Annotated in this window: 53 protein-coding genes (1 of these 53 running past the window's edge); 6 read left to right on the top strand and 47 right to left on the bottom strand. The window is 43.3% G+C overall.

Annotation, left to right across the window (positions count from 1 at the left end; translation table 11 throughout):
- The 16 genes from AC0LWT_RS23515 to AC0LWT_RS23440 all read right to left on the bottom strand — a co-directional run.
- A protein-coding gene (locus AC0LWT_RS23515) for a hypothetical protein (protein ID WP_474683723.1) crosses the window boundary here: on the bottom strand, nucleotides 1–108 show its 5' end (the start). The gene continues 120 nt to the left of window position 1, outside the view; 108 of the gene's 228 nt are visible here — the first part of the coding sequence; its start codon is at nucleotides 106–108; its stop codon lies beyond the left edge, outside the window.
- A 273-nt stretch (nucleotides 109–381) separates the two neighbouring features.
- Nucleotides 382–1098: a hypothetical protein gene (locus AC0LWT_RS23510; RefSeq protein WP_474683722.1), complete on the bottom strand. Its 717-nt coding sequence runs from the start codon at nucleotides 1096–1098 to the stop codon at nucleotides 382–384.
- Between the two features lie 597 nt (nucleotides 1099–1695).
- Nucleotides 1696–1830 carry a hypothetical protein gene (locus tag AC0LWT_RS23505; RefSeq protein ID WP_474683721.1) on the bottom strand — a complete coding sequence of 45 codons (135 nt, stop codon included), beginning with the start codon at nucleotides 1828–1830 and terminating at the stop codon, nucleotides 1696–1698.
- Between the two features lie 91 nt (nucleotides 1831–1921).
- Nucleotides 1922–2209 (bottom strand): ADP-ribosylglycohydrolase family protein, encoded by a 288-nt coding sequence (locus tag AC0LWT_RS23500; protein ID WP_474683720.1) that lies wholly within the window; start codon nucleotides 2207–2209, stop codon nucleotides 1922–1924.
- Nucleotides 2210–2339: 130 nt separating this feature from the next.
- Nucleotides 2340–3044, bottom strand: a complete 705-nt coding sequence (locus tag AC0LWT_RS23495; protein WP_474683719.1) for an NYN domain-containing protein — start codon at nucleotides 3042–3044, stop codon at nucleotides 2340–2342.
- A 390-nt stretch (nucleotides 3045–3434) separates the two neighbouring features.
- The gene (locus AC0LWT_RS23490; protein ID WP_474683718.1) at nucleotides 3435–3683 is read right to left on the bottom strand and encodes a hypothetical protein; all 249 of its coding nucleotides are present in this window, start codon (nucleotides 3681–3683) and stop codon (nucleotides 3435–3437) included.
- Nucleotides 3684–3976: 293 nt separating this feature from the next.
- Nucleotides 3977–4384 carry a hypothetical protein gene (locus AC0LWT_RS23485; RefSeq protein ID WP_474683717.1) on the bottom strand — a complete coding sequence of 136 codons (408 nt, stop codon included), beginning with the start codon at nucleotides 4382–4384 and terminating at the stop codon, nucleotides 3977–3979.
- A 176-nt stretch (nucleotides 4385–4560) separates the two neighbouring features.
- The gene (locus AC0LWT_RS23480) at nucleotides 4561–5130 is read right to left on the bottom strand and encodes a hypothetical protein (protein ID WP_474683716.1); all 570 of its coding nucleotides are present in this window, start codon (nucleotides 5128–5130) and stop codon (nucleotides 4561–4563) included.
- A gap of 213 nt (nucleotides 5131–5343) precedes the next feature.
- On the bottom strand, nucleotides 5344–6303 hold the full coding sequence (locus AC0LWT_RS23475) for a helix-turn-helix domain-containing protein (RefSeq protein WP_474683715.1): 960 nt from the start codon (nucleotides 6301–6303) through the stop codon (nucleotides 5344–5346).
- 210 nt (nucleotides 6304–6513) lie between these two features.
- Nucleotides 6514–6648, bottom strand: coding sequence for a hypothetical protein (locus tag AC0LWT_RS23470; RefSeq protein WP_474683714.1), 135 nt, complete (start codon nucleotides 6646–6648; stop codon nucleotides 6514–6516).
- Between the two features lie 315 nt (nucleotides 6649–6963).
- Nucleotides 6964–7119: a hypothetical protein gene (locus tag AC0LWT_RS23465; RefSeq protein WP_474683713.1), complete on the bottom strand. Its 156-nt coding sequence runs from the start codon at nucleotides 7117–7119 to the stop codon at nucleotides 6964–6966.
- Nucleotides 7120–7164: 45 nt separating this feature from the next.
- Nucleotides 7165–7506, bottom strand: a complete 342-nt coding sequence (locus AC0LWT_RS23460; protein WP_474683712.1) for a hypothetical protein — start codon at nucleotides 7504–7506, stop codon at nucleotides 7165–7167.
- A gap of 223 nt (nucleotides 7507–7729) precedes the next feature.
- Nucleotides 7730–7975, bottom strand: coding sequence for a hypothetical protein (locus tag AC0LWT_RS23455; RefSeq protein ID WP_474683711.1), 246 nt, complete (start codon nucleotides 7973–7975; stop codon nucleotides 7730–7732).
- A gap of 97 nt (nucleotides 7976–8072) precedes the next feature.
- A complete protein-coding gene (locus AC0LWT_RS23450; protein WP_474683710.1) occupies nucleotides 8073–8549 on the bottom strand; it encodes a hypothetical protein in 477 nt (158 codons plus the stop codon).
- Between the two features lie 274 nt (nucleotides 8550–8823).
- Nucleotides 8824–9087, bottom strand: a complete 264-nt coding sequence (locus AC0LWT_RS23445; RefSeq protein WP_474683709.1) for a hypothetical protein — start codon at nucleotides 9085–9087, stop codon at nucleotides 8824–8826.
- Nucleotides 9088–9095: 8 nt separating this feature from the next.
- A complete protein-coding gene (locus tag AC0LWT_RS23440; RefSeq protein WP_474683708.1) occupies nucleotides 9096–9371 on the bottom strand; it encodes a hypothetical protein in 276 nt (91 codons plus the stop codon).
- 335 nt (nucleotides 9372–9706) lie between these two features.
- On the opposite strand from AC0LWT_RS23440, the gene AC0LWT_RS23435 reads away from it, so the two are divergent.
- Nucleotides 9707–10798 carry a tyrosine-type recombinase/integrase gene (locus AC0LWT_RS23435; RefSeq protein ID WP_474683707.1) on the top strand — a complete coding sequence of 364 codons (1092 nt, stop codon included), beginning with the start codon at nucleotides 9707–9709 and terminating at the stop codon, nucleotides 10796–10798.
- Nucleotides 10799–12698: 1900 nt separating this feature from the next.
- Here AC0LWT_RS23435 and AC0LWT_RS23430 read toward each other — a convergent pair.
- Entirely contained in the window at nucleotides 12699–13136 is a 438-nt protein-coding gene (locus tag AC0LWT_RS23430) for a hypothetical protein (protein WP_474683706.1), read from the bottom strand.
- Nucleotides 13137–14755: 1619 nt separating this feature from the next.
- On the opposite strand from AC0LWT_RS23430, the gene AC0LWT_RS23425 reads away from it, so the two are divergent.
- A complete protein-coding gene (locus tag AC0LWT_RS23425; RefSeq protein WP_474683705.1) occupies nucleotides 14756–15976 on the top strand; it encodes an IS110 family RNA-guided transposase in 1221 nt (406 codons plus the stop codon).
- 786 nt (nucleotides 15977–16762) lie between these two features.
- On the opposite strand, the gene AC0LWT_RS23420 is transcribed toward AC0LWT_RS23425, so the two are convergent.
- The 25 genes from AC0LWT_RS23420 to AC0LWT_RS23300 form a co-directional block, all read right to left on the bottom strand.
- The gene (locus tag AC0LWT_RS23420; RefSeq protein WP_474683704.1) at nucleotides 16763–17041 is read right to left on the bottom strand and encodes a hypothetical protein; all 279 of its coding nucleotides are present in this window, start codon (nucleotides 17039–17041) and stop codon (nucleotides 16763–16765) included.
- Between the two features lie 279 nt (nucleotides 17042–17320).
- The gene (locus AC0LWT_RS23415) at nucleotides 17321–17611 is read right to left on the bottom strand and encodes a hypothetical protein (protein ID WP_474683703.1); all 291 of its coding nucleotides are present in this window, start codon (nucleotides 17609–17611) and stop codon (nucleotides 17321–17323) included.
- A gap of 113 nt (nucleotides 17612–17724) precedes the next feature.
- Nucleotides 17725–18399, bottom strand: coding sequence for an HD-GYP domain-containing protein (locus AC0LWT_RS23410; RefSeq protein WP_474683702.1), 675 nt, complete (start codon nucleotides 18397–18399; stop codon nucleotides 17725–17727).
- A 519-nt stretch (nucleotides 18400–18918) separates the two neighbouring features.
- Nucleotides 18919–19467 carry a hypothetical protein gene (locus AC0LWT_RS23405; protein WP_474683701.1) on the bottom strand — a complete coding sequence of 183 codons (549 nt, stop codon included), beginning with the start codon at nucleotides 19465–19467 and terminating at the stop codon, nucleotides 18919–18921.
- Nucleotides 19468–20511: 1044 nt separating this feature from the next.
- Entirely contained in the window at nucleotides 20512–20781 is a 270-nt protein-coding gene (locus AC0LWT_RS23400; protein WP_474683700.1) for a hypothetical protein, read from the bottom strand.
- Between the two features lie 211 nt (nucleotides 20782–20992).
- A complete protein-coding gene (locus AC0LWT_RS23395; RefSeq protein ID WP_474683699.1) occupies nucleotides 20993–22120 on the bottom strand; it encodes a GGDEF domain-containing protein in 1128 nt (375 codons plus the stop codon).
- 87 nt (nucleotides 22121–22207) lie between these two features.
- Nucleotides 22208–22528: a hypothetical protein gene (locus AC0LWT_RS23390; RefSeq protein ID WP_474683698.1), complete on the bottom strand. Its 321-nt coding sequence runs from the start codon at nucleotides 22526–22528 to the stop codon at nucleotides 22208–22210.
- Between the two features lie 40 nt (nucleotides 22529–22568).
- On the bottom strand, nucleotides 22569–23573 hold the full coding sequence (locus AC0LWT_RS23385) for a hypothetical protein (RefSeq protein WP_474683697.1): 1005 nt from the start codon (nucleotides 23571–23573) through the stop codon (nucleotides 22569–22571).
- Entirely contained in the window at nucleotides 23560–24114 is a 555-nt protein-coding gene (locus AC0LWT_RS23380; protein WP_474683696.1) for a hypothetical protein, read from the bottom strand. Before AC0LWT_RS23380 ends, AC0LWT_RS23385 begins: the two co-directional genes overlap by 14 nt.
- Nucleotides 24115–24128: 14 nt before the next feature.
- A complete protein-coding gene (locus AC0LWT_RS23375) occupies nucleotides 24129–24512 on the bottom strand; it encodes a hypothetical protein (RefSeq protein ID WP_474683695.1) in 384 nt (127 codons plus the stop codon).
- A gap of 242 nt (nucleotides 24513–24754) precedes the next feature.
- Nucleotides 24755–25252, bottom strand: coding sequence for an ABC transporter permease (locus AC0LWT_RS23370; protein WP_474683694.1), 498 nt, complete (start codon nucleotides 25250–25252; stop codon nucleotides 24755–24757).
- Nucleotides 25253–25372: 120 nt separating this feature from the next.
- A complete protein-coding gene (locus AC0LWT_RS23365) occupies nucleotides 25373–27442 on the bottom strand; it encodes a hypothetical protein (RefSeq protein ID WP_474683693.1) in 2070 nt (689 codons plus the stop codon).
- Nucleotides 27442–29319, bottom strand: a complete 1878-nt coding sequence (locus AC0LWT_RS23360) for a Flp pilus assembly protein CpaF (protein ID WP_474683692.1) — start codon at nucleotides 29317–29319, stop codon at nucleotides 27442–27444. The genes AC0LWT_RS23365 and AC0LWT_RS23360 overlap by 1 nt, the downstream gene beginning before the upstream one ends.
- Nucleotides 29319–30173, bottom strand: coding sequence for a hypothetical protein (locus tag AC0LWT_RS23355; RefSeq protein WP_474683691.1), 855 nt, complete (start codon nucleotides 30171–30173; stop codon nucleotides 29319–29321). Before AC0LWT_RS23355 ends, AC0LWT_RS23360 begins: the two co-directional genes overlap by 1 nt.
- A gap of 2 nt (nucleotides 30174–30175) precedes the next feature.
- A complete protein-coding gene (locus tag AC0LWT_RS23350) occupies nucleotides 30176–30877 on the bottom strand; it encodes a hypothetical protein (protein WP_474683690.1) in 702 nt (233 codons plus the stop codon).
- A gap of 20 nt (nucleotides 30878–30897) precedes the next feature.
- Nucleotides 30898–32058 (bottom strand): SAF domain-containing protein, encoded by a 1161-nt coding sequence (locus AC0LWT_RS23345; RefSeq protein WP_474683689.1) that lies wholly within the window; start codon nucleotides 32056–32058, stop codon nucleotides 30898–30900.
- A gap of 37 nt (nucleotides 32059–32095) precedes the next feature.
- Nucleotides 32096–35179, bottom strand: coding sequence for a cadherin-like beta sandwich domain-containing protein (locus AC0LWT_RS23340; RefSeq protein WP_474683688.1), 3084 nt, complete (start codon nucleotides 35177–35179; stop codon nucleotides 32096–32098).
- Between the two features lie 144 nt (nucleotides 35180–35323).
- Nucleotides 35324–38812 carry a DUF5704 domain-containing protein gene (locus AC0LWT_RS23335; protein WP_474683687.1) on the bottom strand — a complete coding sequence of 1163 codons (3489 nt, stop codon included), beginning with the start codon at nucleotides 38810–38812 and terminating at the stop codon, nucleotides 35324–35326.
- A gap of 12 nt (nucleotides 38813–38824) precedes the next feature.
- Nucleotides 38825–40087 carry an S-layer homology domain-containing protein gene (locus AC0LWT_RS23330; RefSeq protein ID WP_474683686.1) on the bottom strand — a complete coding sequence of 421 codons (1263 nt, stop codon included), beginning with the start codon at nucleotides 40085–40087 and terminating at the stop codon, nucleotides 38825–38827.
- A 28-nt stretch (nucleotides 40088–40115) separates the two neighbouring features.
- Entirely contained in the window at nucleotides 40116–40640 is a 525-nt protein-coding gene (locus tag AC0LWT_RS23325) for a hypothetical protein (RefSeq protein WP_474683911.1), read from the bottom strand.
- Between the two features lie 84 nt (nucleotides 40641–40724).
- Nucleotides 40725–42128: a hypothetical protein gene (locus AC0LWT_RS23320; protein ID WP_474683685.1), complete on the bottom strand. Its 1404-nt coding sequence runs from the start codon at nucleotides 42126–42128 to the stop codon at nucleotides 40725–40727.
- 88 nt (nucleotides 42129–42216) lie between these two features.
- Nucleotides 42217–43128, bottom strand: a complete 912-nt coding sequence (locus tag AC0LWT_RS23315) for a replication-relaxation family protein (RefSeq protein ID WP_474683684.1) — start codon at nucleotides 43126–43128, stop codon at nucleotides 42217–42219.
- Between the two features lie 11 nt (nucleotides 43129–43139).
- On the bottom strand, nucleotides 43140–43985 hold the full coding sequence (locus AC0LWT_RS23310; RefSeq protein WP_474683683.1) for a 30S ribosomal protein S1: 846 nt from the start codon (nucleotides 43983–43985) through the stop codon (nucleotides 43140–43142).
- On the bottom strand, nucleotides 43982–44473 hold the full coding sequence (locus AC0LWT_RS23305; protein ID WP_474683682.1) for a hypothetical protein: 492 nt from the start codon (nucleotides 44471–44473) through the stop codon (nucleotides 43982–43984). Before AC0LWT_RS23305 ends, AC0LWT_RS23310 begins: the two co-directional genes overlap by 4 nt.
- 98 nt (nucleotides 44474–44571) lie before the next feature.
- On the bottom strand, nucleotides 44572–45198 hold the full coding sequence (locus AC0LWT_RS23300) for a hypothetical protein (RefSeq protein ID WP_474683681.1): 627 nt from the start codon (nucleotides 45196–45198) through the stop codon (nucleotides 44572–44574).
- A gap of 306 nt (nucleotides 45199–45504) precedes the next feature.
- Between AC0LWT_RS23300 and AC0LWT_RS23295 the strand changes: the two genes are divergently transcribed.
- Complete coding sequence (locus AC0LWT_RS23295) at nucleotides 45505–46206, top strand: helix-turn-helix domain-containing protein (RefSeq protein WP_474683680.1); 702 nt, start codon at nucleotides 45505–45507, stop codon at nucleotides 46204–46206.
- A 102-nt stretch (nucleotides 46207–46308) separates the two neighbouring features.
- Nucleotides 46309–46638, top strand: coding sequence for a hypothetical protein (locus AC0LWT_RS23290; RefSeq protein WP_474683679.1), 330 nt, complete (start codon nucleotides 46309–46311; stop codon nucleotides 46636–46638).
- A 12-nt stretch (nucleotides 46639–46650) separates the two neighbouring features.
- Here AC0LWT_RS23290 and AC0LWT_RS23285 read toward each other — a convergent pair whose 3' ends face one another.
- The 3 genes from AC0LWT_RS23285 to AC0LWT_RS23275 form a co-directional block, all read right to left on the bottom strand.
- Entirely contained in the window at nucleotides 46651–49083 is a 2433-nt protein-coding gene (locus tag AC0LWT_RS23285; protein ID WP_474683678.1) for a type IV secretory system conjugative DNA transfer family protein, read from the bottom strand.
- A gap of 260 nt (nucleotides 49084–49343) precedes the next feature.
- The gene (locus tag AC0LWT_RS23280) at nucleotides 49344–49772 is read right to left on the bottom strand and encodes a hypothetical protein (protein ID WP_474683910.1); all 429 of its coding nucleotides are present in this window, start codon (nucleotides 49770–49772) and stop codon (nucleotides 49344–49346) included.
- A 610-nt stretch (nucleotides 49773–50382) separates the two neighbouring features.
- The gene (locus AC0LWT_RS23275; protein WP_474683677.1) at nucleotides 50383–50868 is read right to left on the bottom strand and encodes a DNA-methyltransferase; all 486 of its coding nucleotides are present in this window, start codon (nucleotides 50866–50868) and stop codon (nucleotides 50383–50385) included.
- A gap of 996 nt (nucleotides 50869–51864) precedes the next feature.
- Between AC0LWT_RS23275 and AC0LWT_RS23270 the strand changes: the two genes are divergently transcribed.
- Both AC0LWT_RS23270 and AC0LWT_RS23265 read left to right on the top strand, forming a co-directional pair.
- On the top strand, nucleotides 51865–52104 hold the full coding sequence (locus AC0LWT_RS23270) for a hypothetical protein (protein WP_474683676.1): 240 nt from the start codon (nucleotides 51865–51867) through the stop codon (nucleotides 52102–52104).
- A 674-nt stretch (nucleotides 52105–52778) separates the two neighbouring features.
- The gene (locus AC0LWT_RS23265; RefSeq protein WP_474683675.1) at nucleotides 52779–53456 is read left to right on the top strand and encodes a hypothetical protein; all 678 of its coding nucleotides are present in this window, start codon (nucleotides 52779–52781) and stop codon (nucleotides 53454–53456) included.
- Between the two features lie 1885 nt (nucleotides 53457–55341).
- Here AC0LWT_RS23265 and AC0LWT_RS23260 read toward each other — a convergent pair.
- Both AC0LWT_RS23260 and AC0LWT_RS23255 read right to left on the bottom strand, forming a co-directional pair.
- Nucleotides 55342–56634, bottom strand: coding sequence for an FtsZ/tubulin family protein (locus AC0LWT_RS23260; RefSeq protein WP_474683674.1), 1293 nt, complete (start codon nucleotides 56632–56634; stop codon nucleotides 55342–55344).
- Nucleotides 56635–56650: 16 nt separating this feature from the next.
- Nucleotides 56651–56875: a hypothetical protein gene (locus AC0LWT_RS23255; protein WP_474683673.1), complete on the bottom strand. Its 225-nt coding sequence runs from the start codon at nucleotides 56873–56875 to the stop codon at nucleotides 56651–56653.
- Nucleotides 56876–57671: the final 796 nt, after the last annotated feature.

The following is a 57671-nucleotide window of genomic DNA, read 5'->3' as shown; positions in this document are numbered from 1 at the left end:
CAGATGGAATTGATCGGTATCGATTCTAAAAGCAATTTCCGTAGCTTGCAAACGATCCAGTTCCGATTCGATGCATTGGCCAGCTACTTCGACCGCTTCGACTTTCAATTTGACAAGTGTTTCCCCTTAATGCAGAAAGTTTTTCGAGATCGAAAGTAACCCCACGTTTCGTCGGCAGCGCATAGTAAGCGGGATTGTGCCCTACTTCCTTCGTCAATGTTTGAATAACCGTGTTATCTCCGGACATCCCATGCAAACCGGTACTCTGGATTGCTCACCCTCAAATCGCCCAAGAGGTCATCCAAAATTTCAATCAAATGAATGCAATAAGATACTTTTATCTCAATTTCTGACATTGGGACTATCCTCTCGCTTCCTTCTTTAAATCGGTCTTTCATCATATCTTCTTAATTGCTCCCCCGAAAGTTCAAGCCGAACCTTGACAGGCTCATCACTTCCTTTTCTGATTACAAAAGCCTCTCCCGGTACAAGGTCTTCACGCAGCATTCGCTCCGCGGATTCCCGTGACCGGAACGCAAGAACCATGGGGAATGCTTCCGAAAGGCGCGCTCCATGTTTCTCAAAGATTCTTCTATTCATTACGGCCGTGACAATAAAAAAAATATTTTTCGCATTTGCTTCTTCAATCCATTGTGTAAATTGATCAAGCTCATCATCCAAATACTTGATTCCACCATCGACGACGATGTAATCGTAACCGGACATAAGGCCGTATCCGTCGATCAATCGATACACGAAATCAATGAATTCCATTTTTTTATCAACGTGTTTCGAGAAAGTAATATTTGTAAGTCCGGGCACTGCTTCTCCGAGACTGAATTCATTCGATTCTATCGAATGGCCACCGGCCAATTCAGTAAATTTTTTGAGTCCACAATGAGAATCAAGATGAAGCACGTTTTTGCCGTTCTCTAAAAGATAATCCAAGGCGGATTTTACCGCAAAGCTTTTGCCGCTCCCGAGATCACCAATTACAAGAAGATTGCCGTCCAGTAGATGGCTATCTTTGAGTTGAAGGTTCGCTTCCCGAATCTCGATATTTGTTTGATTGCTGAGGACAACCAATTGATTTTCCATAAGGTAACATCCCTTTCGACTATATTTTTCCCCACTGCAAACGAGGTTCTGCAGCTACTTTCCGCATCAACCTCTTTATCGCCTTTTCAATGGCAGGTGCCAATTTCTTTATATACCGCTCTTCCTGTACCCGTATATAGGCTGGCCCTAGAAGATCAAGTTTCATGATTTGTACGCTAGGATATGATTTTATGCCTGACTTTACTATCGTAACTTCAACTATATAGGGGTCATACAAGAACTGACTTGAAAGATAACGGATGAAGTAACGATTCTCGAAGGGCATGATATCTGCCTTCATCCAATTGGCAAAAGGAATCGGTATATCAAAAAAGTCAGGTTAGCTAATCACCAAACGACCTCAAAAAGTATTCACAAATCGCAATAATGGCCAGGATAACAACAGGAAGAATAAAAACATAATAAGTAAATTCCATCTACATCCGACCTCCAAAAGGTCCATGATTTTTACCCACTGGTATTGATTAGTGACGGTAAGATAAATGCCAATCCTCCTTTCAACAAGTTCAAGCGGCGCCTCATGTCTTTGTTTCGTTATGACCAAGCTATAATCCGTCGTCCTACTCTCCCGAATTACTATTTCGGAAGCACCCTGTTGTTCTCCTCTAACGGAATCAAGGCTGCTTTCAGCCGTTTTTTGTCGATGATGTCGTGCAGATTGTCCGCGATGTCCACCCACCGCTCTGGAATGGCCTGGATGCCGTAATACATACCCGCAAGCTACCCATAAACCGCTCCGGTTATGTCGGCATCGCCACCCAAGTTTACTGCTTTGAGGACACCCTCCTAAAAAGTCGTGCTGTTATGGAATGCCCATAATTCCGCTTCGAGGGACTTTACCACATATCCGACGCCCTGAATGAACGGGAGATTTCTTTTTTGTAGCTATGCCCTCAGCTATTTCCCCAATTTCAGCAAGCGCAGAATCAAACCAATTGGCTGCATCCTCCACACTCAATATCTCTTCCTTCGTAAACCCGTTCATCACTTTAACCATCATGAATGATAAGAGCCGGCATGCATCTACGGCTTCCGCGGCCCCGTGAGTCATTCGCGAGCTCATGGCAGCGTAGTCGATGGCCTCTTTCATATTCTATCGGGACGGGGGCGAGGCCGCATGATAGATCCATTTCCTGCTGTCCTTGTAATAGATTTAGATTGGAAATCTATCGAGAAGCCATCGACGGTCGGTCTATTTTTTATTAAGATTTTTTGTTCGATTAATATTTCTCCACACTTAAATTGGGAACGGTTTGAATCTCTATGAGATTTTCTTTTATAAGGCCAATTTTATTAAGCTCTTTTGCAACGACGGATCGTTCTAATCTATATTTTTTTGAACATTCATTAACGATAGAGTAAAAATTTTCAGCTAACCCAAGCTCTTTTTGAGTATGTATTGTATTTAAGATTTTATTTCTAACATCCTCTTCATCGTAGGCTCTTGTTAATACGGTAGAAGACCAACTTGCAGTTTTTCTTAAATGTTGTGACAAACAACCTTCAACTGCCATTACTCCTACAGTTTTATTCATGAAATTGGTTAAATGGGACACAGCGGACTGAAAATGACCATCACCTGTAACCAAAATAAATTGTTGCACTTCTTTGTATTGGTACGCTGTTCTATAAATATGATCCAGCATTATAAAATCAGTGTAATTTTTCTTTGTCCCATTAATAGAACAATCGATAATATTGTTCGTAATTTTTCTGATTTTAAGAATGTCGTCTTTGATTAGGTTTTTTGTAAAATCTCCAAAAAAATAAATATCTTTGACCTCGTTTTTAGATTTAATATTAAACCAAAATTCATTAAGATTTGGCTTTCCTCTGTATTTATTGTTATAAAGGCTCCAAAACCAATATTCGTAATCGACAAAAACGACTGTAGATAACAATATTTCTTCTTTTGTTTCCACCATTAAACAACACCCATTCCTTCCTAAATTAATAATAATTCAATACCGAATGTCCATTTTTTCTTTGAATCATTTTTTCAATTTCATCCGGTTTTAGTATGCTTTTCTATACTTGTGCCTTGAATTGTGGTGCAATGTTAAAATCAATCGCTACAATATCTTTGAATAAGTCCCCGGTCATAGATATCATAGTTCCGAATCCGATGAAATTATTAAGTGGCAGCCCTCTGTGTTCCCTCAGAGTTCTAATCTGCGTATGCTCGAAATAATATCGCTTTCGGTCTTGTCGGCTTTGCTGCGTTTGTTGCCTACCGTGCTGCTTACAAAATTCGCAGTTTATACATTTACTCCTTCCCTGATGAATGGAGTTCGGAGGTATCGCTGCTTGCCTCTCTAACAAAAGTGGTCCATAAGATCAGACAGTTCATTCGGGAGATCATCTAATGATTCAATAGTCTCCTCGTATTCGTAAACAATATGGCATTCGGTTGCGGAGTCAACCAGATAATCATTAATCAGCTCCACCCAGTTTGACTCTGAGAATTCAAAGTCAGGTTGCTTGATGCCATTCATATAAAGGGCAGCCCCGTAATGCGTTGTATTGACAACAGCAATATGTACTTTCTTCTGTGTTTCGGCCATAAACACTGCTCCTTTCCTTCACTTTGTACATCTGTAAGTTTTTCAATACGGATTTGCGGAGAGAGCTCTTCTGCTCGAATAATGGTTCTATATTCCCTCTCGTTTGCGCCAGCCTTAATAAACAGCTTCGATTTATCAATAAGGTCGGGATGCGTTGATGGCAGAATGCCTTGTAATGCGGACTTCCTAGACTTCCAGAATCAACTTCTCGCCTATGGTTATCCTGATGTTTGCTTGCCCAGCCTGCTTGAAAACCTCTGCAATGATCATGTCCTCTACTGTTTACAGCTTTTCTAAAATGCTAGGCTCATTTGCTCCAAACCGTTTTCTTCGCCCGGCAAGGTGTAGTTCACCTTGGGGAGATACTGTGCAGCTAATACCTGGATGCGGCTCTTATCCGAATACTTTGCCTCCAACTGCCGTCCAGGATCGATGATTCCCGTGGCCTGTTTCTTAGGAAAGCGTATTTTCACTTCCAGAACCAAATTGCCGTTTGAGTTTTGTATATAAAAGTCTGGTATATCCTGGCTTGATAACCGCTTTTCTCGTTCAAAGGAATACCCCGATAATGCGAGAAATCTTTCGACTTCTATTTGGGTATGTTTCTCTTGCGTTGTACTAAATCTTTGCAACTTTAGTTGTTCGTAAAGCTGATGCTGAAAATTCAAAAATTCATAAACAACCTGATTTTCAACCTTCATCACCTTCACCTGCCTTTACCTGAACATGAAAATCATCCTCGAAGTTCCTTGCTATAATTTTATTACATTAAAGTATTAGTGTACTAACGAGTTATATCTGGTGAGCAACTATGTCGATTGATTCAAACTTCTCGATTTCCTTTACTTGCTTCTTGTCCATTTCAACCCCCTCCCTATTAATCCTGATCGCCCCTGCATTCAGCACATTTATCGTACTTCGAATTTATTAAGACTTCGCAGACAGGGCATTTTTTTAAAACACCCATTGCTTTTGCATCTTGATAGAACGAGTGAAGTTCCGATTCAAGTCGTCTGATTTCGTCCTCCAGTTCCATGGTCCTATGTGCCACAAGAAGGGCTACGCGGGCTTCTGGGGTGTTGAACTTGTTAAACACGTCACGGTCTATCTGCTTTTGGTGGATAAGCTCATTCCATATTTTGATCTTATCGATAATAATTTCTTCTGGCTTCGTGCGGTTCTCGTATATCGGGAATTTGTGTCGTTCTTCTAATGGAACCTCACCCCAATGTCCATTCTCTTTCAAAATCGAAATGACCTTGCCTGCATAATGCTCATTGGTGTTGATGACAAGGTAGGTGTTCTCTTGCTTGCCTTCCTTTGTCCGCAGTTCATTGATCTCCTCAACCACGTTTGTAAAAGTTTCTTTTGCATGATGACTCAGCCTCTCGATGTACTCATTTTTGATTACCGTGAATTTTTTATCTATCCCAGCTAAGTTCGCCATTGTATTTCCTCCCATGTATTTATTTCAATATGTTATGAAGCCTGGCCACCGCTTAATTTCCCACAAATTTATTCCTTTTGCGAAAAAATTCTAAGACTATCTCTTTAGCTGAAGATATTATCTGGGTGTTTCGTTGCAAAGAGATGGTACTCTCTCTTTCCAAAAAATACTTGTTTCAAGGATCTAAGAAGGGCCTAATCGATCACCTTTCGATTAAAACTGAGTCTCCAGCCATTCTTGAAGTGTCTTTCCTTCTTGCTCCGCTTTGGCCAGAAGTTCTGCTTTTTTTCCCTCCGGGAGATAAAAGGTAATGGGTGATAATCCTGTATCAACAAGAGTCCCGTCATATTTCGGGATGATTTCGCCGGCCTTAATAAACAGCTTCAGCTTATCAATTAGGTCGGGATGCGTTGATGGCAGAATTCCTTGTAAGACTGACTTCTTGACTTCCAGAATCAACTTCTCGCCTATGGATATCCTGATGTTTGCGGGCCCAGCCTGCTTGAAAACCTCTTCAATGATCGTGTAGATCATCGAATCCAATGTAGCCGGAGCGGGAAATTCAAAGCGGGCAAAACCATAGGTTGTGCTCTGTTTTTTTGGTGTTATGGTCAGAAAAGGCATCCATCCTGTTTCTATGGCTTCTTCATAAGCGAAGCAAGCCCCTGACTCGCTTTGAAGCGTAATCTCCAACTTGGAACGACTTACCCGTTTCATATCTACAACGCGAGCGATGCAGCCGTCTTTGACATAAGGCTGGAATAAAAAGACTCCGGATTTGCGATCATAGATCGTATCATATTTGCCCGAATCCGGATTGTTACGGATATACTCATCTAGATGGTTTTCCTTAATGAAGTATGTTCTTTTGCCGCGGAGCTCGGCTTCATAGTAAGAAAGAACACCCTCCTTAATCATTTTCTGAATAAATGACTTCGATCGGCCAATCCGGGCTGCAGCTTCAGAAGTTGTTAAGTCTGTTCTAACGTATGCCGGCTTAATTCGCTCAACATCTTCCTTACGGAAACGATAGCCCCCATCCCCTTTATAAGTGGTTCGATTAACAGGATTAAGACATTTTTCCGGATCCGGATGGTTCACAATTTTATATATGGACGTCGCGGTGATGTTGAGTTCCGCAGCTGCTTCAGTGACGTTCAAATATTCGCTCATTTCGGGCCTACCTTCCTTAGCAAAGTTACAATTACAAGATCCTCCGTCATATACTTTGGAGCTTCACCTTCCGAGTAGTTGGCGATTCGTTGCCGTAGCTCTTCAACATCCATTTCCAGACTTTAACGAGTGGCTCTATCATCGTCCGGTATGTCTTTACTGGTCCCATACTCATCCTCCTGCATTCCCATGTACAAGTTATCAATAATATTACTTCCGAAATAACTTAAACAAATCTTTCATCAAATCTTTCATCAAATCTTTTAAATCTTTAATAAACTCTCCAAAAATATAGCCACTAACCAATAACCCCAAGACAATTATTATCCACATTGCAATTTCCATATAATTCACCGCCTGACGAACATACTATATTACGCTCAAAATATAACATCAGCGATTTTATCAAATAGAGCTTTCCGCTCTACCGAATTTAAGTCCTTGGAATGTAGGGTTTTTCGCTCATAAACCCATCCCCATGTATCTGCTATTTCAGCGAATGTTCATCGCCGTACTGCTTCTTTAGCAAAATACTGAGTTATTACTCGTTTGAAATCTTGAGTGCAGGAATCACACATATAAACCACATCATTCAAACTATTGAATATTACTCATGCCCTCACCTCAAGTACAGAGATATTCATATTGTCCTTTAACCTTTTAATCATCATCGCCGACAACATACCCTTTCCGTTCCAGATAATCCTTGATCTTGTCATGGATTGCGAGTTTCTCCTTCTGAGTTCCCCCAATGCATGATATATGCGCATCCAAGGCATCTACAATTTCTAGTAATTCCTCATCACTAAAATTCATGTCGTTTCCTCCCCTATGGTTCCTCAATATTCAAAACTGACCATATCATTGATGCTCATTCCCGAAAAATCCCTGCTTGATTATTTCCTTCGGATACAGCTTATCTACTAGTAATTGAGCGCTTGACCGATCGTAAACAGGAACGTACTTCCTTTCGCCTGGGCCTTTGACTGAATAACGGTAAGCAGCTGGTTCTTCGTTTTCGCCAACGGGAACTTCGAAATCGCTGCATCGCGAACGGGTAAGCAAGACAATATCCTTCGTTTCGTCTGGAAAGTCACCAATCCACCGGCTCCCCGTGAAGAATGGTTTGCCGAAAAATTCAACTTCGGCGCGCGTGTGAAACCACAACGGATTTTTCGACGGTTTCTTCTTCCATCTTGTCATTGGCATATTCCTCCATAATCATCGTCTTCATTGACGCAATCTCCGCTGAAGACGATATTTTGCCCATTATGAACGCATCCCGTGAAACCTTCATAAACGTTTTCAGTGAAGCTTTCTTTCTCTAGAAGTTATTTTTTCGTTCCACCTTTTCGAGCACTTTGGCTATTTTTTTGCGAGTCCAAGCCAAGCAGCTCCCTCCCCATGTCCTTCGATAATCAAATTGTTACTGTTCCTCTTCATCAAGCAAGTCATTTTCGCGTTTGCATTTGCAACAGCAGTAACCATAAAGTGCACCTGTCTCACTTCTAATCGCGCTATCTTCACTTTTGCAGCAGTCATCAAGCTTATCTCCGCAATCCCAACATACAATTTCTTTATTGGCTTCTCTGTCCTTGAAAAATTCGTCAAGTGTCGTGGAAAGTGCTTTTTCAAAGGATGGCTCCAGTTTAATAGGATCATTCTTTTTCATCAGTCATACACTTCCTCTGCATTGAATAAATTCAACTTTTCCTTTCGTTCCTTGCAAATTGCTTGTGCTTGTTCTAACGCTCTCGTTGAAAGAACAATTATTCCTGCTCCGTTCGTATAATCATGGGGAATCGGTAATCATATTCTCCGTTATAGCTCTTCCACTCGCCACTCTCGTCTGGCTGTAATCTTCCCTCTAAAACATCTATGTTAAATTGGTAATATGCTGATAATGCACGTGATCGGTCAAACCAAAAATCATGTACTCGCTTTACAGGTAGTCCGATAAAGGAGCGCTCCCCTTTATCGATCCGAAACTCGATCTCCATGATTTCTTCTTTGAATGGCCCCCATGCCGCGCCGGGGTTGTTTCGCACAAAGACTTCACCGAGGTATATCCCATAAGAAAGTATTGTCGAACCCATCGGTTCGTGGCCTGGCGGATAAACCCTATTGATTGCTTTTTCAATTCTTCCTAGGCTAGCCGGAGTGAAATCGACGCGAACGTCAAGCGCCCCTTCCATTAAAGTAGCCATGATTTGAGCAGCTTGAAGGAGCTGCTTTAATTTATCCATAAGGCGGACCTCTTTCAGTTTCCGATATTATATTTAATATAAGCTTGCGAAGCGATGAGCGCTGACCAAACAAACAAACAAACCTACAGTAAAAGCTAAAAGGGTATTCATAGGGAATGCGGTCCCAAATTATTCCACAAGTTATAATGAAAAGCGTTATAACCCAGCTATTTCAATCTTTCTTACATCGGAAATAAAGCACACCAACCTGTAAAGAGTGAATAAAATCTTCAACGCATAAATGATTACCATCATGCCCATCATCCTCGCTGATCTATGTACTGGAGTTGGTGTCAGTAAAGAGCAGCGCGCAAGCCTCTTTGTGCGTATAAAGATTCCTGTCCTCTTTGAATTTATCCGGGAGCGGGATACCAAATTCTTTTACAGCCCATATATCCAGTGTTTTAAGCTCCTGTCCCGCTCCGGTTGTACCACTGAGAAACATATGTAGTTGACGATCTTTTTCACTTATTTTTTCCGGTCTCATTCCTCCGCCAAACCTTCCCATGAAAATTCCATCCTTATTCGACATCATCATTCAGCTCCTCAACTCACTTTTTTCTTTAATGCTCCTATTGCCATTTCCATAATGGGATATTCTAGTTCATCACGGAGCGACGTTATCTGCCGTAATTGATCCGGAGAAGATCCAATCGCTTTAAGGCTTACAGCGAGTTCCGTCAGTATTTGCGAACAAACGTAGGCCTGCTCCATAAATTGAAATTCGTCTATAGCCGGAGTGATTTTTCCTTCAAGACTTTCAAACGTGTTTTGATATACAGACCTGATTGCCTGTTCAATGATTGTCCACTCGAGTTTCATGTTGAGATCCTTCTCCATTCTAATATATTAATTAATAAATTAATATATATGATACCATAAATCTTCCATCTTTGCATGTATTCATACTCATGTTACATTTTCGCACTCTTCCTTATACACTTTATAATTTTCGATTTTATTCTATCATAATATATTAAATCCCATTTTTACATTTATATAAAAAGAATAGACCATTATTTTATGTTATACTAGATTATGGAACACTTCCTCAGAATTAACTCCCTTCGATTATTATGTCCATGGAATGTAAGGTGCGAAGATAATGTTCACCTCAACTTGAACATTGAAACTTTTTAAGATTGGTGGAATACCTGATGAATTTTAATAATGAGCATGGTTTATTATCCGTGGTTTCCTCCAATACTGCTATTAACACGAATTCTATTGTTCAATCAAAAGTATTACTGGACGATTCGGTTTACTCAACGATTATGACGCATGTAACGCAGCATGAAGACGAAAAGGGCAATTATCGTTATCATGAGATTTCAAACATCGGCATGGTGTACCTCTTTGTCCATAAGAAAGGAACGAAGCGGTCCCTTAACACAAAGAGTGATTATGTAAGGGAATTATTAAATCTGCTTCATTATGTCGAATCGATCGGCAAGTCGGATATCCGGGAACTCTCCCGCTCCGACATGGAAGCCTTTCAATCCGTCATGGAATCCAAGTATTCAAAATCAACGACAAGAGCGAAAAAAATCGGAATCATTCAAAGCTTTTTAGAATGGTGTTTCGATGAGGATTACACAACAAAGAATCTGAGCCGCGGCTTGTTACACGTTCGGATAGATAAGAATAAAATTCCGGAGCGGGAGATTTCTGAAGAAGCTCTGCATGCAGCTATTCATTTTTATCATGACTACCCGAAGGTCAAGTCACTCCTGATGCTGTTAGCGACAACGGGCCTTCGCTTAAATGAAGTCATTACTCCTGAGTGGGGCGCTCTTTCATATGATCGGCGACGAAATCGCTTCTACCTCCGGACCATAACAAAACGGGGCAAAATTAGGTACGCTAACATCAAGCACTATGTTCTTGATGAGCTTCGGGAATATCGAAAACGTCTGGGATTAAATACGGAGATCGATCCATCAGATAAGACTCCCTTTTATCCTAATCGATATAAGAAGCATTACTCCTTGAGCAGTTTATCGACGCTGCTTTCGGGACATATGGATAAGGCAGGACTTACGACAACGCAGAATCATCGAGTAACTCCGCACTTTATGCGACATTACTTTGCCCAAGCAGCCTTGGCAGCAAGCGCGCCAATCGACTTTATCGCTGAAACCCTCGAACATAGCTCTAGCCGTATCACTAAGGAGAACTATTTGCGGAATGCACTAAAAAAAGAACATGATGTAAGCGAGCTCGTAGATATTCATTTTCCCGAGGGGTGAAAGAATCTTCATCAAATCGGTTCAACTGTATGGTTTTAAAGGATACGAAAGCCTTTCCCTCCCTCTTGCAGTTGGCTTTATCCGGTCCAAAGGGAAGTAAGAAAAACCAGATAATGTCAGAAGAAAATAAAGACTGAAAAATAAAATATTAGACCGGGAAAATATAGTTTTAGACCGACCCGCCAGCCCCCAGCAGCGCCCGCACTCCTGTTCTCTCCGATCTATGCCCGTGGCGCGACCGACGAACGTCGGCTTCGGCGGCCGGCTCCCTGCAGCTGCAGCCCGCACTTTCTGATTCTCTCCGGGCGATGCCCGCGGCGCGACCAACGTACGTCGGCTACGGCGCCAGGCTTCTTTCGTCGCGGGATCGGCACAAAGGCGGCGCGCCGGTGATGGTGGCAGCCGGGTGACTACGCTGAGGTCGCGCTTCGGGTTCTTCCGGATGCGGCGCCGCGGCGACGGCTGCGACCGGGTCACTCAGCGGAGTCTAATCCTTTATTTTCTGGTCTCGTCTTTTGACGCACCTTAATCGCGGGGCCAGTCTAAAACTTATTTTCGTTTGCTAACGATTTTGGAACCAAAATAAACGCGTCAAATCAGAGTTACGGTCTAATACTTTATTTTTTTCGAACAGATAGCGGATGCGCTGAGGTTTGCTGTGGGGAATTGAGGGAACGTCGCTTTCGGCTTGATTCATTTGATAGCATCATCTTTGCTGGTGACGAGAGCAAGCGCCCGTTAAATTTTTCGGCGGTAACGATCGAAGTAGACACAGCTGCCGAGCCTTGCCAATCGATGGAAAAGAGATCCGTATTACTCGTCGAATTTATTGTTTTTAATAAAGAGGAATTTTTAATCAATCGGCAGGAGTGCAGGCTCAGTGATATTGCCTCGTTGTCTCGTGCTACGGGAGCGGGAATTTGTTAGAAGAAAATAAAGTTTTAGACTGAAAAATAAAGAAATAGACCAGGGAAATATAGTTTTAGACCGACCCGCCAGCTCCCAGCAGCAGCCCGCACTCCTGGTTCTCTCCGAGCGATGCCCGCGGCGCGATCGGCGAATGCCAGTTACGGTGGCCAGTTCCTCAACAACTGCAGCCCGCACTTTCTGATTCTCTCCAGTCGATGCTCGCGGCGAGACCGACGAACGTCGGCTTCGGCGCCAGGTTTCTTTCGTCGCAGGATCCGCGCAAAGGCGGCGCGCAGGTGACGGTGGGTAGCGTTTTTCCTGACGTTATTACAAGCGTACTCTTTTGGAACACAATACATCATGATATGTGATCGGCCTGAGTTATTAAACAAATCCAATTGTGTTTCTTCCTATTAATATATACTTTTTTAGGGAGAATTAGATTGATGCTGTAGACTGTCGCACTGGCGGTGTCGGCTCGAGGTCCTGCAGCGCACCCGAGCAGTCTAATCTTTTCTCCTGTTTTGCATCTCACACTCCTAGTTTTCTCCGGACGAGAACGGCGCCGCGAGAGTAGTCAGCATGCATCGCAGAAACATTCCACCAGGAGCTCCCCTACCTTCCGATACTGCAGTTGTTCTCTTGAAACTTATGCTGCCGTCAGCCCGACCTCCCTCCCCCCCCGGGTGGAACGATAGGAAATCGCCGACCCACTCATCCACCAGTTGTTCCCTTGACAACCGGAGCCTTTCGGCGGAGCATGCCGGTTTGCCTGCTTATGTTTTCGTCATTGCCATTCACGTTCGAAAGTTTCTGCGTGCATCCATAATACTCCCCGCTACCGACCGGAGCGACCGGCTTGCTCCGCTCCCCCACATCACTTATACCGGCGGCACTGTAATCACAAGGCTGAATAAGTCGGTTAGCATACCGCGTTGCTCCCCCTGCCATCCGGAGCAATTAGCAGGAGCGGTCGCACGCGGCGGTTCGCCTACAGAATGTACAATACCGTCGACGCGGCCACGCCCAAGCTGAATTGAACCGAACAATAAAGTATTAGAGGATAATAAAGTTGTAGACTAAATACCGGCGGCACGCTCGTACTGTTATAGCTTTCGCTCATGGTTTCTTCCGTAGGCAGCTTCGAAGCGATCGGCACACCGGCAATGGCAGCCGATTCTATCAGCTGCAGTTTACGCTGCTTGTGTTTTCGATGAAGCCCGGCTTTGCGATCGGCGTGCTGGCACCGGCCGTCGGCTTGGCAGTTGCATCTCACGCTCCTGGTGCTTTCCGAATGTAGCCGCGCTTTGATCGGTTCGCCGGCAGCGGTGGCGGCTCGATCAACTACAAATCGTGTACCCGGTGCTTCCGGATGCGCCCGCGCTTCGATCAGCGCATCGGCACCGGCCGTCGGCTTGATCACCTGCATCTCACGCTCCTGGTTTCTTTCGGATATGGCCGCGCTGCGATCGGCGTGCCGGAAATGCTGCAGGCTCGTGTCAGAAGAAAATAGAGTTTAAGACTGAAAAATAAAGTATTAGACCAAGAAAATATAGTTATAGACCGACCCGCCAGCTCCCAGCAGCAACCCGCACCACTGGTTCTCTCCGGGCGATGCCCGCGCCGCGATCGGTGTACGGCTACGGCGACCAGTTCCTCAGCAGCAGGAGCCCGCACTCCTGATTCTCTCTGGGCGATGCCCGTGGCGTGACCGACGAAGGTCGGCTACGGCGGCGGCTCCCTCCAGCTTCAGCTCGCACTCTGACTCTCTTTTGGCGTTGCCCGCGGCGCGACCAACGAACGTCGGCTTAGGCGCTAGGTTTCTTTCGTCACGGATCCGCACAAAGGCGGCGCCGCGGCGGCGACGGCGGCGACCTGGTCGCTCTGCGGAGTCTAAAACTTTATTTTCTGGTTTCTGCTCGATGAGCCGTGTTCTGCCGGAAGCTGGTACGACAGTTCTGAGCGACCAGCTACCCTTAATGGGCTACTTTTTGGGGTATTCGGATTTTTTGATGGAAAACGACTTTTCAACTTCCATCTGGAAGACCACTATTTATTATTTAGGGCCGAAAAACCCCTTGTTTTTATGGGTATGTAAGGCGCTTCGGATGCGGGGATGCTTTAGCCAGCAGCTAGCTGCAGACGGCTGCGCCTTCAGCGTACCAGGATGCTGTATGCGCCGCGGCCGCCGCGCGGATCTGCGGCACTTATCGGAAATCGACTTTCAGCCCGTTGCCTATTGACATGGCTATTTCCTCACTTTTGTTTTGTGCGGATCTGTGGCAGATCCATTCCGAAAATGATGTTATCTACTCGTTGCACAATGTTCGGCCGGGAGACCAGCTCCTGCAGGGCTGCGACAACGGCGCACCAGGATGTGGGCGCGCGGCAGCTCACTTCCGGAAATGGCGTTCTGATCGTTACCCAGTGTTTTAACTGGGAGCAGGAGCATCAGCTGTTAGCGAATAATAATGTTTTAGACTAAACAATAAAGTATTAGACTGAGATAATAAAGTTTTAGACTGGCGCGCAGGCGACGGCGGCCGGCCCGGGCGACCGGCTTGCTGGGTGATCGTCAACGGCCAACCGCAGACGGATGCTCAAACGGAGCTCCTGGATGCGGTGCGCGCCTCGGCCGCCGTAAGTATCCCCAGGCAGCCATTTCCGGAAACCCCCGTTCAGATCGATGCCTGGTGTTCGTCCGGAAGCCGAAGCGCCAGCGCCGGGTTACCGGTTTCTGTATTGATTGATGGCCAACGTGTCAGATGAAAATAAACTTTTAGACTGAAAATAAAGTATTAGACGCTCATGCCGCTAATGCGGCACCATCAGATGATGAAAATGGTAGGCATGCGGTATAATTTACTTACGGCTGGCGAAGGCAGGTCGGCAGTCAATGGTGCTTCGAGCCCGAGTTTTAGACTGACCCTAACGACCAGGTGCACCACAGATTGTTGCTCCGAATTTGGAAGCACGCAGGATAGAATAACCATATGTGGTTGTTGCACCAGCCCCTTCAATCATGCTGCCGTAAGGAGAAGGTTGCGAATGGACGTCTTTTACAGTCATGTGTGCGGACTTGACGTTCATAAAAAGAACATCGTTGCCTGCACCATTACACCGGAAGGTAAAGAAATCCGTACATTTGGCACCATGACCGACGATTTACTCATGCTTATGGACTGGCTCAGGGCCAAAAGGTGTACTCACGCTGCTATGGAAAGCACAGGACCCTACTGGAAACCGATCTACAATCTGTTGGAGCTTGAGGAGATTGAGGCACTTGTTGTGAATGCTCAACACATCAAGAATGTTCCGGGTCGCAAGACCGACGTCAAAGATGCGGAATGGATTGCTGGACTTCTCCGGCATGGTCTATTGAAAGGAAGTTACATCCCTAACCGCGAGCAACGCGAGCTAAGAGAATTGATCCGGTATCGTCGTAGTCTCATTGAGGAACGTGCCCGAGAAGTCAGCCGCATTCAAAAGGTGCTGGAAGGAGCAAACATCAAGCTTTCCTCGGTTGCCAGCAATGGGCTCGGGAAATCAGGACGCGCTATGATTGAAGCGATGATCGCTGGCGAAACCGATCCTGAAGCTTTATCTGATCTGGCAAAACGAAAGCTGAAAAGCAAAAAAGCGGATTTAAAGCGGGCATTGAACGGCTTAATGGGCCCTCATCAAAAACTGATGCTGGGAGCTCAGCTCCGTCACGTCGATTATTTGGACGAAGAGATTGGCAGATTGGATGAGGAAATTAAAAAGCGCATGCACCCTTTTGAGGAAGACCTGGAACTGCTCGACACAATCCCAGGTGTGGCACGAAGAACAGCAGAGACTATTCTAGCTGAAATTGGCTCCAATATGGATCAGTATCCTTCCGCCGCCCATTTATGTTCTTGGGCAGGGCTGTGTCCGGGTCAGAACGAAAGTGCCGGAAAACGATTGTCCGGCAAGACGCGAAAAGGAAACAAGAAGCTCCGAAGTACGCTTGTAGAAGCCGCGAAGGCTGCGGCTAGAACGAAAGAGACGTATTTATCCAGCCAGTATCACCGAATTGCCGCACGCCGGGGAGCCAATCGGGCGACGATCGCAGTAGCACACAGTATATTGTCTATGGTTTACTACATCCTTAAGCGGAAACAACCCTACATCGAGCTCGGTCCAACCTACTACGAGGAACGAAAACGGGACGTGATCATCAAGCATTCCATTAAGAAACTGGAGTCATTAGGTGTATCAATTACTGTGAATACGGCAGTTTCCTGATCGTTATTCGGACAATACATTGCTGATGCCCTTGGCCATTTTTTGTTTGCCAGAGGGTCACTTTCTTGTTGCCTTTTTTAGGTGTTCTACGGAGCGATATTTTCAGGATAGACCAGGTCGCCGGCTGCGGTGGGCTTTCGAGCAGTTGCAACTCGCATTCCTGGTGTTTCCGTGCGAAGCACGGCTTGCGATCGGTGCGCCGGCCAGCGGGCTCGAACTGCTGCAGCTCACGCTCCTAGTGCATCCCGGTGAAGACCAGTTTGTGATCGGCACGCCAGCGCAGCTGCCGGCTCGAGCAACTGCTGCTCACGTTCAAGGCGCTTCCAATATATGGCCCGGATGTGACATCGGCGCGCAGGCGACGGCGGCCGGCCGAGTAGTCTAAATCTTTATTATCTGATTTTGTCTCTTAACACTTAATAATTCGGGGGATGTCTAAAACATATTTTTAAAACGCTGCCAGTTTCACGAGTCCGCGAAGAATCAACAACTTCGGTCTAACACTTTATTTTTTGGGGACATCAGCGCCGGGCAACCGGATTCCTACAGGGCGGCCAGCCGCACACGGCAGCACCTCCGGCTTACCATGATGCATAGTGCCCAGAGGCCGCCGTACGGATCCCTGGCATTTCCATTCTTGAACTGGCGTTCAGTTCATTCCTCTGTTTGGCCGGGAGCCCAGACAACTGCGGCTCCGGCGTTTTACTAGGATACTGAGTGCGCCGGGAGGCCGACGCGTAATTCGCGGCAGCCTCCCTCAATTTGCATCATTATACATCATAAATATTATACATTTGGAGTATGCCAGCCATTTACTAGTGCTAAATCCTCATCAGTAATATGTGTACGAAGCTGCTCGGCATAATCTTCAAACGAACCAGGATCGTACCCCATTTCCTTACACCATGGAAGATGATCGTTTTCCCACATTAAATGAATATGCTCATCTATCGTGCGTAGAGGCTCTGGCTTTTCAGGTAAAAGTTGCGCGCATGTTATACACTCAGAAAATTTATCTGTTTGATAGAAGTTTGAAGCTCCACCGCACTTAGGACAAATAATCATAAAGATACCTCCTATAACGTAATGCCCATCAATCCAAATTCTCACATTTATTGTTTCGTAGATTGTTCGTTACGTTCTAAAGCACGTAAACCAGATTCATAGATTCTTGAACTAATGACTTAGGCTTGTTGAGCGAATAATACTCATCCGCTGTAGAATACGCCTCCTGGCTTTTATTTGTTTTCTGGCTCCCATAAATCAAACTTTCTGCAATTGACACCTTGGGTGCTCAGGCCATAAAGCAGCGCCGTCCTGTTATCGTCCATGATCGCGGTGCCTTCATACTGCCCGTTCAATATATTTAGAATTGAATTTGACTTTATAATTGTTCCTTTTCGCTTCAAGGATGAAGTTTACTCCAAACTGAAGTTGTTCGACTTTATCATTAAGTTCCATATCTTCTTCTTCGCTTGTTCTCTCGAACTCTTCAGCAAGGAAATATGCCAGAGCAGGTAGTTCGTCTTCTTCGATATTACACTTTTCAAGAATGTTATGAATGAGTACGTCATCGCCAATAACTACGTAATATTTATTGTATTCTTCCACGACTTTTTTGTATTTTTCAAGCATCAAGATCACCCCCTTGTATAATTGGAAACTGTAACTTTGTCATTCCACCTCAGAATCGGATAGCCTTAATTCTGAAATATACTAATATTTCTTTTGATTATAAATCCGCATGTCTATCCTTGACCGAAAGCAACATTTTGGTAATCTCGTAATTTAACTGAGCACGGGATTCGTTTGTCACTGCTGATACGCACAAAGCTATCCAGTAATTCAGGATCAAATAATGACTTATCTCTTATCATGATTTCGATCGCATCATCATGTCGTTTTAAATTTTGATATGGCCTATCCGCAATCAGGGCCGCATACGTATCAGTTATCGAAGTTATTCGTCCGGATAAAGGAATATCGTTGCCTTTCAGACCCATTAAATAACCGTTTCCGTTGTATCGCTCATGGTGGTATTGGGCTATATCAATAATAAGCTGGGGCATCTCGAGTTCACTCAGTAATGACGCTCCGTCCCTTACATGTTGGCGGAGCTGAACCCTTTCCTCAACCGTTAATTTATGAGTACCTTTAAGAATTTCATCCCTCATTCCCAACTTACCGATGTCGTGCGTCAGGGAGCCGGCGTAATATAGTTCCGCATGGTCCCGATCGAAGATCAAAGCCAAATGGTATGAATAGTTAGCCATAATAAGGGAATGGTTGGCAGTAACAACATCTCGTAAAATCATGCTCTCGAATAATGCATCAATAATGTCTAGATGTCTTTCGTATATGCTACCTCTCGCCATTATCTTTTTTGAGATCGGAGCGGGTATATGGATTCCCCTTGTACTCACCTTTCCACCATCCTCTTTGTCCGGGCCCGACCTCGCCAGAGCCGTCTTCTTCCATCTGAAACGGATCCAGATCAAACGGAAGACTTTCCATATTCCATTCTTTATACTCCGGATACGTGTCGGGCTGTTTTTATTAAATGATTTGACCGATAGCTCTGTTACAACATCGCTGGACCTTAAATTGAAATATCCTTGCTCCCTACGAGAAATTCCTAAGTATTAGACTGCGGCCCCGCCCGAAGTATATTGCACCCGGGAGAACCAGGAGCATGAGTTCCAGCGTTGCGCTTCAGTCGGCCACTGTTCACCCGCGCGATTACCTGTGTGCGGGAACGCATCCGGGAGAATGGGAGCGCGAGAACTGCACCGCAAACACCCGGCCGCCGCGAACACTGGCAAGCCGCCGGCGCGGATCGCACCGGAAGCGAGGGCTGCAGTGCTGCGGTCCACCCGCAATCATCACCGGATTGTTAATTTGCAATATCCGTTCTCGCGGGTTTTTCTGCCATTATGACCTCTTTAGTTCTGTTTGGATCCCCTTTCATCTGCAGCACTTTCCTGGATTTGCTTTTTGAAATCACTCGGCACAGCAGTACCAAGTAAAAACATAAAGATTTCTACAAATAGCGCGGAGGTAAATATAGCTGCGCCAGCTGCCGGATTCATAATGCAAAAGGCTCCTAAAGCAACTATCCCGATAATGACCGCGGTGGTGGTCGTGCCGAGAACAATATCTACAGCTGCAGAGACAGTTTTCATGGTAAGCTTCCCCATTTTATCAACTTCCGCGCTCACGTCATCAAAGAACTTTTTGATTTCTGGGGTCAGATAGATTTCATGCAACGTTTCTCTTACCAACACCCCGCTGGATAAAAATAAATATGTAAACAGCTTTAATAAATGCCGGATAGTTTCTTGGGGAAGGCTTTGAATATACGTTACACGCTGTTCCTGTTTTTCCAGTTTGATAATAGTTATTAGAGAAGTTAGAACCGAACCCGGCATTGATTTAACTGATCGGACAAGATTTTTGATGGATGGAGATTTCATAATATCCGATAGGCCCACTGTACTACCTCCCTTCTAGTTTAGAAACTGTATAAGAATTGATCCAGCAGCATGCCTTTGGTCACTTTCGGCAAGAATGGGTGTTTCTCAATTGCTACCATGGAAAGTTTTCATTGACCAGCAAACTTCCGGAAACGGTATTGCTCAACCGTTACAGTCAAATTTTCTCTGCTATGCGACAACCCTACACGCGTATTTAAAATGCAGCTACTATCCCCCTTTCAGTATGAAAAATGTAACCGCAACACTAATAATTAATAAGATGAGTAGGAGGGTTATAAAGATCGCTTTTATCTTTTGAAGGATTTTTACTTCTCGCTCTTCCGGATCCCCGACGACATACCTGCGCTCTACGTAGCTGTATGCTTCGATAGAACGTTCTGCCAGTTCTTCCTCGATTCGTTGCATTTCCTTGCGGAAACGCTTCTGTGTTTGATTTAACATAGAAATTGGTTATCAGGCCTTTCTACGCTTCGGTAAGTTGATTCTTTTCAAATAATTAGGACGTTCAAAATCGAAAGTGTCTTCCTGATTGAGCTTGGACTCCCAAGTCACATAATCACCATGATGCATACAGATAACTTCGTAGATAAATTAATCGTTGGTTTTGAAGGGAACCCAAATATCATGACCATCGTGCATGTTTCTTGTTCCCGGTCTTACTTCCGAATGTTTCAGATTGGAGAAACTTCCAGCAGATATCCCTTTGACTTTAGTAGTTGCATCTTACGCTCCCTGGTTGTCCAGGTGAAGTTCAGCTTCGCGATCCTGCGCACCAGTGGGCTGCTTGAGTGGCTGCATCTCAATCTCCTGATTGTCCGGGCGACGAATCCCGACTTCCGATCGGCGCGTAGCCGCCGGCGGTCGACTCGAGCAGTTGCATCTATCACGTGCTCCTGCCCCCCTGGTTGTCGGGCGGAAGCCCGACTTCTCGATCGGCACGCACGACACAGTCTAAGCGGTTGGCATAAACAATTGGACTAATGATTCTTGGTACCCCATGCTTTAACGCCCCCCTGCGGTGTTCAAATTTCCGGTATTGATTTATTCCTTATCATCGTCATATAATAAAAACTGGTACCCAGCATCATCTCTTTTTTCTAAGTATTCTTCAGCTTTCCTCTCTTTTTCTTCACATTCGTAGCAAATCGTTTCACATTGAACATAGACACCGCAACCAACATCTTCCTTCAAGTCCTCATTCCAACTCGATACTTCTGCATCGTCCTTGCAATCGACTCGAACGTCTTTGGAACAATACTTACAACTGACAGTAATGAAATTGCCCAATTCATCAGTTTCCATTATGTACATTTATGATGGAACCTCCTAAAAAGAAATATTTAATTATGAATCAGCAGCAGCAAGCAAGGGGGCGCAGGAGTAATTATAATAATATGTACGCATGGATAAATCTCGAGTGCCGCGCGCAAGCTCATGCTGAAAAAAGCCCTTAGAAATTTTCAATCTAATCTCGGTAAACGTAATTTCCCAACATTCAATTCGACTAACGAACTTTATTTTCCTAAATCGCCCCCCTCTCCAATTCTGAATATCCTTCACAATTAAATTCAAGAACTTTGTTTTTGCCCGTTTTTTTAGCTAGGTACATCGCAGCATCCGCATTTTTTACAAATTGCCCTGCAGTCCATCCTTCAACATATCGGCAGAAACCAATGCTTGCCGTCACTACGTATTCATCACCTGTATTTGAGGTAAAGGAAGCTTCTTCCTTAATTCTTCTTCGAATTTTCTCGGTCAGGTCATCCAAATCGACATCGGGCTCAACAATAAGCGCGACCAGCTCTTCGCCTCCGTAACGACCCGCAAGTCCTACTGATTCCGTTTCCTCAAGCAATATTCGGGAAACTTTTTTTAGCACTTCATCCCCCATTGGATGCCCCTGACTATCATTAAGCTTCTTAAAATTGTCAATATCCATGAGGATCATGAAGGCGGGTACTTGTTTTGCAACACATTGATTTACGCATTTGTCAAAGTACTTCTTATTGTAGAGACCAGTGAGGCCATCAGAAATTGACGATACGTATGTTCCCTGCATGAGCTGCAATAAGTGATCAATTAAGGCTAAAGGAAACAGGGTGTATGTTACTGCCGGCATAGTTGCTGACATGAAAGACAAAAAAGGGTGGGCCTCGTTGGTCAACGTAGTAGTGAGAAGGACGATCTTTGATACTATGAATGACCCGATTATCCAGTAAGGCTTTGTTCCAATCGGTATTTGATTGGAATGACTATAGAACGAAAAAGCAGCAAAACAGAGCACCAATAATATCCATAGAACCGGTTTTAACGCGAGGCCAATAATAAGAGCTCCCATCAACATACCGTAGTAAATAAACTTTTTCAGGAGCGAGGTTTCATTAAACAATAAATACATTCCATAATACAGGGCCAGGAATAAGATATCGCAAACAATCCAGATTGTGTGGGATTTCCAAGTTAAAAAAATTCTGAACCCATAGAAAGCTATTAATAGCAACAAATTAATTGATATAGTCACATTCGTCCGAGACTTTTTACTTGCTGGCATCCTGCGTGAGATAGACCACATTACGATCAACAGAGGCAAGAGTATTATTGAGGAAATGGCTTCCCCTCTATGTTCGATGAATTGTTCGAGCAGACTCATCCGTCTCACCTACTTCAATAAGGTAAAAAGAAAATACAAAAGTGGCGCCCTTCCTCTCTGGAGCGGGGCACACCAATTTAGCGATAATTATTTCATCATTGGTTGAAGCATTGGAACAAGTAACGAGATCAGATAATACATTACTCCAGTTGTACTCGCATAAGTTAGCCAGTGACTATACTTGGTTTTAATGTGCGTGCTACCTTCGTTTCTGAAGTTCACAAAGATAAAAATCAAAAGTGCCAAAGCTATCAAACCATAAACGAAAGGGTTAACAGTCAGATTCATAAAGACTAGAAGTCCTTTGTTATTGATGATATTCTGGTACTTTACGCCTTGTGCGATGATAACGACCTTCTCTAAAAATAAGCCCAACAAAAGTACAAAAAAAAACTTGATGCTTTTCATAAGATTCACTTCTCCTTTTGGAGCGTTTTATTTACAGCATTTAAGAATTGGTACATGCACGCGGGAAATATCCCTTGGCCGCTGCATCCTTTTCGCTTGTGAACTTCTCTGTTACTATATCTGGATAATTGCATGAGGCGCGATAATATATTTTCACACCATTGCGAACTGCTCCGTAGAGGACCTTTTTTTTGATAAGACGGCCGCCGCCGATGGCGTATGTATTGTAGTATTTTCCGCCTACCGGAAGACCTTGGATGAAGGCCATAACCCCGATGTCGTTTATGGAATTTATCCATTCCTCTTGATCGATTGTCGGTAGCATGAACGTGTACGTAATACCCAGTCGCTTCGCGTATTCGTTATGCGAATTGATGTAATATTCGAGGTCTTTTTGAATCGCTTGAACAATGCTGCTCTGTCTTACATCTTCAAAAGTTGTTGCATCATTAAGCAGGGAAATCCGTCCACCTACCTGGACGGCGACATCCGCCCGATGTCCTTCGTGCCATGTTTTGGTTGCGGCATCATAAGCAAACACGTAATCATCAAGTGTAAAGGATATACTATTACCAAATTCATCCAAGTACGAGTATGGTTTCTTTGCTTTCCAAACCTGCCGGTATTCGTTTTGTCCTTTTGCATTCGTGAATGCTTCGTCGGTGTAAATCCAAAAGCCATCATAGTCAATAGCGGCAAGCGCCGGCATGTATCCCTTCAAAACGCCTTGAGCAACAGAATCATCTTTAATACCGAAGTTTGTAAAAAGCGTGTGGTAAAAAGCATTTACAGCTTCTTCTTTATTTGCTTTAAAGAATTTCAGTGAATCGTACTTAGCTTCAAAGTCCTGCTTTTCATTGAAATTCATTGAGAAAGCTGCATCATTGACTGCTGCATGAAGTCCCTCGTTATACCGCAAAATAGTTTCTTCGGCCAGTTCCTGGGTTTTGAGCCGTGTATCGTTACTGAATAGCATTGGAAAAACGATGATCACAAAGATAAGTGCAATATTAGTCATTATTGACATGCTGCTAAAAGTCTTCATTCTGCACCATCCCGCCATATGGGATATAAATTCTTGTCGGATCCCCGGTGTTACCATTCGTTAGAAAATCGCGAACGAGCGTAGCCTTGGTGTAGTTGGTATTCTTGATCGTAACCGTGAAATAATCACCCTTTTGCAAGTAATATTTACGGCTCGGATCCGTTACGGGCATATTGTTATTTGGAAAAAGCGTGGACATAATTTTACTTGTGTAAAACGCATCATAGTAAACATCATATTTCCCTTGAAACGTTGTCGGATTGGCTGGATCAGTATATATCGGATTGTATCTTTTGCGTTCGTGCTCCATTTGAATGTCATAAATGTTGTCGGTGTACCTTAGTTCATTTGTAAAATCGGAATACATGGTCGGTGTTATATAGCCCTTGTTCCTAACGGAATCGACAAACCTAGTGACTGCTGAGTATGTGATGTTATAGGCGATTTGATCCTGGTTCTCGTAACTGTTTTGAGTAGGCCAAAAATATAAGAGGCCACAAGCGACGAAAGAGGCAAACAAAACGGACAATGCTTTAGTCATTTATATCCTCCTTTCTACTGGACCTTGAAAATAACTTTATTGAGAGTGCCATCTGTATTTCTCGAATAGGTGGCCGCGTATGTTCGCTTTAAGAGGATCATCGAAACATCGGTTTGGTCGATGATTAAAGTTTTTGGGAAATAGTAGCTGTCAACCTGTATATCAGCACCTATTTTTTTTATGTGAAATATGGATTGGAGGACTTCCGCACCGCTTACTGTGTATTCCCCCATAATTTTAGGTGATTGGGTTACGTTCCTATCGGTCCCATAAATGACCTCATCAGTTTTATCTGCAACCAGTTTATTCGTTTTGACAAGCTCGACGGATGCACTTAATGCAAATAGAAATAAAGCAAATATTGATGCAAATTTCAAAAATTTTGCGGCATTATTCATGACAGACCTCCATATTACTTTTCCGTGAAAATGATTTCTCGAACTCGGTTATTGTCGTCATGGACAATTCTCGCCTCGTACCTTGCAATCGGATTAAAAAATTCATTACCATTTTTTCAATTGTAGCCTCTGTAAGTGATATCCAAGAGATTGCACACGGTTACTTTCTTCATACCTCGGTTTCCCTTTCTTTTATTTGGCCAACTCCCTTCTTGTGAGAAGGGAGTTGGTTTCGTAATTCGTTATTGCTGGGTGAAAATGATGCCCCGAATAGCGTTGTTATTATCACGAATGACTTGCCCGCGGAATTGACCGCTCGGGTTAATGTAATCATTCGAACTTTCTGTTGTAGCTTTCTTCAAGTCTCCTGTTCCACCTGGGGTAACATTACCGTAGCCGCTGCTTCCAGAGCCGCCAGTCAAACTAACCGTATTTCCGTACCAAGAACCCGTACTAGGTCCGCTTATAATGATGTTTTTACCCGTGTTTACTTGAATGCCGAAGCTTGCTTTATTGCTATACTTCCGGATTGCGTTAAGGACCTGAGATCCGGTCAGCGTTGTGTTGTCGTAACCATCAAAAGCTTGTGCGGCCAATTCGGTTTGCATAGACGAAAAATCATTCTGCGCCTGTTTCGATGCTTCTTGTGCCGATCCAAACAAGTTTACGACCAGTGTAATGAGTGCGATTGTAAGAAACAACCCTGCTGCAATCAATAAAGCTCTTTGTGCGTTGTTCATTTACTTTTTCCTCTCCCTGAAATATCAATATTTTTTTTAAAAGAAGCTCCCATCGCAGATTTTATGGGGGCTGCCTTTGAAAGTACGGTATAGAATCTTTCAAAGTATTCTCTCCTTTATCTAGTGAATATGAATGATTTGCTTCATTTGCTGGCCCATTTGAACGACAGACAAGTAAAGCATTGGAAGAACCAGGTACATAACTACGATATACCCCATTGGAAAAAAACCGATCATAGTGCCCCAAGTCGATTTTTGGTTAATCAGACGAGTGAAGTATTCTTTTCTTCGCTCAGCATGGTACTCTCTCGCGTTTTCGAGATCATCGAATGCAACCTTCACTGGATTTTTCTCAAGAGACAGGATCAACTTTTCGACAATTCTTACGAACGGATCAAAGGTGGCTTCTCTCTTCAATTTTTCGAGTGCCTCGAGCTGGCCACTTTTAAACTCATTCAGGCAGTCATTGAGCGGTGTTTTGAAGATAAGGGCAAATCTCTCCATCCATTCGAGAATTGTTTCAACGTCGATCCTCTCGAAATTGGCCAATATAGAAATGATCGTGTGGAATTGATCAACTTCAACTTGCATTTCCATTTGACGCATGCGCCTTTGAAACATAAGCAGCCAGATCGGCCCGTTGAATGCGACGATGCTAACCAGAATGCCAAGAATCAATTCCCACCACTGAAAGTACTCTGTCGTTACGACGTTGTACTTGTTGAAAATCCGTTGAGCAGTCATAATGATGCTAGCGTCGTTACCATCCGTATTCAGGACCTCACTTACCCTTTGGACAACAGTTCCTTTACTTACATTTTTGCTGGCTTGTAAATCTTGGATGATCTTACGGTCAAAATCGGTCTGCTGCTGGGCTTTGGCAACATCATCAGGAGTCAGCTTACCGTACATTCCCATCCCTCTCATGGGGTTATTTAGAACGTCATTGACGGTCATGGTATGCATGAAGAAGAATAGACCTACCGTTGCAACGAAGCATATCAGGGACGCCAATGCCCGTTGGACGAACAACCATTCGATAGTTAACGGAGAATTGGCATCCTTTAGCAGATGCGTTAGTTTCTTGTGCTTCCTTTTATTCTTCTTAGGGGCCATCCGGTCAACGAGCCATCGGATCGGCGCAAGTTTGTACAGTTTTTGTTCCCAATTCCATCGCCGCGCTTTCGCTACATAACGCATTTGGTCGTTTTCAAGCATTTTTTTCAAGATGAGATAACATATGAGGACGACCGCAAAAAACGATATTTTGGCAATCAGCCCCATCTTGCTGTCATAAAAATCGCTCATGATAGGAAAATAATTTCGCGCCCAGCTTTCAAGAGGATTCGTGAATAGGATTGGAACGATTGCAATGGTAGTTAGCCCTTTCAGAAGATAATTGAGTTTATCACGGCGCAGGATGTCCTCATTGATTTCCTTAACAAGTTGGGAAATAGCATGGGCATACATCGAACCGCTTTTGACAACACGATCACCAAACTCGGCAACTAAGTAGGCGATGCCGGCGAAAAGCTTATAGTACCGGTTTGGTGCAACCTCATAATAGGTATCTAATTGCTTTTTTTGATCTTCAGCAGTTAAAATCTCGTAGATGCGCTGACCATGTACCGATGCTTCGTGAGGTGCCGTCTGAACTGCATCGTACAACGCTTCTCCGACGTTTTTAAGCCTCTGGAAATGATGCCTGTGATCCTCGAACATGACGACGGATTTTTTGAGAATCCGATCCTCGACTTTGTTCACGAAGGTATCGATCATGATGCCGTTCACCACAACAGCCCCCAAGAGAACCCAAAACGTAGAGATGAGGTCTCGGCTTATCAGGATTAGCGCCAGTACGGTAATCGTCATGATACTTAGCGTCGTGAATGCGATGCGCATGACTTCACGTCGCATCGTGTACTCGTCGTAAGAGTGCAGAGACTCTAGTCGTTTTCGAATTTTGGTCACATAGCCCTTTAATATCGGAAGCCGCATGAATTGAACGTATGACTTCTGGAAAAAGAGGTTGAGCCTATGCTTGTTGATTCGCTTGCCGAAGTATTTATGGAAAAGCTGGGAGGCTTTATTATCGCCCCCCTCTTTCATCAGGGTGACGACAATAAAACCGGCAAGGAGTAACACGGAAATGCCGAAAATTATTCCGGTTACAGCCCATTTATTGATCATCACGCAACATCCTTCCCGGCAATTGGCCAATGTTCATCCAGGAAAGCCTCGAAGGACTCCCGATCCTCCGACAGCATTCGTTTGAGCATGGCATTTTTCATTTCATCAGTTATCCGTTCTTTGGCAACATATATGCCGTTCTCCATTGCAATGATGATCCGTTCCTCATAAATCTTCGGATTCGTCATCCGTTCAGCAAAAGTGACAAATGCCTCCTTAAAGCTTTTCGTTGGAATTGGTTCCAAGTGATCGATCGGAACACACTGGCTAATGCGCTCTACATACCGATTTCCTTCATGATCTTTCTCAAGATGAATGTCGAAACCAAGTACACTCACGACCTGTCTTTGCGCAGCAAAGTCATCGCTAAACATTCCGAATTTCCGTAAAGAGTTTGCTATCGAACGAATGAGTTCTCGAAACGTTTTGGCGTGCTGTGATACGAGTGTAAACATAAAGGCGACTTGGGAGTTTTGAACCCACCATGATGCTTGTTCGTCGGTAGCAATTTCTCCGATGACACTCACCATGCCGTCTGATTTTTTCAAAATGTCCATTCCCTTTTGGCCGCTAATGTCAGCGGTTTGCCGTATCGCTGCGATGTTTCTTTCCGGATACAAGGTGTTAAGATGCAGCTCAAAAGACATTTCGCCAGTTCGGATTGTTATCCATCCGTAGATATAAGCGATCATGGCCATCATCAGTTTAGTTTTCCCGGCCCCTTGGTCGCCGGTAACGGCTGTGACTTGACCGCCTTTCATCAAATGAGGAATAAAGCGAACCGGAAGTTCGGTATTTTGAAACTTTTGCTCGCGTCCTGGGGGATTGAACCAGTCTTCAACCGTCGATATATCCGGATCAAATTTGCGGTTAAAGAATACCCAGGATTGTGAGAACGGCGGCCTCATAACGACGATCCGTGAGCCATCGGCCATTTCGTTGACGATGAAACCGTTCGTTTCGGTAAGCTGACCAGGGTTGTTGTACTTGTAAATGTTCAGAACGATTCGCTTCAGTTCGAGCGTCGAACCAAAGGATAAGAAGGAAAGATGAATCGTTTTACCCTTGTACATGATCCACACGGAATTATGCTTCTTGGTCTTAACTTTGTGCATTCGGTTGATAAAATCGATATGATCCTCAACGGTTTCCATTGTGGAAGGAATCCCGGACACCCCACCGGACACGCCATCAATTTCCATGTCCCGAATCTCATCGACAACACCGTGGCCAAAGGAGTAAGCATAAATGCGTTGAATTACAATCTGCAGTTTGTCCTCAAATGTCACCGGCCCATGAATTTCTTTCTTGTAAATCTCCTCAATTTCTTTGTCAATGACGATGTAGGATTTTGTTTTGCCATCTTCAATGATTTGCTTCATCGCATCTAAGTTGTATTGATCGATCATGAAGCCGAGCGCCTTGTAACGGTGCAGTTTCTTGAAGATGTATAGCAAGATATCGAACTTATCTTGCACTGTTAGTTGCTCCGGGTCATCAAAGGGGATGGCAAAGTTGATCGTTGATTCATTCAATCCATAATCACGAACAAGGATATCCAGCATGGTGTCCTTTACGAACGTTTTTTCGTAAATGTCGCCATTCCCCGATGCCTTAAACGCTTGTTTCAAATCGTTGCGATTTGCGACTTGTCTCTCATATTCATCTTCGTCCAAGGCCAGATCATACAGGTCGCTACCGGTCATTTCATTCAATCGTTTCTTGACAAAAACGGTCAAAGCTTCGAGTTTATAGAGCGTTTCGTCATGGATTTGTTTTTTTTCCGTTTGATTGCCCTGCGTATCCCGTAGCCGATACAGCAAATAACCGATCAGCCCCAGGATGATGATGACAATTGCAAGGAAGTTCCAAAGCATTAGGAAGCCCCCCGATCGATGAATTTCAGGGATGTATTTACACCGATTTCATCCAGAATCGCCTTAGCCACCCTTCTGACTTCTTGAAAGAACACCGCATTTTGATGCTTTTTATTGAGATTACGGTTCTTTCGGAACCAATCCATAAGATTGCGGTCATTGATCGAATCCTTAAAGTCGCTGCAGTAAGGAATGGTATAAATCGGCTTTTCGAAGTCATAAACATTTCGGTACAGACGTTGAATGTTTGCTACCGTGTATTTCGAATCCGGGTCATATTGTCCCAGCAAGAGCATCTTAGACTTCTCATGGAGCGCATCCGGCCAATCCTCTTTAGAGAAAAAGCGATCCAGCAGTGCTCGGTTCTGCGAAAGACTGACGACGATAAGATCAGAACTATTAAGCAGAGAGTTCGTAAGGGGGTTCCTGGAACCGCTGTGCAAATCCAAAAATACAGCGCCGTAATATTCACGCGCGTATTCAAAGATCAGCTCCATGTTCTCACTCAAATTTTCGTGCAGTCCTTCATAGGGCTTCATAGTTCCGACCAATAGATCGAGCCGATTCTTTTCAAGCTTCACTGCTTTGTTCCTAATACTGTCTTTATGGAGTTTCTTTGATCTAGCGGCTTTTGCCAAAGCATCAAGGCCCGTTTCGCCGATTTCCTGAATCCTTCCTAACTGCAATTCGTTCGACTTCGTAAATGCCAACTCCAAGGTCGAACGCTCAAAATGGGTTTGTGTAATCAGCGTTCGTATATCGTATTCAAGACCGGTTATAGCTCCGATAGCTGCGGTATTCGCTGTATTACCAGGCTGCCCGTGTGTAATGCTCCAAAACGAAACTTGTGACATGGTTATCTTCCCCTTTCTGCTGTTTTCAGCGCGAGCTTTATAGTTTTGCGATCGAAGCCGCTTATTATTTCGAGAATTTCAGTAAGCCGGCTTTTGTATTGCCTTGACAATCCTTTCAAAACAACCCGATTTTCATATTGATTCTCAACCCGGACGCTGTAATCGACCTCATCGACCAAAAAATCAAAAGCGGGATCATGCCAAATAATCGGATACCTTTCAAGAGTTGAATCTATATATTCCTCGTCAATTCTGCATTCCGTGAATGGGTAGTATATCCGAATAAATGGTTGACTTTCGTCGGGTTTTTCTTGAAAATAGCTTTCGATCAACTTTGCATTATGTTCAACTGAATACCTTTCAAAGCTTGTGACTAGCGCTCGATTTTCTAAAGGCCCCCATGCCTTCACGCTTGACGGATCGTCGGTATCAATGAGAAGAACATCATAGTCTTCGATATTTTCTTGCTGGTCGGATAACGTTTGTTTTAATTCTTGAAAGTCCCTGAACCCAAAAGCTACATCGAATCCATCGAATTCATATATTCTCTCACTTTCGTCGATGACCGAAATGGAATACTTATATTTTGAGGACAGCGTTGCATCGACCAACAGGACTTTCAGGTTTGCGGCCGTCAATACCTTGCTAATATAAAACAATAAGTCGATTTTTTCGCAAGCGCCGATAAATAATGATTGTTTCAAAGTACTGCCCCCTTACACTGCTAATTCAGTGATACACCGGAATTGGGATCCTGACCAAAAACAGACTTTTGAGTATCCTCCGGCTTTGCTTCTGATGATTCGTTATTCATTTGTGCGGGTGGTGTTGGTGTTGCCCCACTCACAACTGGTTGGTGCATTGACTGAGTAGATGAAGACGCCTGCGGTTGACTGGTTTGAGTTTGGGCTTGTCCTGCTTGACTTGTCGTACTCGAAGGATAAGCACCAGGAACGACCGGTTTCTGTGATTGAGTCGAAGAAGGCTGTCCATTAGTTGCAGCATTGGATTGAGATTGAGCTGCCGATGCAGCAGAGGTTGCCTGCAGCATCCCTTGTCTAAACTTCTGCTTGGAGTATTCGTCCATATTTTTTAAATCTTCTTCAAGCTTTTGTCGAGCGCGGCGTTCCAATTCCGCGCTAGCCTTTTGAACGATGTTCGGATCGGACTTGATAAGGTCGATAATTTTTTCGTTTGGTGCATAAGTGACCTTGGCTTTTTCCTGCATATACGGGTCCGTATACTTATAGGCCGTGATAACGGCATCGTTCAAATAAGCATCTACAATTGCGCTTGATTCATAGAGAATTTCCTGCTCATCCTCGTTGAACCACACCGTTCCGCCAGCCAAGTCTTTAATTTTCTTTTTGGAGAGCGCTATGAAGTTTACTCCAGTCGGGAACGTGATGCGAATATCGATAAAATCATCTTTCTTTAGGTTGGTTGGAAGCTGAATGTACTTTGCTTCCCGTTCACGCAAGTCATTCGGTGTAACACCATCCTGGTAAAGCATCGGCTCGATCAACTGAGTGTCTTTTTTAAGTGCAAGCTTCGTCTTTTTTCCGACTATATAGTCTTTACTTACAGCGTTCTCCGGGACGGTATCTTTACCGACTTCCTTTGGATAAAGATTGTCAGCGATGATTTCATCGCCGGCTTTCACATCAGCTTTTAAGAGCCATACGGTCAATTTGCTCGCTTTTTGTTGTTCCAAAAGCATCTGAGCATCACGTAATTTTTGTTCATATTCTGCGTTCTTGGCAGATTGTCCTTTCAGAAGGGCATCATAACCCCAGTATGCTCCACCGGATGCCAGAAGCATCATGGCAAGCGCCCCTACTCCGCCGGCGTATAAAAGTTGTTTCGTTCTTAACCTAAGTTTCATGTTTTGTATTTTCCTCCATCCGCAGTATATCCATCACTCAAAATGCATTTGCTTTGGATAGCAGTCTGTAGAGCATAACGGCTGTTTGTGCCCTCGAACCACTTGCCTTCGGCGATAGCGTTGTATCAGATGTTCCGAAAATGATCTCGGCTTGAATATTTGCGGCAAAAGCAGGGGCGGCCCAGCTACTTATGCTACCCGCATCAACATATTTTTTCAGGGATAATGCATTTGTGTCAGAGGATGTCGATAGATTCGTACCCAAGTATTTCATGAGACGGGAAAAGATTATAGCAATTTCTTCGCGTGTTATAATGTCATTGGGTCTATATTCGTGTGTTTCTGAACCTTCGATAAGCTGCAAGCTTGTTGCAACCGAAATAGCTTTAAAATACCAGTCACTTTCCGTAACGTCTACGTAAGGAGATTTCGCCAGAGTAATTCCATTTGAATTGGTCGAACTTACAATTAAACTGACGAATTCGGCCCTTGTTATCGCGTCATCCGGTTTGAATGTATTGTCGTCGTATCCGTCGATAATCATTTTATCCGCCATGTAGGTTACTTCTTTACTTGCCCAGTGACCTGCCATGTCGGTAAATCGCCTATCCATTAACGCGACAAGTAAATCGCCGCTACCATTGATTTTCACTTGCTTTGCACCTTTATTAACTTGATTCGTTGTACTTTTTATTTTGTTGCCGTTCAGAAATACGATTCCGAGATCGGATTGGTTAAAAGCGAGTTTAGTCTGGAGTTCCACATTCAACGGCAATTGCTTGTTTTCACCTTCGACGATGATTTTCACATTTGGCACGATAATCTGCGCATATTTCGGGTATTGCTGATTTGTTTCATAATTTTTTTCTATCGTTATCCTCAAGTTGTTGACCGGCAAATCTAATGCACCGGCGGTTACGCTAACGCTGTCAGTGAGAATACGAAGCGGGAGCCCCTTTTGCCTCAAATAGCCTAGAGCATCCTTATCTAAGGAAAGTGTGTTCGTCATTCCCCGGTTTCCACCGATCTCTCCTATTTTAAAGGTGACCCCTTTGCCGTTGATATTCTGGGCGAATGCATTTGTGATATCGTCGAGAATCGGAGCGTATTCTGCCATCTGCGGATCCAGGCTTGCGGAAAGAATAACTTGATCTCCGCTTACGGACACAGTGCCCTTCTTTTGCCCTGTTTGTCCGTTAGTAACTGCATTTCCTTGCATGGTTCCGTTAACATCGGCCCGTGTCAGATAAATCGTATATATGGTGCTTGTGTTGCTCGAGTTATTAGTGTAAGCATAGATCGTAAACGTATTTTGCCCTACATTTAAAGGGATCGGTTCAGTATAGCCTTTGGACAATACCGCTCCGTTCATAACTAGATAGGAGCTCGAATATGGCGTAGCACGGATTAAGATGCTTGATGTATAATAAGGAACGCTGACCGTATAGACGTTACGGGCTGGATCGAATGTTTCATTAAAAGGAATCTGTTGGTTGGAAGTATTAATCGTCGAACCCGTTTGCGTATTCATCACACTTTCCACCGAAAGCTGAAATAGTAAAGGCTTATCAGTCGTTTGACTTCTGGTAAGGACAACGTTGTACGTGCTGGTTGTACCATTCGCTCCTGCGACATCGATCCGGATAATGTTGTTGCCAGTTGTGAGATTCACGTTAAAGGAATTTCCACTGGTAACGACGCTGCCATTCACTTTCACGGAGGAGGACGAGTTAACGGTCGGCAAAACAACTACAGAATATCGGTCATAAGGAGCAGTTGCCGTATAACTGTAACGTGCTGATGAAAAAGACTCATTTAGCTTAATATCTCCCAATGAAAGAGCAATCAGATCCGCCCCATTAGAAATAGTTTGTCTTGTAACTTCGAGTGTATATGTTTTTGTACTGCCATCTTGTCCAGTAGCATTGATTGTTATGGTGTTTAGACCAACATATAGCTGGACCGGTATGCTGCTGCCGTAGGATACGGTTGTTCCATTGACTTTTATCGTGGAGTTGGCAAGTGCAACGGGTGATATCGTTACGCTGCTTATTCCATTTGCAACGGTAGCTGAATAACTTTTTGTCGCCGGATCAAAGGCTTTATCTAAAGTAGCTCCTGTAATCGTTAAACCGGTCAATGGATTGATGGATGAGGCCGGCATATACACCGACAGTGTATAATGACTGCCTTGCGATCCATTCGCTAAAATCACTTGAATATCTATTGAAGTATTTGCCCCAAGCGTAAGGGAGATTGGGCTTGATGTACTTCCGTTATTTACGCTCTGTCCATTGATTGTTACATGTGCGGTAGTATCGGCCAAAACCGGCGTAATGGTAATCTGGTTTGTTACATAAGAATTGTAGGAATATGAGTAATTGTTTGTGAATGGTGTAAATGCTGATGTCAGGTACGAATTAAGTTGCGAATCACTGGCTGTCAGAGAAAGAATCTTATCAGTGCTTTGTTCCGCCGCATTATAAGAGACGCTTATCGGTACGCCAGCTTGCCCGAGCCGATTATAGGCGACCAATTGAAATATGTATGATTGACCATTTGCGAGCCCATTAACGGTATATTGATTGGTCGATGCTGATACACTATCAATCGTGGCTCCATTCCTCTGTATTTGGATGCCGGATATGTCGGACCGTTCACTGGGGATTGTCCAAGTCAGTTTCACAGAGGATGCAGATACTACTGTCGCCTGGACATTTTGAACGCTCGGTGCATGCTGTCTTGTTATAACGACAGTGTACGTTTGAGAACTGCCCTCTTGCGACGTGACATTTATCGTAATGGTAGATGTGCTATCGGAGCTCGCAGTTGGGTTGGATAATGCAATTGGAGCGGACGCTCCGCCGCTCACTACCGTATTTCCATTCACTTTTATTGTTGCCTTTGAGTCCTGTGATACCGGTCTAGCAATGGTTTGTTGTACCTCGCTATTTACTGTAGCAAAATAATTCGTTGTACCCGGATCAAACGATTGATTAAGCACAATGCCATCAAACGAAACCGAAGCTAAATTCGTGACGGGCGCCGCATATGACACAACGGACACTAAATGAAGCGTGATCGCGAAAATCAATAGAACTGCTGTTACTATTTTTCTCAAAAGTGAGGCCTCCCTTTCCGTATTGATTCTTTGAGAAAAGGGAGTGAACCCCTCTTCCAAACAATTAACTAGTTATCTAATTAATTAAATAATATATTATTTCATAATTATAGTTCATTTCTATTGCTTTTGCACAAGAAATATTCAATGCGTGACGCTCGAATCAAAATCATCATAACTTGATAAATCTGCATGATAGAAAACCACATCACCGTCCATTATCGGGTAAGTGATTCCGTATTTGTCCGTTACCGATTCGGGGCTATTATAATAGCCTTCCATTTGCCACTGATTATCGAGAGGAACCGAATCCGATCCCAAGCGGTAGTAACGCAAGAACGGATGATAGGTGTCTCCGTTTTTGATGCTCTCGATGTTAAAATTCACGATTATATATCCGTCTTTGAGAAAGATTGGCGAATGATCATCAATGCCACCATTCGTTCGGGCATATTCCGGAAGATCGGTTCCGGCTGCGACCACATACGTATCTGCTGGAAGGCTATACTCGCCATACCAGTGTTGGATAGAAGCTAACGCTCTTTGCGGATCAACCGAGCTCGGAATACTTTTCGGCCCGATCAAAGTTCTGACTTGCCAAGGCAGTATCTCCCATGAATATCTTCCGACAGTGGTTTTCTGCGAGGCTCTTTTCAAGAAGTCTGTCACTCCGTAATTGGCCTTCACGTAATTTGTGGTATCCTGCAGTTCCACGCTCGGTACGTTTCTCATTTCATTGTTTAAAATGACGTACCGGCTCATGACATCATCAGACGAACCGATTTTTACGAAATATTTGCCGTTAGTGTAATCGTGATAGTAAAGATCAACGGGGATTCGCCCGGTGCCGTCTTTATTCACGAAATAGAATGTCGGGGTAATCCGGACGCCATCTTGCTGTCCGAACATATTGCCCTTGGTTTTCAGGTCGAATTTGAAGTGATAGCCCTTCTTGATCGTGATGTTCTTGTAGCCATCGACCGGATGACTTCCTGGCCGGATCGGAAGCCGTAACGGGAAACTGTTATCTACCTGATTGCCGTTCATATCCCGGTTCCCTACCCAATTTGCGTCGATGTCCTTATCCCCTACCCAATACACGTTTTGCGTGTGTGCATTGGTATTTGGCCCTGTCCGGAAAACAGTCTGCCAATCATAATCCCCAATGTCCGTAATTCGGAAGTCATAAAGCCTTCCAATGACTTCAACCGGGATGGTATTTGTGGCAACGTGATTCGGCCAATTAAAGTTAGCCCCGGTTTCCCACGTAAAGCCAGCTGGTGCGTTAATGGCGATGGATCGGAAGTATACTGTGTAGAATCCCTCGTCAATCCAAGTCGGCATGATGAAAGTTGTATTGAGCTGTCCAACCGGAATGTCGATCCATGTTCCCTTTTGAATGTACTGCGATTTATCGGCGTTCCATACGTCAAACTCAAATTGCACTTGCTTTCTTGCTGTATACTTGGCGTACTCGCCGTAACCGTTCGTCACCCCGTAACCCCCGAAACCCGGATATGCGTCATGCTGGCCGGTTGTTGGCAGCGTAACAACAAAAGGACGATCCAAGATAAGCGCTGCTCTCCCAGCGGTCGGTTCTACTTTTTGGTTATGAGCCTGGTCATCGGAAACAGAAGGGTACATAACCACCGGCGTATGAACCGTGACGGTATTGATTCCGTTAATGGGATAGGAAGTGTTTGCCCCACCATTAACGTTTTGCGGTAGTAGATCGTAATAAATCGTTCCGGAACTTGGCATATTCGCCTTGTTCACCAAAGAGTTACTAATCAAGTTTTGATTTTTATAAAGCACATCACGCCCGATTGTCGTTGGTATTGGAATGTCGGAAGGAGTCGGGCCATCTTTCGTGTACTGCGCTCCATCCATCGTTGTAGCGCTATTGAATTTGACGGTATCATTGTTCACTTTACTTTCCTGTGTTCCTGACTCTGCCATTCCCTTTAGCGTAGAAGTATCGTCGGGAACGTCCGGTGGGGAATTCAATCCTCCTACAAGAACAGGTGGTGTATACGAAATCGTTGGCGATGACGCAGGATGAACATGATCACTGACAACTGTTGAGTGAACTGACGATAACGTTGGTGGAGTGTAACCATTAGGATTCATCGTCACGCTACCACCGGGTAAGGCATAGTTGTTCATTACAGCCCTATTGATCTTATAGACTTCAAGATTGTTGATTTGCCAATAGGAGTAATTTCTATAAATATCAAAGGTGTATGTTTTTGTCTTTGTATCCCCTGCTGGAAGGTCCGGTCCTGGTGAACACCCCCCAGGTGGTGGCGCACAAATTGGCGGCCCTGGCACGGTCCACTGTCTAACATAGGTAATCGTTACCGAACAAGAATAAGTCGTTTTTCCAGATTGTTGCGCCCAATTCTGTTTAAACAAGTAATTATCTGCAAAGGCGTTCGCATACAAATACTCCGAAGTAGGAACTCCCAGCAGAACATTAAAATATTCCGAATCTCTAGGGTCTGCTTTTATAACACCATTTGCGTTAGGGTCAAGATCACTTTTCGGCATTGTTGTTCCTTGGGTTGGTGGGCCAATCGTATAAAGACAGCTGCCACCACCACCACCGCCGCAACTTGGATGAGACGGATTTTTCGTGCAATCCACTGGCGGTAGTGTCCCATCTTCGTCGTAATAGATTGAAAGATCCGGAACGTACCAAAGAGATCCATGAAATGTAATATTCCAACCGTCATACCACTTAATAACCAAGCCATTAATGCCATCTGAATCGACTTGATAAGCCCCGTTATCAAATGAAGCTGTTACATGAAAATTGAAAGTACCGGATGAGAGATCAATTGAATCAGAACCAACATCCGAAATGCTAGATTGTGGAATAGGATAATTCTGCCCACCTGGATCCGTAATATTGCTCGGTTCATATTGAATATCAGATTTATCTACACGGACATTAACAGCCTTATCGGGTGTGATCGTGACTGAATTATCATCATCCATCCTTAAATTAGGAACCGATACGGTTGCATTGTGATGGATGGTCGCAACCGCACTATTTCCATCTGCCGAACCAACCCCTGGATCGCTTGGTCTGTAATGATAAGGGCTGTCTGTCGTAAACATGCCGGATACCGGGTAATCCGTAACTGACGGATAAGTTGAATAATAGGTACGCGACCCGTTGTCATCATACATCCAAACATACCCTAACGTTTTTCCTGGATGTTGCGGATCAGGCCAACCCGGGTCGCGGAACCATGCAAAATAACCACTCCAAGGAACCGCAGAAGCAGTAAATTTCTTTTCCACTCCCGTTATCGTCGGTATGTGCCATTTATTATTGCCTGTATTAGTGAGATTAGCATAGACATTTCCACTTTTATCTTGCAGCCAAGCGCTTTGAACTGTTTTTCCAGGCGATGGGGTAATCGTCACATCGGAATAGTCGAAATGATCGTTGGACACTAGCTCGCCAGCGGGACTTCCCGATGGCGTATATGCTTGCACGACGCTACTGCCATAATCAATGTCTCCGAGTTTTGTTGGAGCCGCATTAGCGACATGTGGTAAAGCCGGTATTGCTATAGCGGCAGCAGCTAGAAAAGTGGTGAAACGTAAGAAAAAACGATTCAACAAAATCACCTACTACTGATTGGATTGGTTAGACATTAAGCCAGTATAAATCAGAGCTGGCGAATTGGTATTGATGCCATTAAAAACAATTCTTGTTACTTGGCCGGGAGCTTTCGCTATAAGATCAGCCTTAGGTACAGCTTCATAGGAATAACGTGTTTCGTTGACCGCTTCACCGGCAGCTGCTCGATAGTCGCTTCTGTATACAATTTCCCAGTTCTCCCGACCAGGTTGTTTATAAGCGATATTGATGCCAGCAATTTTGCTTAAAACCCCTTTTGCATCTAATTCCCCACTCGCATCATAAGCTCGATCAGGAATGCCCGCGCTGCAGCCTGTAACGCTAGTTACGTTATTAGGAAAGCTTTTAATCTTCATCGTTTGTTCGGAAACAACGATATAGTTATCTCCCTTCAAAGGAACCTTATTACCTGTTTTGAAGTCCACCCAACTAAACTTTGTTACATCATCAGGAACAAGACTACGGTAAGGATCATTAGAATCGTTCACATCGACAACAACGTATTTATTTACGCTGCAAGACATATTCCCATCGGCTGTTGTTGTCGTTAGCAGCTCGTCATGAAATTTTTCATTCTTATCCGTTTTTGCAAAGTAACGTGGGAGCATGGTAATGACATTCGTTTTATGCCAAGCAACCTCGGCCCTCGATACGGCATGCTTGTCGAATGGGAGAACTTGGTTATCTTTGATCGAAAGGATGCGCTCGATGATCGTTACCGATTGTGCGCGTGTGGTCTTTTGATCCTCGCCAAGTGTTCCAGTATCGTCCATACCTGTAATAAGGCCAGATTTTGTCGCCAGGTACATCCATTTTTTATCATCGGTGTTTTTATCACCGTTAGCCGCACGAACAGCTATACGTGCCATTTCTTTGCGTGTCATGGCTGTATTCCAATTCCCGTTAGTAAAATCACTCCATTGGTGAATACCGGCGTTTACCGCCGCGTTAATGTATGGCAAGTACCAATCATCACCCGATCCAGAAACCGAAACGTGAAGCGCAGTGTCAACCATCTTAATAAATTCAGCGCGTGTTACTTTTTCATCTGGCTTAAATGTTCCATCAGGGTATCCATCCACATAGCCTTTTTGAATGGAATCATTAATAGCAGATTCGGCCCAGTGATTTCTGATATCCGAGAACGATACTTTAGTAGATGCAGCCCTTACAACCTCAAAGGAATTACCCGTAGTTGTAAGTGTAAGAATCGTTACTGCCGCAAGAGCTCCTATTATGATTTTGTTTTTCATTTTGACCAATTCCTCTCTTCTTGGGTTCTTACATTTGAATTCCGGTTATTTCAATCGGGGTTATTTCTGCAACATCAGGCAGGTCTATAGGTAGTAGAAGATAAAATATATTTTCCTGTAATATCATATCAGCCTGCCCTTTTACCCTCCGAGCATAGATCCCTTCACGGTATCCATTGACAAGAAAAGGAACTTGAATTCGCCCCTCAAATGTTTTGATCGATACACTCTCAAGCCATTTAATTGCAAGCAAGCGGGAATCATACACAACAGAAGCATTTCTTTTAAATTTCACCCGCCCTTTTGCGCCATTCTTGTAATATTCAACGACCTTTCCTACAGCGCGGATTACAAATTGTGACGGGGCCCCATATTCCTCCCGAACATTGTGATAGCATTGCTTGGATAATTTTATTTTGTTTCGGGAGGTTTTTGTAGTGAATCCAATTTCACTTATGTAATTGCATATCTCGTTAAATCGTTCCATAGTAGTCATCAAACGTATATGCTGCGTTTCATCAGTAAGTAATTGAATTTTCATTGTATAAATCACTTCCAATCTCACCTCCTATTTATTCATTTTGCCACTTATAAAGATTAATTCAATCCTATATTGCATAAAATTTTATTATTTTGTCTAATCACGAAATATTGCAAGCATTCTCTTTTTTAGAACATTCAATCTTTGATGCTGCCGTAGTTTCAGAATGTCCTCAAGAGCTTCATCGACATCCTTATTTTTTTCAAATGGGTCCGAATGGAAGGGAATCCCATTTATTTTTCTATTTTGTAGACCTTTTTTTATGTCTGAGAGATTAATTTTCTTGGCCATGGGAATACAAAGTTTCCAGTTTGACTGATCTTCATGGATTTGTCTTTGAAAAAAGCGAAGTATATCCTTGTGTTTCCATTCACTAGCCGATCCAACCACGATCGGTATGCTTGCTCTTAGAAACTCACTGTAACAATGGGAATTTTGATAAGAACCAAGGTCAAGAATAATAAACGAAAAATTACTTGTAAGGAGGGGGACCATGTTCAGTTCTTTTATCTGCTTAAAATACCTAACCCCATTTATAGTGAATGTGCTATTATGAAGCTGCTTTATATCCTTAACTCCTTCGTAGGCTCGCTCGATTTCTACAAAGTCATTGGATTCATTTGCTTCCACTAGAGCGACGGTATAATCTTGCCCCGCTAAGTGATTAGCAATAAGTATGGAAGTGTGCGTACAACCGACTCCTCTCTCAACCCCCGTCACTGCAATGACCGCAGTACCGACAAATCTTTCTTTCTTTCTTTTTTTGGTTGTATTCGTGTGAATAATCGTTTCAAAGTCAAACACTTCTGGACGTATTCCTTCAAGGGTGATTTTCTTCTTATTGTCTTTAATTTCAGCCTTCTTGGTCTCCAAATAATTGATTATTCGAAAGCTTGTCTCTCCAATATGCCGGCCGATCACTTTCGCTCTGTCACTAATAGATTGTTTGTCGACAGTTTCATCTTCAGGTAAGGCTTCCTCGTTATTGATCGATGAGTGCTCTTTATGTTGATCATTTGTAGTCTCTTGCTGCTGTTCATCTGTTGCTGCGGAGCTTTCTACTTCGTTGCCAGTCAAATTGGCAGGGGGAATTGAAGGCTGTATTGATAAAACATTGCGTAGTTCAAATTGACTTGGTTCATGGTCAACACTTGCAAGACGTTGTTCCACTAGGCCCGGTTCAAGTTCGAGAAAATTGATGCAGTGTATGCCCACAGTTGAAATGTTTGTTATAAAATCGTCATTATCACGATAATAAATAAACATGATCGTTGTCTCAGGCTGTTCATTTCTTATTTTCCTTAGTAGCTTCGAAAATGCATCCTCCGATTCAACGACGCTTTCTAGGAAAATAAGAATCTCAGTAGGTGAGGCCTCCCACTGAGGAACGAAAAAATTGAGCGAGTCAATTGCTCTGACAATTCGTCCATAATCTGAAAGTTCTTCTGAGAGCCATTCACGCTCATCATTATCCTTTGTTGCAAGAAAAATTCTCTTCATATACTTCACCTATTCTCTTTAATCGTTACAGAAAATGAGGGCGCAATTTCCTATCATATCCCCCCAATATATTTTACTTGGCACGAAATCATCCCAAATCATAGTATTGTTTTTTTCCATCCTGAAATGAAAAGAATCCTTTTAATAAGCTGATTTGGTTATCGAGCAAATCCTCATCCGTTACGAACCACGTATTTTGAACTCCCTCCTGTTCCAATATTTTGCTGGCAAGTTCAGCTTTATCAGAGGTAGATAAAAGTAGAACCAGTACTGCACCCTTTTCAGCAATTGATAAGTATTGTCTATAGAATTGCGCCTGATGCCGGATCGTCTTCACCCATTTTTCATCTTCCCGATGACAAAGCAGATAAAATGTTACTTCTTTACCCCTTGGATTTTTCAATAAATATTTCGCAGTAGGTATTTGTTGTGTCTCATTTATTTTTAATATTGGATGAAATTCGAAGTGAATTAATTCAAAGGTATCACGTAAATGAATATACAATTCGTTTGTGGCAATATATTTCATCCTAAACAACATGGTTGCTTCTTTAGGATGGCGAGGATCACGATTCCCAAGCATTGCCCCAAAGCGATACTTCAAGATGTCTGCTCCGCTGGCGCCAAGTTCATAACATGTTGGTCTATTCTGTCTGTTTTCTGATGGATTGGAATATGACTTCCATTGTATCCTTCTTAACAAACCGTGCTTCACTAATTTACGCATCCGGTTTCTTACGGTATCTTCACATTTGGCTTCAGGGAAAAACAGCTTTCCGATTTGAGTTAATATAACCCAACGATGCACGAAAATAAATCTTACAATTTCTATATCGCGATCAGTAATCCATCCCTGATCGATTTTACCATTGATGTAAAAGAAATCATGACGTGTTAAAGGCTCTAAATTTGATACATAAGCATAGGGATCATCAAATATCGGTTTACTTTGTAGTCCTGTATGTTCTGAGTTAAGTAAAGGTGACACATTGTATTCCATCGAACATCCCCCTAGTAAATTTCATGCGGGAAGTTTACGATTTTGCTCCTGATTCGCTTAGCCTCTGGATCAACAGTACGAATTCGAACTGCTACCGGCTTCCCTATAAGTTGACCATGACTTGGAACTCTATCGGGGAACCACGCTAGAGATTCTACTCCTGGAGCAAGCTTTACAAATATACCCACATTTTCAATTACACTTGTTATAACGCCGCGATACGTGTCACCTATTTTAAAATTCTGGCGAGCACGCAGCCATGGGTCCTCCAACAACTCTTTTCGCGTAACGCGCACCTGCTTAGCTTCGCGATCGATTTTTTTAATTTTAACGGTAAGCTGCGTTCCAAGCGGAATAAGATTTCGTCCAGATTGTGTCCAATCGTATTCGTAATCTTGAATTGGAAGAACGCAAACAACGCCCTTTACTAGCAGATAAAGCCGTTCATTTTCGAATCCCGAAACTGTACCGGTAACAACATGATTAACGTCCGCTGTTTCCCAGAATTCCTCCTGCAGTTCTTCAACTGCCTGAACTCGAGAAAGAAGTACGATTCCTTTCTCTTCGTCAAAGACTTTCACTGTCTTCGGATCCAGTCCATGTTTTGTTACATCAAGCACCATGAAGTCAATGGTATGGTCGATGAATCCGACTAATGACCGGAATTTATGGGTGTCGAATTGATTCTCATGAATCATTCCTTTTAGCCCATTGTTTAATTCTACAATTGCACACTGCATTTTCTTCCCTAAAGGGGCATGGTTTTCAACACCGATTACCAACCCTTTGTGGATTTGCTTTCTGCGCAAAGATGTCTTGTATTCTTGCATCGGATTAATACTCAAAAGTTCATTCATTTTTGTTCCTCCTTCTTTTTTAAGTAAACATTATATTGATTTGTTTCTTCAGCTTTTGCAAAACCAACAAGCTCCAATTCACCTGAATCTTTGCATTTAACGATTAGGTTTTTCCTCTTGAAACAGGTATTAATTTTTTCCTCTTCGATATCAGTACTCCAGACAAGTATGTAATATCCATTTGTTACTTTTTTTAACGAACGTAAATCAGTCATAATCTCGATCTTGGATTGCTTTGAATCCAAATCAGATAGTTCCTCTTCGTCTATCCCCATTTCCGATATCACTTTATTAATTGTCTGATTCTTCGCTGCCCACTCTGATAGCAGCCGCGGCTTCGCCCTACGCATATGTTCAACAATGACAATAAGGGGCACAGTTTCGTATAAGAAGAGGCAGCTGTTATAAAACGACTCGATATTGGCGACACTGCATGACGGATGAGTCAATACAAAGTCAAGTTCTCTTATTAGATGGTCGTTGGCCAAACTAATACTCCTTTCTTCAGCTCCTTTAGTATCATATTGATTAATTAGTTATTTTATTTATTAATATATTACTATACTAATTAAAAAAAAAGAAGAACCTATTTTATTCGTTTTAAAAAGCTTCCTTTCTTCGTTGTTGTTGTTGTCATAATTTTTTGCATAATGTTCGGCCCCTGTTCAACTTTTATCTCAACTAGAACATTGCCTATACGATCATACGTATAAATTATGTCGTATCTTATGTCTTCGAAAGTAATTATGCAGTCCTCGTCATAAACAAATCCATCTCTAACCTGCTCTACAAGATATGCAAGTATTTCTTTACCATAAGGGGCATCTCCGGAAACTTCCGCTTCAGGATGATTAAACAGGGGCATTAAGCCTTTTGTAATAAATTTTGCTGGTTTATTTGTTAAAGGGTTGAGGATGGTTATGATCTTCACTTCTTCAACGTGTTGGACAACTACACCGGCCAGGCCGTCTTCTCTTAACTCTATTTTCACGATTTGACCGTTATAGTTCCAGGTCCCCTTCACATCAAATTCCAAGCTAAAGACTCGAGCAATAATTGCGTAGAAAATGTCTTCGTAGTTATCGAAATTGTCCTCTAAGATGATGTCTGGATATCCATAACAGGGCAGTCCATAAGTACGAATATAAAGAATATTGCCCTCCAAATCGGTAGTTACTATTGGTTTGATAGAAGGATCAAAGAAAAGCATCATCAATAACTCCTCCTCCCTATCTTTATTCAGGATTATAATTCCATTATAAAACCATTTTGAAATATAACAAAATTATACAGATGAATTTCTTCATCTTTTATTTATTTTTCTTCTATCTATTTGTGCATCATATATCAAGTTTTTCTTTATCAATATATTAAATCTTCACTCTCATAGGTCTTAAGGTATAATATGGTATCATAAGTGCTTGGAACTATATATTTTATTAGGGGGATTGATGGACATTAAAATTAGGAATTTTAATGCAGATGAGATTGGAATTTGTGGAGGTTCAATAAATAAATCATGGATATCCCGATCGGAACTTATCTAAAAAAACTTAGACTTTCTTGTGGTTATTCATTAAGAAAAGCGGCCAGGAAGACAAATATGAGCCATGGCTATATTCGAGATGTAGAGTTGGGCAGCCGTAGAACTGCTGGATCCGAGATAATTCCAATGCCGCAAACTTTAAAGAAATTTGCTGAAGCTTATGATGCATCTTATAACGAATTGATGAGAATAGCTGGACACATACATACTAAGCCAGAGCTAAATTTTGAATTTATTGAACTAGACTTACATACTATACTTTATATTGAAGTTGACTCTAATAATTTTGTGGTTTATCACAATGAATGTACTTGTTTCTTAGAAAACAAAGCACTTTATGACTACATCCTCTTTGAAGAAAGGTTAGAATGTAATGGATTTCTTCGAATACATAATGGACTTTTTGCAAATCTAAATTTGATTAAAGCATTCGATAATGTGACAGGCAGACTTTTTTTTCGTGAAAATTATGAGGGGAAATTTATTGAAATAAGATCATCTTATTCTTCAAAGTTAAAGAAAAAAATATCTCAAACAATTACTAAAAACTCTCAAAGTTCTAACCAGAATTTGAAGGACCAAAGTAAGTTTACTACCTTGATTCGTGGTTTAGTCATTTTAATTTTGTTCATTTTGTTTGCTCCTGATTTCTCATACATCAATATTTTCAGTTAAGACTTGGCAGTACCCTTCATTTTCTTATTTATTGTTTAACTAATTTATGTAATAATATATTTATTAGTTAGATTATTGGATAGAAAGGCGCGGTGTTTATTAATGTCTAACATGGATTTGGAAATTAACTTTGACTTAGATTCTAAACTTCATCCTTATCTTAAAGAAATGATTTCGAACCTGCCTAATGGTTCAAAACTTGTGATGCAGGCCCTTTCAAAAAGAGACTATAACAAAGAGGATTTAGCTTTGGAAGCACGAGTCCGAAGAGGAGAATTAAATTTTGTATTAAATTGGATCGAAGCACTTGGGTTTGTTGGTTTTAATACTAGTGGACGATCAAAACTATATACACTTACCCCTCTAGGTGAAAAGGTTTTTAAAGAATTTAATGAGATATTCCATACCCTCAAAGAAGAAAGCAGGGAATAGTGAAGCGGAGTTTTACTCCCCTTCACTATTCCCTTTATTGTTTCTCAGTTCTTCCGAAGCATTTTTTATTTTTTGAGCCAGTTTTAGAGTTGTATCATCAATATTAGCTGGTGTAAATCTAACAGTGACTTTTTCATTTTCTTTCTGCTCTTCAGAGGATGCGGCTGCAACTGCTCCCTCTTCCCCACTATCCCACAGAGCATTTCGAACACCCTCATTTTTTACATTTGGGTCTTGAACCTTGTCATTTCCTTCTGCACTTCCACTACTTTTCATTCCCTCTTGTTCACGTTTATCTAATACCTTTTGCCTTAATTTTTCAAGCAATTCGTTCTTCTCACCAGAATTTTTATTGCTTTGTATTTCCCTCGCCTCTTCTTGACGAGAGGGCTCCTCGCGTTTATGATTTTCTGATAATTGTTTATCCTTCGTTTCTTCAGGTTTTAGCGGTTCAAATAATTTTTTGGGAAGTGGGTAAATTAATCCTATTACCGGATCGAGCCTAACGTTGTTGTGCACACCACGGAACAAACACTCGCCAGGTTCCCCGGTTTCTGGGTTATATCCCTTGAGCCTTAATATTTCTGCTGGCATAACAGTGTAGCGCTTCTCTTCTTTAATTTGTGTTTTAAAGCCACTTGCGGACATTTCGTCTGTACCGCTGCTTAAACCGATTTTATAGTCCTCTCCAATGAGGTCTGCATAGAACTCAGCATCTTCCGGATCTAGCCCGGCTAATACATATTTCTGCACGGCATTTTGCTTTATCATTGCACCAAGACGTTCGCTTACATCAGATAACTGTGCATTACCTTGATGAATAACTCTTAAGAATACTTCAAATTCACGTGCCATTTCAAAGAATGTGCTAAACTCTTCATCTACGAAGTTTTGAACTTCGTCTACCGTAACTGCATGCGGGCGTACTTTTTCCTGAAGATTTCGGCGGAACGTACTTGCTTTCAAAAGATTAATATAAAGCCTACCGACAGTGTATGTTAAGGTCTGAAGTTTTCCATATGCACCATTTACTAACACTATTTCACCGTTACGTAATACATCATCAATGTTGAACGTTGACGGACGACAAAAAATACGCTGTATGTATTTATTTGATGTAAGTTCTGTTAGATAGTCATATAAGTTTGAGTAGGTTTTCATTGTATGTTCCTGCATTCTCTCGTTAGCAATATTTCGAGTGTATTCAAGCAGGACAGAAATTTGTGACAATTGATCTTTTAATTCCGAGAGTATTTCTGCGCGATAATCATGATTAATTGGCTGAATTAACCTGTCTAAATCATTGTATGTACAGTCGTTTCCCTTTGCAAGTTTTAGAGCTTTTATTCCAACACGTAATAATTGAGTCGCCCTGCTTTTAAAGTATTGTTCTGCATCGGCACCAAGATATCCATGAAAAGCACTGACATTGGCTTCAATCATAGGTTCAATGTCTTCGCCTTCAGGTACATAAAATGGATTCATACAATCCGTAAACTCATACTCAGGATCAAGTCTATAATAATTCCTACCAATTCGTTCCATGAAGTTAGAAAGTCGATTAATAAAAGACCCTTTTGGCTCAATAATAGTCGATCCAATAAAATCGTTTAATAGGTCTTGTGAAACTAAATTTGTGCCGAGCAACGTTTTCCCTGAACCGGTTCCGCCAATTATTTGTTCATGTTGTGCTCGATCAGTCCGAGATAAGGTCATTAATTGACTCTGCCTATCTTTTGTAGGAACTGTAGCGAACAAAGTTAAAAGGCAGTCCTCTGAATAATATCGAAGGTGCGAAAGGCAGCCTTTTTTATCAAGGTCAATTCCTTCGAATTCAAATAATTCCTCTTGAGTTACACTATCCCTCCTTTTAACCATATTAAGAATTTTCGACTCATTTAAAGCCGATTTTTTCTGTATTTCAGATTGTTCGACAACTGCTGATAGTTTGCTAAAGACCGTAGATTTTATACTATAGCGAAGAGAGAAATATAAAGTTAGAGTTACACCTCCAACAAAGAGAATGACCGCTATAGTCATTCCAATAGGAACTGATGTAAACCTCAAGATAATTTGTCCGAGCGCAAGCAAACTAAGGGCGTTTAGAAATGTTTGTATCACTGGTTTTGAGTAATTATTCTTAAATAAAAGTGGACACGAATATATTACATGCCCCAGAAAACATGCAATCAAAAGTGGGATCGACCGATAAAATACCGGGCCTGAAACGCCGTAAATTATGTCCTGGTACTTCCCCACTAACCAGAGAAAACATAAGATCAATATCGTCAACAACGAAAATGCTTGAATGTTCCATAATGTATTTTTGTTAGCTGGATCCATGCTAAACCGGCGTATTGCTATAAAAGCAGTTTTAAACATAAAAGCAATCATGTGTCCTATAACTGATATGATTCCGCCTAATATCATACCAACATACTTCAAAATGCATCCCCCCTCATTGCAATTAATTAATTAATCTATTATATGTTTAATATATTACTATAGAGAGAGATACATTGTCATCGCATAATCTTAATAGATTTATCAAGATCGCCCACCCACATAAGAGTCGACGTGTAGCCAAGCAATCCCTTTGTTAACTGCCTCTTTCCCCAATGTTTTCAACCGCCGCAGCATAGCCTTGTCAAAAACTTTATTCAACGCTACCTGGTAGGCTTCGGTTTCAGCCTGGATGATGCTCATCAGTTTCCCGAGCAGGTATCCGACCTTCTAATCGCCCAATTTCCGGATGAAGCCGTTGGGGGCTTGTTGTTTGCCAAATTCCCGACGACCTCTTTGGCCCCGCTGGCGCCGATTGCAGTACGCTTCCGCCCCAGAATGTCCGTCTTGTTCCGATAATAGCGGTCCCCGAACCGCTTTATCGTTCGGCAGTTCGACGATGATCGGCCTACCCTGAAGGTGGCCAGAGAAGCACTCCTGAAGAATTGTCCGAAGGTCCGCCCATGTCTATGACGGCCTTCTTGTTGCCGTGCAGGGCGCCGTGGCCTCCGCGATTTCCTTTGGCGTTCTGATTGCCCTTCGGCGCTCCTATCTTCTTTTTTTTGTTGTACAACATTCCACTTGTCGCGCTGTTTCCAGACGTCTATCTTTTTCTCATCGATGCCTAGCATTTCCGCAATTTGCAAATTCGTGATTTTACCGGCATCGGGTCCTTTGCCACTACATGATCACTACCACCGAAAACGAAAAGACGACCCTTTCAGGTCGCCCTCGCATTGATATTCTACTTCGCTTACTGCTTATGATTGATTATGCCGTCTGGCCATGTGTATATCACCTTGCCTTCCTTCTGCTTTGCGTCCAACTCTTTTTTTCGTAGTCTCTCGGTCACTTCGGCGACCGTTTCCCGGAGGGTCATACGTTCGATTCCATTTTCGAATAGGTACTCGTTTAATTTGTGTTTCATGTTCAACACCCTTTCGATAGTGTTCCAGCCTCAGTCGTACATTACCATCATAAGAAAGCAAAGGGTGGTTTTTATCAGCCGCGTGTTTAAAGTTCATTCTTCTGCAGTTCTATATCCAATTCAATCAGCTTCCGCAGGTCATCGACCGTCTTAATCTCAATCCGCCCGTCCTGGAAATCCTTCACCCATCGGGCGACCGCGTCCTTGATGATTTTGCGCTACTGCTCCTTTGTTTTGACTCGATTATGCCGGCCATGACGGCCAGCCGGGGGAACTCGGTTGCTGAGGGAGACGTTAACGCGTCCTCCTTTTTGTTATGCTACCGGGTCAGCCCGATAGACCAATACCGGATCGATGCCGGTCATTGCCTTGAAACGTCGCTTGATCACGTCACAATAGATAGGGGCCAGTTCCATCATTCTACACGTCCTTTCCATCTGCTCACAGGTCATCATTGTAGAGCCACTTCCGCCGAAGAAGTCTGCAACGACATCGCCGCGACTACTGCTGTTCCGGATCGGGATTGCCAGTAGCTCGAGCGGCTTCGGGGTTCGATGGTCATACTTGATGACGTCGCCGCGGGACACTTCCCATACAGTCTCCGGCAGTCGCTCCTCTGCCGGCAGCCCCACCTTCCAGACGGTAGTTTGGCGGTGGTCGCCGTACCATGCCGGGGCCTTGCCCTTCAGATGAGCATAGAACGCGGGCTCGTGCTTGTACCGGTATTGCCCCCAGCCGAAAGCAGCTGCATTTTTTACCCAAATACACTGCGACCGGACTACATATCCAGCAGAGTTCATTGCGTCTTCAAACTCGAGCTGATGTGTGAAGAAAATAAAGTATTATACTGAAAAATAAAGTGTTAGACTGTGAAAAAAAAGTTGTAGACTGGCGCGCCAGCGGCTCAGGTCTCGCTCCTGGTTTCTTCAGGATGCCATCCACGCATGGGGCTGCGCGCCGGTGACGGCAGCGGCCGGGTGGCTACTCTGCAGTCGCGCTTCGGATTCTTCCGGATGCTGCCCGCGAAAGAGCGGCGCGACCGACGGCGGCTACGGCGGCCGGCTCCCTGCAGCTGCAGCCCGCACTTTCTGATTCTCTCCGGGCGATGCCCGCGGCGCGACCGACGAACGTCGGCTTCGGCGCCAGGTTTCTTTCGTCGCGGGATCCGCGCAAAGGCGGCGCACCGGTAACGGTGGTGGCCGGGTGGCTACGCTGCAAGTTGGTTGTAGACTGAACACCAGCGCTGTCTACGGCAGCGGGCCCGAACCAACTGCAGCTCGCGCTCCTGGATATTCCAGATGAAGCCCGGCTTGCGATCGGTGTGCGCCGGTTACGGCGGCCAGCCCGAGCAGCAGCTGCTCGCACGCTCCTGGTTGTTCCAGATGAAGCCCGGCTTTGTAATCGGCGCGTCGGTGGCCCCCCGAGCGGCTGCAGCTCGCACCAGCGGAGCAGTCTAATACTTTATTATCTAATTTTTTCTCATAACACATCATAATCTCGGGTCAGTCTAAAACTAATTTTTTAAAAGCTGACGATTTTCCGATACAAAAACCGCGGCAAATCTGCAACATTAGTCTATTACTTTATTTTTCATTGACAGCCACACATCCCCAAACGCCGAAGTGTGATGTATCATAAAATCCCACTCTTTCCTACAATACGACATTTCGACACAGTCGGTTTCCAAATCCTGCAAGGAAGTACGTTTCCAGAAAGAGCCCTCCCTTGTGTCATTGCGGTTTTGGCATGATATTCCCAGTTTTTTCAGGAATATTCTTTCCTGGAGGTGTTCGTCCTTGGTACGAAAACGTCGTTCAAGCAGCAACCAACGTGTATCCCTCGCGGTCGTTGCATTCGTCCTCATCGGCTTTGCTATAATCATGGCCCTGCACATCTTTTGGTTCCTGCCGATGGCCTGGGAACAAACCATGAACAACGCAAAAAAACTTCAAACTTCCCTAAGCCGCGAAATTTCGTTTAATGCAAACTTCAATTCGCCCTGCCCTCCTCCTCGTTACATGCCCAGGACCGCATGATGTCGTTTTGTATACTGTTTTGCATACTCGCGACCGGTTCGAGCAATCGCATCATGTTCCGGATGTGATCCAGCTGGCCCACTGCTTTCAGCGCCTCATTCTTCATTTTTAGCGATGAACTCTTCGGCCAATCGCTTCATGCCCTCCTCGGCAGCATTTAACCCCCTTTATCGTCATTGCATCAACAACATTAACCATGTGTGAATCATTTATGATCTGTTATTCACAAGTGATTCATTAGTGATTAACAGATCATATTAAAATTCCAACTCACAAGTCATAAATGATGACGAACCGAATGCATTATTTCAATTGTGGTTTATTGCAAATTCATCACTTATGACTTGTATTTAACACATGAATATGCTAATGTTCATCATTTATGAGTGCTTCATCCTTTGTGGTTCCTTAATTGTTCATCATTTGTAGTTAAATTTTAAGGAGTGTTCATCATTTGTGGGAAGTGAATCACAAGTGGATATTCGTGAATGTATAATTTGTGAATAGTGATTTACAAGTGATTGCTCGTGAAATACATCATTTGCTAAAAGTGAATAGACGAATTTGTCGCATTTGTGTATTATAGAGTCAGATATAGAGCGAATTCATCTATCACATATGAATCATTACCTACATATGATCCATAACGATAGAGAGGAGAATAAATAATAGATATGCAATTAGAAAAAGCATGGAAAATCACTGAATTTGCTAAACTTGTCGAAAAGCACTATAACACTGTAGACCAGTGGTTCAAGCAACTTGAAGACAAAGGAATACACTACGTAAATCGAGTTGCAGGGGAAAAGGTTTACGATCAATTAGATTTGGACATCGGTAGATATATAAAGGAATCTCGCGAAAAGAATTATAGTTTGCAAATTATTTTCGAACAGTTAGGAGATGTCTTAGATTTACGTCCATTTCCGGAAGATTGGGTCACAGGTGATACACTTGTAGACATTGAGGGAATTAAGCGATCGATGGAGCTTAGGTTTGAAGCGATGCTGCAGGAGGCTAAGTCTGAAATTTTAGCACAGGCAGTGCAATCAGTAACTTCATCAATGGAGCAGAACATTCAAAATTATCTTCCAGCTCCTAAAACACATGAAGAATTAATTTACGAACGAGCCAATGAAATGCTTACTAAAATAAAAATTGATAATAAACTCGAGGAACGAGCCATTTCCGCTTGGAATGCTTTACCGGAATCTGAAAGAATGAAAAAAGTAGGTTTTTTTCGCAAAGAACAAGATTGGGAAAAACGAGACGAATTTATTAGGAAGTATAAGAGAGATAACCTGGAGCAATTGTTTAGTGAAGAATACGGAATCGATGGGCATCCCAAGTGATGCCCATTTGTTTTTTAAACATGTTGGTGTCACATGGTATGAATCATAAATGATCTGATTTTGATGTTTGGCCGACGCCGACGCGTCAACCGACCAATCCGAACCGATGAGGGGTAGTAGTTTGTCGGATGCGCTCGCGGGTCATAGCAATTATTAGGTCCGGAAACATCCGAGCCATGTGGCTGACGACCGCCGATTTTTTCTAGACGGCAGGGAGGGGTGCTGCCGGTAGGGTAGATGCTGCAAAGACTCTGTAGGCACAACAGCGGTGTGGAAATAGTTCAGTTCCTATCAAATTTCTCCGGCAACGCGATAAGATAATTAATATTTCAATGTTCGGTTCAGCAGATCTTAGCCTGACAAGCAAGGGTGATCAGATGATGGCGGCGACTGGGCCGCTACATTGCAGATCACGAGCCTGGTCCTAGACGCTTCTGCCGCAGGGGAGACGCGCCAGTAATCGCGGCGGCCAAGTGGCTGCGGTGCAGATCACGCGCTCACCAGTTTTCCCCGGATGCGTTCCCACGCACAGGTGGCGCTCCGGTAACGGCGGTGGCAGCTGTCAGAAGAAAATAAAGTTTTAGACTAAAAAATAAAGTATTAGACCGGGAAAATATAGTTTTAGACTGACCCGCCAGCTCCCAGCAGCAGCCCGCACTCCTGGTTCTCTCCGAGCGATGCCCGCGGCGCGATCGGCGTATGCCGGCTTCGGCGGCCAGCTCCCTGCAGCTGCAGCCCGCACTTTCTGATTCTCTCCCGGCGATGCCCGCGGCTCGATCAACGACCGTCGGCTTCTGTTTGCGAATAATAAAGATTTAGACCGAACAATAAAGTATTAGACTGAGATAATAAAGTTGTAGACTGAACGCCAGCGCACCAGCGCTGGCTACGGCAGCCGGCCCGATCCAACTGCTGCTCGCACTCCTGGTTATTCCGGATGAAGCCCTGCTTTGTGATCGGCACGCGCCGGTGGCCGGCCCGAGCAGCAGCAGCTCCGACCAGCGGAGCAGTCTAATACTATTATCTATTTTTTTCTCATAACACATCATAATTACGGGGCAGTCTAAAACTTATTTTTTAAAAGCTGACGATTTTCCGATACAAAAACCGCGGCAAATCTGCAACATTAGTCTAATACTTTATTTTCATAGGCAGCTTCGGCGCCAGTTTTCTTTCGTCGCGGGATCGGCCAAAGGCGGCGCGCTGGTGATGGCGGCAGCCGGGTGACTAGACTACGCTGCAGGTCGTGCTTCGGGTTCTTCCGGATGCGGCGCCGCGGCGACGGCGGCGACCGGGTCGATCCGCGGAGTCTAATACTTTATTTTCTATTTTCGTCTTTTGACGCACCTTAATCGCGGGGCCAGTCTAAAACTTATTCTCGTTTGCTAACGATTTTGAAACCAAAAAAAACGCGTCAAATCAAGAGTTACGGTCTAATACTTTATTTTTTTCGGACAGCAGCTACTGCACTACAGCTCTCACTTCAAGTTCTCCTTGATGCGATCCGCGTTCGGACGACGCACCGGTGAACGGCGGCGACGGCAACGCTACGCTAGAACTCATGCTATTGGCTCTCCCGGGTGCATTCCATGCTCGGGCGGCGCCGCAGTCTAATACACTTTATTTTCCTACTTTCAGCTTTCTAAAAACCATCCTAATGAGTCAAGTCTACTTCTTGTTTTTCTAAAGCCTGCTGTTTTTCTGACTCAAAATACCGCTCGGATTCCCAACAACTCCAGTCTCTACTTTATTTTCTTATTACACTGGTCAAAAGTATTATTGCATCAAATATTGAATTGATTCGCATCAATAATTGATGCAATTGGTTTGCTACAAATAAAAAATCCCCCCATGTAGAGAATGGGGGGGAGGAGGTAGATATGGATTATTGATTCAGTATTTTAAATGGATCAATTTTATCATTCTTATCTTGTCTTGTACTTGCAACTTCAGAAGAAGCCGCAAACGGATCATCCGAATTTGAGGATGGTTGCTCTGAGAGCTTCTTTCTCGAATACCCACTTAATGCCGAAAAAGCAGTATCTTCTTGGCCAAAGACATTATCTTCTTTTTCTTGTGCTTCATTTGCCTTAGCCACCAGTTGCTGAACTCTCGTTGGAAGCCCCAATCCTGCTACGATCGAATAAATCGAAAGGTCCTCACCTTTCGGATCTTCATAAGCAGCAACCGGCTTTTCTTTCGCCATAGGAGATAAACTATCAATGGTGGTTTCGATTGAGTTAATAAAGGACATCGAGAAAATTCGTTTTCCCGCGGCAGGAGACGCAACCATACTTACAGCAATTCTTGAAGCCTTACCCAAATTATATCCGTCTGAAAGGGTCCCGCGCTCAATGGACCTCTTAAAATCAGGTAAAAATGTGCTCTGATTTGCCGTATCGATTGAATTTATAGCGAATTCCAATTTACTAATAGAAATAAGTCCTGGAGTTCTCAATGTATTCAACAATTCTGAGCTATCATAGTGATATCCACCAATGGGGTTAAAGCTTGCTGTTACAACATTGATCTCGTGAAGGGCCGTCGCAATATAATTATTACTGTAATCAAGGTACTCGGAAATACTTGCGTGGGGCTGATCCTTAACGAAATCGTTGTAGAGTTTTTGGTTATCGACCACGAGGATACATCCAAGATTATTCATTGCCTTAGCAATCATTTGAAGTCTATCTAAAGCATTCTCTATAACTGTCGAGCCTTCGTTGTCCCTTGGAAGGGTAATCATAAGGCCGCAGCGATCCTTAAAGCCATTTGCATAAAGCATTCTTATCGCTTCGAGGATGCTTCCTGTCCCTGTTCCACCACCAAGTCCACCAACAACCCAAACGAAGTCACGATCCGCAAAATGCGTTAGCGCTTCGCTCTGGATCGTATCTTTATGTTGTTTGAATGCTGCCTCGCCAACTGCTATGTCACGGGCAGCACCTTTTTCAAATCCTTCAAGCTGCAGTTTCCGAACGTTACTATGTTCTTTGAATTTGCGCAAATCAACCTCATTTGTGTTAATTAATAGAGCCGTATAGGGATTATGATTATTTGTAACCTGAGTTCGGATTGTTGCGCATTCATATGCAATCGAACAACCTCCCATACCTAACCCCAAAAATCCAAATTTTAGGCTAAGACTCAAATCATTTCGAGTTAATACATTTCTCATTAGGCACCAACCTTAATTATTTTTTATTTGTTGTTTGAATGTGGTTAATGAGCTCTTCTCCAAGTGCCGAAAGCTTGTAAATTCGAGCTCGTCCCATCTCAGAAACATCCACTAACCCAGCTCCCTCAAGCCTGGCGGCCATCTCATCAAGCATATGTCTTGATCCAAGGAGTTTTTTATCAGTATTTGATTGTTGCTGATAATAACCATTTACAAGTTCACCAAGTAATTCTTTGTTCAAAGGGCGATTTTCTTTCTTTAGGATAACGAGCGCCCAACTCCCGTTACCTAGACGGTCTGCGAGAATGGACAAAATCTGATCTTTTGATAGTATGAGTACCTCCACCTTTCCGAAACATTTATCGAATCGAATCCATTCATTTATTGCATCAATGATCAAATCATACTCTATTGGATAATATTTCTGCAAGTATTTTTTATGAACTAAAATGAAAGAATGCCAATATTTAAAGGGATTTTCATGTAAAGATGTATTGATGCAGTAGTTTGTGATTTCTCAGAATTAATGCATCAATTATATTGATGCATTAATTGAATCGATTCGTATCGAATGCATTCATTGTAATCGCGATCGTTGTTCTCTCCGATTTGTTCATTACACTTGGCTATCATCTCATACCACTACCTGTATCGTTTCAATGATCGGGTCCATACCTTAAATTCGTCTTAGATTGAATCAACGTGATGAGCAGCCAACAATCATCCTCTATTTGCCCTTATATCGAAGGGAATACTTTTTATGACTTTCCGAATGGATAATGGCGCAACAGTAGTCATTACCTACATGGCTTACATGACCGCAGTCATCCATCTCCATGTATGTACATAATGGAAAATTGGAATTGTGGAATTATGTCCCTAGAGCTAAAAGGGGAAGAATAACGGGAAGAGGAGGAGGGGAGGGAGGATGACAATGTTGTCAGGTTAAGCGGTTATAGCCCCCGCCGCTTGGTCTTCGTGAATTTGTTAGCTTTTGTCTGTTTGTTCCGTTTGAAAGAGCGATCCTTCACTATGGG

This window comes from Paenibacillus sp. sgz302164 (assembly GCF_056120505.1).
The sequence above is the reverse complement of the archived record's forward strand: the minus strand, read 5'-3'. Positions and strand labels throughout refer to the sequence as shown.

What these genes read in the sequence shown, in the direction of transcription:
- AC0LWT_RS23510 (WP_474683722.1), bottom strand. Translation starts at nt 1,098, where the DNA reads ATGGAAAATCAATTGGTTGTCCTCAGCAATCAAACAAATATCGAGATT.
- AC0LWT_RS23505 (WP_474683721.1), bottom strand. Translation starts at nt 1,830, where the DNA reads ATGTATTACGGCATCCAGGCCATTCCAGAGCGGTGGGTGGACATCGCG.
- AC0LWT_RS23500 (WP_474683720.1), bottom strand. Translation starts at nt 2,209, where the DNA reads ATGAAAGAGGCCATCGACTACGCTGCCATGAGCTCGCGAATGACTCAC.
- AC0LWT_RS23495 (WP_474683719.1), bottom strand. Translation starts at nt 3,044, where the DNA reads ATGGTGGAAACAAAAGAAGAAATATTGTTATCTACAGTCGTTTTTGTC.
- AC0LWT_RS23490 (WP_474683718.1), bottom strand. Translation starts at nt 3,683, where the DNA reads ATGGCCGAAACACAGAAGAAAGTACATATTGCTGTTGTCAATACAACG.
- AC0LWT_RS23485 (WP_474683717.1), bottom strand. Translation starts at nt 4,384, where the DNA reads ATGAAGGTTGAAAATCAGGTTGTTTATGAATTTTTGAATTTTCAGCAT.
- AC0LWT_RS23480 (WP_474683716.1), bottom strand. Translation starts at nt 5,130, where the DNA reads ATGGCGAACTTAGCTGGGATAGATAAAAAATTCACGGTAATCAAAAAT.
- AC0LWT_RS23475 (WP_474683715.1), bottom strand. Translation starts at nt 6,303, where the DNA reads ATGAGCGAATATTTGAACGTCACTGAAGCAGCTGCGGAACTCAACATC.
- AC0LWT_RS23470 (WP_474683714.1), bottom strand. Translation starts at nt 6,648, where the DNA reads ATGGAAATTGCAATGTGGATAATAATTGTCTTGGGGTTATTGGTTAGT.
- AC0LWT_RS23465 (WP_474683713.1), bottom strand. Translation starts at nt 7,119, where the DNA reads ATGAATTTTAGTGATGAGGAATTACTAGAAATTGTAGATGCCTTGGAT.
- AC0LWT_RS23460 (WP_474683712.1), bottom strand. Translation starts at nt 7,506, where the DNA reads ATGACAAGATGGAAGAAGAAACCGTCGAAAAATCCGTTGTGGTTTCAC.
- AC0LWT_RS23455 (WP_474683711.1), bottom strand. Translation starts at nt 7,975, where the DNA reads ATGAAAAAGAATGATCCTATTAAACTGGAGCCATCCTTTGAAAAAGCA.
- AC0LWT_RS23450 (WP_474683710.1), bottom strand. Translation starts at nt 8,549, where the DNA reads ATGGATAAATTAAAGCAGCTCCTTCAAGCTGCTCAAATCATGGCTACT.
- AC0LWT_RS23445 (WP_474683709.1), bottom strand. Translation starts at nt 9,087, where the DNA reads ATGATGATGTCGAATAAGGATGGAATTTTCATGGGAAGGTTTGGCGGA.
- AC0LWT_RS23440 (WP_474683708.1), bottom strand. Translation starts at nt 9,371, where the DNA reads ATGAAACTCGAGTGGACAATCATTGAACAGGCAATCAGGTCTGTATAT.
- AC0LWT_RS23435 (WP_474683707.1), top strand. Translation starts at nt 9,707, where the DNA reads ATGAATTTTAATAATGAGCATGGTTTATTATCCGTGGTTTCCTCCAAT.
- AC0LWT_RS23430 (WP_474683706.1), bottom strand. Translation starts at nt 13,136, where the DNA reads ATGCAGGTGATCAAGCCGACGGCCGGTGCCGATGCGCTGATCGAAGCG.
- AC0LWT_RS23425 (WP_474683705.1), top strand. Translation starts at nt 14,756, where the DNA reads ATGGACGTCTTTTACAGTCATGTGTGCGGACTTGACGTTCATAAAAAG.
- AC0LWT_RS23420 (WP_474683704.1), bottom strand. Translation starts at nt 17,041, where the DNA reads ATGATTATTTGTCCTAAGTGCGGTGGAGCTTCAAACTTCTATCAAACA.
- AC0LWT_RS23415 (WP_474683703.1), bottom strand. Translation starts at nt 17,611, where the DNA reads ATGCTTGAAAAATACAAAAAAGTCGTGGAAGAATACAATAAATATTAC.
- AC0LWT_RS23400 (WP_474683700.1), bottom strand. Translation starts at nt 20,781, where the DNA reads ATGTACATAATGGAAACTGATGAATTGGGCAATTTCATTACTGTCAGT.
- AC0LWT_RS23395 (WP_474683699.1), bottom strand. Translation starts at nt 22,120, where the DNA reads ATGAGTCTGCTCGAACAATTCATCGAACATAGAGGGGAAGCCATTTCC.
- AC0LWT_RS23390 (WP_474683698.1), bottom strand. Translation starts at nt 22,528, where the DNA reads ATGAAAAGCATCAAGTTTTTTTTTGTACTTTTGTTGGGCTTATTTTTA.
- AC0LWT_RS23385 (WP_474683697.1), bottom strand. Translation starts at nt 23,573, where the DNA reads ATGAAGACTTTTAGCAGCATGTCAATAATGACTAATATTGCACTTATC.
- AC0LWT_RS23380 (WP_474683696.1), bottom strand. Translation starts at nt 24,114, where the DNA reads ATGACTAAAGCATTGTCCGTTTTGTTTGCCTCTTTCGTCGCTTGTGGC.
- AC0LWT_RS23375 (WP_474683695.1), bottom strand. Translation starts at nt 24,512, where the DNA reads ATGAATAATGCCGCAAAATTTTTGAAATTTGCATCAATATTTGCTTTA.
- AC0LWT_RS23370 (WP_474683694.1), bottom strand. Translation starts at nt 25,252, where the DNA reads ATGAACAACGCACAAAGAGCTTTATTGATTGCAGCAGGGTTGTTTCTT.
- AC0LWT_RS23365 (WP_474683693.1), bottom strand. Translation starts at nt 27,442, where the DNA reads ATGATCAATAAATGGGCTGTAACCGGAATAATTTTCGGCATTTCCGTG.
- AC0LWT_RS23360 (WP_474683692.1), bottom strand. Translation starts at nt 29,319, where the DNA reads ATGCTTTGGAACTTCCTTGCAATTGTCATCATCATCCTGGGGCTGATC.
- AC0LWT_RS23355 (WP_474683691.1), bottom strand. Translation starts at nt 30,173, where the DNA reads ATGTCACAAGTTTCGTTTTGGAGCATTACACACGGGCAGCCTGGTAAT.
- AC0LWT_RS23345 (WP_474683689.1), bottom strand. Translation starts at nt 32,058, where the DNA reads ATGAAACTTAGGTTAAGAACGAAACAACTTTTATACGCCGGCGGAGTA.
- AC0LWT_RS23330 (WP_474683686.1), bottom strand. Translation starts at nt 40,087, where the DNA reads ATGAAAAACAAAATCATAATAGGAGCTCTTGCGGCAGTAACGATTCTT.
- AC0LWT_RS23320 (WP_474683685.1), bottom strand. Translation starts at nt 42,128, where the DNA reads ATGAAGAGAATTTTTCTTGCAACAAAGGATAATGATGAGCGTGAATGG.
- AC0LWT_RS23315 (WP_474683684.1), bottom strand. Translation starts at nt 43,128, where the DNA reads ATGGAATACAATGTGTCACCTTTACTTAACTCAGAACATACAGGACTA.
- AC0LWT_RS23310 (WP_474683683.1), bottom strand. Translation starts at nt 43,985, where the DNA reads ATGAATGAACTTTTGAGTATTAATCCGATGCAAGAATACAAGACATCT.
- AC0LWT_RS23300 (WP_474683681.1), bottom strand. Translation starts at nt 45,198, where the DNA reads ATGATGCTTTTCTTTGATCCTTCTATCAAACCAATAGTAACTACCGAT.
- AC0LWT_RS23295 (WP_474683680.1), top strand. Translation starts at nt 45,505, where the DNA reads ATGGATATCCCGATCGGAACTTATCTAAAAAAACTTAGACTTTCTTGT.
- AC0LWT_RS23290 (WP_474683679.1), top strand. Translation starts at nt 46,309, where the DNA reads ATGTCTAACATGGATTTGGAAATTAACTTTGACTTAGATTCTAAACTT.
- AC0LWT_RS23280 (WP_474683910.1), bottom strand. Translation starts at nt 49,772, where the DNA reads ATGCTAGGCATCGATGAGAAAAAGATAGACGTCTGGAAACAGCGCGAC.
- AC0LWT_RS23275 (WP_474683677.1), bottom strand. Translation starts at nt 50,868, where the DNA reads ATGAACTCTGCTGGATATGTAGTCCGGTCGCAGTGTATTTGGGTAAAA.
- AC0LWT_RS23265 (WP_474683675.1), top strand. Translation starts at nt 52,779, where the DNA reads ATGCAATTAGAAAAAGCATGGAAAATCACTGAATTTGCTAAACTTGTC.
- AC0LWT_RS23260 (WP_474683674.1), bottom strand. Translation starts at nt 56,634, where the DNA reads ATGAGAAATGTATTAACTCGAAATGATTTGAGTCTTAGCCTAAAATTT.